We start from the raw sequence: 56297 nt of genomic DNA on the forward strand, positions 1-56297 counted from the left end.
GCCATTTTTGTCATAAACGTAGTCAGTAACTCGGATTGACCCACTGCCCCCAGAAATGCAAAAATCCCACGCAGAAATTACTTTCCGCGTGGGAGAATCAAGGCTTACCCCATGAACACAACATGGGCCTTGAAAAGCCAAAAACTCCGCGCGACAGACTAGGCAAAAGCCCAGTTCAACCCGGAAACGGTTGACTTACAGAGGCTTCACGTCCAGAGCCTGCGGACCCTTCTGGCCCTCACCAATCTCGAACTCGACTGCCTGGTTCTCTTCCAGCGTCTTGAAACCAGTGCCCTGGATCTCGGAGTAGTGAACGAACACGTCGTTGCCACCGTCAGCTGGGGCGATAAACCCGAAGCCCTTCTCCGAGTTGAACCACTTCACAGTACCCTGTGCCATTACAAAACTTCCCAACTTCAGGATTCGATAAAACAAGTATTCGCCACGCACATCCGGCCACACACGATGGGGTAAACACGGCCAAAGCACCCTTTCGCCTCGTGCGAGTTTTTGCTGGGTGCCCGTTGGCGGGCGATACACTCAAAAAGTCTGCCACGTTTGGGGCGCGAGCGCCGATTAGGAACAGCTTCTTGCCACCCCCGTAAACCCGTGTTCGGAGTCCGGAGAAACTGGGGTGTCGAATAGCGAGAATGTGGCTGATAGGAAGCGTCGTCAAGCATATGAAGTGCGCGTTTACAGGAAAGGGTGGTGTCGGTGGAGTCGTTTGGGCGGGAGCTGCTGGGGCCGGTTATTCGTGCGCATCCGCGGGCGACGGTGACGCACATTGCGGATCTTCCTGCACGCGCTGGCGTGACTGCGCCTTGGCCTGAGTGGGTGCTAAGTTGGCTGAGAGAAGTGCTGGTAGATCGCGGAATTGAGAACCTGTGGACTCATCAGGCGACAACCGCGAACCTCGCCCGCGAGGGCGTGCACTGCGTCGTCGCGACGGGCACGGCGTCGGGTAAATCGCTCGGCTACCTGCTGCCCGTGCTCACAGAACTGTCCGCCACCCCCGCGGCCACCGCGCTGTACCTCTCCCCGACCAAGGCGCTGGGCGCCGATCAGCTGGACACTGCACGCGCGATGGCACCGGCGTCACTGAGTTCGCTGATTTCGCTTTACGACGGCGACACCCCACAAGACGCCCGGCGCGCCATCCGCGACCACGCCCGTTGGGTGTTTACCAACCCCGATATGCTGCATGTTTCGGTGCTCGGCAACCATGTTCGATGGACGCGGATGCTGCGCAACCTGCGCTATATCGTCGTCGACGAATGCCATGCCTATCGAGGCGTGTTCGGCGCCAACGTCTCCCAAATTCTGCGTCGCCTCCTGCGGCTATCCCGCGAGTACGGCGCCTCGCCGACCGTGATTTTTGCCTCTGCGACGACCAACGACCCCGCTGACCAGGCTCGTCGCCTCATCGGCGAGCCTGTCGAGGCCATCACCGAAGACGGCGCCCCGGTCGGCGAGCGAACTATCGCCCTGTGGGAACCCGGCCTGCTCCCCGACCTCCAAGGCGAGAACGGCGCACCCGTGCGCCGCCCCGCCCCGACCGAGGCCGCGGATATCATGGCCGACCTGCTTGTCGAGGGCGCCCGCACCCTGACCTTCACCCGTTCGCGAAGCAGTGCTGAGAAGGTAGCGCTCGGCGTGCGCGAGCGCCTGGAGAAGCGCCACCGCAGCGATATCGCCGAGCGCATCGAGTCTTACCGCGCCGGCTACCTGGCCGAAGAGCGCCGCGACATCGAGCGCATGCTCGATGACGGCACCCTGCTAGGTGTGGCCACCACCAATGCACTGGAACTGGGCATTGACGTCGGCGGCCTCGACGCGGTGGTACAGGCCGGTTTCCCGGGCACGGTCGCTTCATTCTGGCAGCAGGCCGGCCGCGCGGGTCGTCGTGGTCAGGGCGCACTGGTGGTGTTGGTGGCTCGCGATGACCCCATGGACACGTACTTGGTCCACAACCCGTCCGCACTGCTGGGCAGGCCGGTGGAAAAGACCGTCTTCGATCCCCGCAACCCGCATGTGGTGTGGTCACATCTCTACTGCGCGGCTGTGGAGAAACCCGTAACCACCAGTCAGCTTCAAGCGTGGGGAACCATGCCCGTAGCCGAAGACATGGTGGCCGCGGGATGGTTGCGCAAGCGCACCTGGGAAGGACAAGAGCCCGTCTACTACCCAACCGACCGCGATGAAGGGCCGCGTATCGCCACTGCTCACGATGCCGTGAACGTCCGTGGCGGCGATGGTCAGGAAGTGGCTATCGTCGACCAGACCGATGGCCGACTGCTTGGCACCATCGATCTTGGCCGTGCGATGCAGCAGGTTCACGACGGTGCCGTCTACTTGCACCGCGGCGAGTCCTACCTTGTCGACCAGCTGGACTTCGACAGCCTCGTCGCCCTGGTCCACCCCGAGCAGCCGCGCTATTCCACCAGCTCACGCATGGACACCACCATCCGCATCCTCGATGTTGACGATATGCGCCACTACCAGGGCCTACAGGTCGCTTCCTGCCAGGTCGAGGTCTTTCACCAGGTCACCTCCTATCTTCGTCGCCTGGATACCGGCGAGATTCTCGACAGTGTTGAACTTGACTACCCTCCGCAGCGTTTGGTCACGCGCGCCGTGGCCTACACAATGCCCGAGTCCACCCTGCGCTCCTGGGGCGTGGGCTCCGACATCGCGCCGGGGGCTCTTCACGCAGCCGAGCACGCGGCTATCGGCATGCTGCCACTGATTGCCACCTGCGACCGCTGGGACATCGGCGGTGTTTCCACGGTCATGCACGCCGATACCCAGCAGCCCACCGTTTTTGTGTACGACGGGCACCCTGGTGGTGCGGGGTTTGCCGACCGTGGCTACGAGGCCTTCGCTCAGTGGATTCGCGCAACCCGCGATGCCGTCGCCGCCTGCGAGTGCGAATCCGGCTGCCCATCGTGCATCCAGTCGCCCAAGTGCGGCAATGGCAACGATCCGCTGGACAAGGCCGGCGCAATCAAGGTGCTCAGTGGGGTGTCGCGCGCGCTTAACGACGGCCAGTAGCAGCATCCTCCACCGCTACCGGCCCTGCCCTGGACGTGGCTTTTCTCTCCTTTCGTTGGACGCTGACCTGCACGTCCTCCCCATCAATCTCGCAGGCCACAATGCGTGCATGATTAGCTTTTGCGATTGACCCCGCAGCTTTGCAGGCGTCGTCGCTCTCTTGCGCAGCCACGGCGCCGGCCACCGCGGCCAGATCCGCTGCTACCGCTGCCTGCCGCGCCTGCACCACCCTCACCCCGGCCGTAACTCCGACCAAAGTCAGAACGACGAAAGCGGCGATGAACAGTGCGGCTGCGACTGTGGTGGAACCTTCTTCTTCGCGGAGAAGGCGGGCTGTCACGTTTCTCATGACGATGCCGCTCTCTCCCGCAGTGCAACCGCGCGTGCTTCCAGCGAAAATGGCCCCGCTGAGCGCCGAATGGTCACGCGCACGGTACCGGAGGTTTCCGATATCGCGACCTGCCCATCTGCGTCGGCGCGGAGCTCGGCTACTGTCTCCGCATCGCCCCGTGCCTCAGCCCGTGCGATGGCTCCGGCTGCGTCGGTAAGCCCTAGGTACATTGCGATGGTGACCAGCCCGGACAGAGCCGTGGCCATGACCGTGACCAGTGCCGCGAGACCGAAAGCGGTTTCTACCGTGGTTTGGCCTTCGTCGCCGACGCACAGGCGATGAAGCGTAGAGCGGATGCGGCTAGACATCGGTGTTGAGCGCCCTTTCGATGATATCGGTGAGCGCCTGGGTGATATCGCCGCCGGTCACGACGGTGTAGAGCAGGGCTCCGAAAGCTGCGGCCGCAATAGTTCCGAGAGCATATTCCACGGTTGACATGCCGTTTTCCTCAGTTGCCAGAGCGTGCAGACGCTTGTGCAAATACGAGCGCAGCTGGGACTGCGCAGCGGTCAGCGGATTGGTTGAAGAGTTGGTTGGAAGGTTGGTCGGATGGTTGGAGTTTTGAGTGGTCATGAGTGTTTCCCCCTGTGTGGATGTCGAGTGACAGGTCAGTTGTGAGGTGTGATGTGCATTGACGCGCGTTGATGCGGGTTGATGCGTGTTGGAATGCGGCGCGGCAGGCGGACCACGCGCACAACCGAAGTCACAGCTGAGAGCGCAACCAGCACTGCATCCGGCGCGTGCCAGCGCGCGGGGCTTGGCGCAGAAGTGTCCACGCTTCATGACGGCATCAGTCCTGCAAACATTTCGTCGGCAAGCCCAGCGATGGTGGGCACCAAACCCAGCACCACAAACGCGGGTAGAAAGCACAACGCCAGCGGCCCGGCAATGAGGACACCAGCCTTTTCGGCGACGGCTTGCGCCGCATCGTGCGCTTGACTGCGGTACATGGCAGCGGTGTCCTCCAAGGCCTGCGCCAGAACGGTGCCGGATTCGCTTGCTCGGCGCCCAGCTGTCGCCAGGGGCACGAGCGCGGGTGTGGCAGCAAGGCTTTCCCAAGTGGAGTGCGCGCCCACGGACAACCTGGCGGAACACTGTCGAAGTGGCTCGGCCAGCTCAGGGTTTGCACCATCGGCAGCTGCTGCCATGGCCTGTGACAACGGCATACCGGAGCTCAAACAAGCGCCAATGATGTCGAGGGCCGCTGCGGCATCGAGCAGCACAGCCGAGCTGATGCGCTCACCTCCAATGAGAGTTCGCACACGTTCCCGCACCTGTGCGGCAATCTGCGACACCCGATTGGTCACCTGTCGACGTAGGCCTCCTCGCACACGAGCATCCGACTCGGCTACCAATTCGGGCAGTCGGCTGCGGACGGGATTGAACGTCGGCAAGCAGAGGTAGACGGCGATGAGAAGTGCGGCGGCAATCATTGTCCGGCCTCCGCACGATCGATGATGGCGACCGCCCATTCGATGCCCGCGCACACCAGCCCGACACCGATGACCAGCACAATTCCTCCGATACCGCGACTGAGGAACTCGAATGGGGACGCTCCGAAAGCTTGCCCCATGACCAAACCGAACACCGGCAGCGATGCCAAGATGGCGATCGTCATGCGCGGTCCCGCCAGCGCGGCAGACGTCTGTGAGCGATGCGCCTGACGAGCCTGCAGATCACCCCGCGCGCAGTCCAGCAACCCAGCCAAACTCAGACCGTGTTGCTGCGCCACCGTCCACATACGCCCAATCCGGCGCAGTTGCTCCGAAGATTCTTCGCCCTCCCACGGGTCGGCGAAGTTCGCGCGATGCGCCGCGTGCGCGAGATGATCAGCCAACACAGTCTCATCCCCTGACCTGCGCAATTCCGCTGCTGCCGCGTTGAGCGCTCGTGAAGCCGCCGCTCCTGCGCGCAGCCGCGCGGTCAAAGTTTCCAGCGCTACCGCAGCGCTGTCCGCTTCCCGACGTTCACAGCGCCTCTCCCCCACAGCGCGCACTACTGCCCCTGCGGTGCGACCCAGCAACAGCCCGGCTATGACACCTGGAATCCCGGCGAGCCACAGCAACACGAGTGCTGGGCCTGCAACGATGAGGATTGATAGTCCTGCAGTTCGATTCGCACTGCCAGTGCTTACTGCACTCGACCCCGTGGAACCAGCACCAAGTCCAACCATGCGCTGCAACCACTTCAGCCCGCCGGACACCTCGCGGCCACGGCCTGCCAGTGCTCGCGAGCGCACCGCCGCCGAGCTGTCCGGCCAGATAGCGACCGCCGCAGCCGCTCCCCCAATGAGCATCGCCACGCTAAACCCTTCCCCCATAGCTGTTAATCTCCCCGTCTAATCCCCTGACTTTTCCTCTAGTCATTCCATCGGGTATTCCACCGGTTATTCCCCGCCGACCAGCAACTTCTGCAACGCTTCCCAACCCGGCCCAGGCCCATCCCGAGCAGTCCAGACCTCCACCACCTCCGGTGGGTTACCGCGTAGCAGCCCGATCTGTGCCAGCCTGCGAACATCAGCGCGTTCGACCACCAACACCACCTGCACCGCCGAGACCAACTGCGCATGCAGCCCGGCGCGACCAAGGCCACCGATCAGCCCCAAGGTCTCAAAGCGCGCCACGACATCCCCAATGCGGTTGGCGTGAATTGTCCCCGCCCCACCGCGATGCCCCGTATTCAACGCTGCCAGCAGATCCACCACTTCGGCGCCTCGAATCTCCCCGACGACAATGCGGTCGGGACGCATGCGCAACGCCTGCTTCAGCAACTCCTGCTGCCCAATCGCACCGGCGCCCTCCAGGTTGGCGGCCCTGGTCACCAGCTTCACCACATGCGGATGCTGAGGCTGCAGCTCCGGAGTGTCCTCGATACACACAATGCGCTGGTCAGGATTAACTTCTGAGAGCATCGCCGCCAATAGCGTGGTCTTTCCCGCACCCGTGCCACCGGCGACAATAAACGACAGCTGTCTCGCCACGATTCCCCGCAACACCGGCAGAATTTTCGGTGGAAATAGCCCGACATCGCATAGCTCCGCAAGTCCGCGACGAGCCGGACGCAGCACCCGCAGGCTAATCTGAGTGCCGGTCGCCGACGGTGGGGAAAGCACCGCATGAACTCGCACACCACAGCCGCCGACACCACCAGGAATATGGCCGTCTGCCCAGGGTTGCGCGTCGTCAAGCCTTCGTCCACACCGCGACGCGAGCCGCACCGCATACGCGCGCACCTCGCCCTCGTCCGCGAAGGAAATCTCGGCGCGCTCCAGTCCGTTGCCGGCGTCGACCCAGACCTCGCCCGGCGCGGTGACCAGCACATCGCTGACACCCGGGCGTCGCAACAGCGCATCCAACACACCCGCGCCCACTGTTTCCTCGCGAATCGTGCGTAGAATCTCCAGCACCTTCACATCGGAGACAACCCCCGAGGTCTCTGCGCGAATGATGTCGGCGACCTCGCTATGCGATGCCACCCCAGGCCGCTCCGCAAGCGCCGTCCGCACCGCCGCCAACAGCCTGACGTCATCCATCGCCACCACCGCCGACAAGGGCAAACATCGCTTCCAATCCCCGCGTCAGCTTGCCGACGGTTCCAGCGAGCCCGCCCACATCTATCTCGTGAGCTACCTTCTTGCAGTACTCAATCTCACCAACAATAGGCAGGTCGAGAGCGTATTCCACCTCTTCGACACTGATATCGCGGTGCTGCTGGTACCTCACTGCAAGATTTGGGGTGAACCCCGCCTGTGCACAGATGCTCGCCAAGTGCCCAGCGGCTGCGATGGCTCGAACGGAGGTGGGCAGGACTATGACGGTGTCATCGGCAAGTGCGCCGAGAGTGGTGACGTACTCCACCTGCTTCGGGCAGTCCACGATGACCGTAATTCCGGCATGAATAAGGCAACTAATGGTGCTGGCAATGTGCCGGACATCGTCGGGCCTGTCGGTTCTGTCGGCGCTGTCGAATTTGTTGTTCGCCGAGGCGTGGTTGTAAGTCGTCTCGGGCGTGCGACTGCGAGTCCACGTCAACACTTTCAGAGCGGGTGATCGCGGGCAGGATGGCAGTGCTTCGTAGAGTGCCGCTCCGTCGAGACGACCATCAGCAGCCGAGAAGTCCTGCCACCTCAATCCCGGTTCCGTTTCCATCCCGAGCACCAGATCAATGCCTCCCGCGAGCACGTCCGCGTCCACCAAACAGATGGGCCTTTCACGGGAAAGAACCAATGCACTCGCCGCCGCGGCAATGGAAGCCCCGGCACCGCCGACCGCAGGAACCAACATCAGGCACGTTGCCGTGGAATCGGTTGTAGTTGCCGGCACGTTCGGTACGGGTTCTGTACCCGGTGCTGTAATCACGTCTGCGAAGGCAGGTGACGCTGGGTTCTGATGGTGGTTCAGGTGGTTCGAGCGGTTTTGGCAATCGGAGGGCTTCGGAGCATCCGGGCGTACGTCGCCACGGCCGAGCAGCTCGACAATATCGACGTTGTCCGCGGGCAAACTGGCGCTGTAAACAGGAGCTAAAACCTCCGCTACCTGCGCATCTTCCGCCTCAGTATCACTGCGGACCAGAAAGATCGCTCCCTCACTATGAGGCCGTCCGGCTAATCTTCGGGCTGCCGGTGCATCGACGAACACCGCTGGTGCCCGACGCCACAGGGCCGATGAAACTCCCGCTCCTGTCGATACTGACGATGGGGAAGGCTCTGGGGCTGATGATGATAGTGATGCTGGCGGCGAAGCAAATGTTTGTGCGGCCACTGACGCTGCAGCCACAGGTGGCACGGTCTCCTGCACACAGTCACGACCGGTAGCAGCGACTATGAGCGCAACCTCTTCACGCAGCGCCTCATCATCGACGGCGTTGACTACTGGATTTGCTGAAGCCTCGGTTCGCTGAGCCATGGACAGTTTCTTGATTGCCATGGCCATAGCGTGCACTACAGGGCGGATTCAATGATGCCCGCAAGGGGCCAAAACCTCGCTGTCTGTGGATAATTTTCAGACTGTGGATAACTGCAGAACGCCATGTCGCCTTTGCCTTATGGCTACTGCGCGGCCTGACCAATGCAAGTTAGTGACTACGTTTATGTCAGGTGGCGTTGGGTCGATGCGAGTTAGTGACTGTGTTTATGACAAAAATGGCACGAAAAATGACTTGAAAGTGTCATAAACTCATACAGTTTCACATTTGCAGCCCGCAATTTTTACTACGTACCCCTCAACATTGGGCCAAAAAGGGGCGACGCCCCGCGCCGGGGGGGGATTGGCGCGAGGCGTCTTTAACCGGCTCGGGGGGGGGGGATTGAGCCGGGGCGGCCTCGCAGTCTGTTTCTAAAAAGAACAAGAAGGGGCCAGCCACGTCCAAGTATTACATATCCCGAGGAATCTGCAAATACCTTACAAAGGATTTAATGCCCAATATGTTCGATGTCACGTTTCCTCGATTAATCGCGCCCAGGAAATGCCGCGCCCCAATCGCCGCCAAGCCCCCACGACCGCCACCGCCCCAATCGCCCCAGTTCCCCACCCAGCAGTTAAACACTCATAATGCTCTCCCCGAGCCCGACATCCATGGGTAAGCTCGGAGTCTATGAACACCGGCGAGAACAAGGCTTCAACAACGCCGCAGCCGCGCGCTTCTACGGACACACGCATCGTGGAAGGTGCCTCCGCCACCGCTGACTCTCGCGTCGCTGCGTTCTTTGACCTGGATAAAACCATTATTGCCAAGAGCTCGGCATATGCGTTCAACAAGCAATTCCTCGAGCGCGGCATCATTTCGCCGACAGACATGCTGCAAATGGCGCTCAGCCATGCCCTATACATGTCGCAGGGGCACGATGAGGCGCAAATGGAGGCCACCCGCGAGCAGTTTTCCGCCCTTATCGCTGGTCACAGCGCCAGGGAGCTGCGCCAGGTCGCCATCGAAACCCTAGAGCAGAACATCACGCCGTACATCTACGCCGAGGCATTGGAGCTCATTCGTGAACACCGCGCACAGGGGCATCAGGTGTTCATTATCTCGGCATCGGCTCGGCAGATTGTTGAGCCCATTGCGCAGGCACTCGGTGTCTACAACGTGGTGGCCACCGAGCTGGAGATCCGCGATGGGCTCTTCACGGGTGAAACGGAATTCTTCTGCCGAGGCGAAAACAAGGCTGTGCAGATGCGTCGGATAGCGGAAAAGCACCAGTTCGACCTGGCCGAATGCTTCGCATACTCGGATTCCATCACTGATGAGCCCATGCTGTCTGCAGTCGGCCATCCCGTTGTGGTCAATCCCGATCGCGCTCTGCGCAAGATTGCGACGGAACGTGAGTGGCCTGTGCGCCAATTCCGGAATCCCGTCCCGCTGTTTCGCGCGCCGTCGAAACGCAATGCTGCAATTCTTGCCGGCGTCACACTGGCGCTTGGCGCGGGTGCGACGTTGTTGGCACTGCGCAAAAATGACGACGAGTCAAAGGCCGACTAACCCACCATCCAGCAGCCGGCCTGCCTACACCGCTTCGGCGATACCGCGTGCTTCCACGGCACCGGCCTTCAGCCCCTCCAGGTGCAGGAGAATCCACGCACGCAGGCCATCGGCGCTTCCCGACGCAAACCCCTCTGCGGCCTCGACATACTCCTGGCGGTGGCGAGTCCAGTAGACCTCGGGCACGGCCAAGCCACGCGGATCCAGGCCGGTTGCGACAGTTGTCAGTCGCGAGGCGGCGCGGGCGATGATGCCGTTGTGATACTCGAAGGGGCGCAGAGTCAGCAGCTCACCGTGCACAATCGCCGAGAGCACACCAGCATGAATCTGGCTGCGGCCAGTGATGAAGTCACCGAGCACGTGCAGACGCTGCTCCTTCATCGCAGACGAGAGCTTGTCGTCACCGACCGGACGGCCGGCCTTCATCCGCGCCTCGGAACCGTCTTCAGTTTCACCTGCGGGCGATGCGTTCAACGCAAACTTGGCCAGCACCTGCTGCGGAGCGCGCTGCCACACGCGGGTGGTCTCACCAATTGACTCCGGGGAAATGGTGTCGGCAACCCGCAGGGCTGCTGCGAGTACGGGGTCGGTGATGTTGCCGTCGTCGGGAAGCGATGGCTCGCCGCCTTCTAGCCACGCCGATGCCCGAGCGCCACGCAGGACCGACTCGGAGCCGGTGACGTTGTGCTTGCGCAGGTTAGCCTTGTGCCTATGGACGGCCTGGATGGCCTTGGCCGCGACATCAGCCGCGTGTGCAACGCCGTCGAGCTGCCACAGGGGCGCGAGGGGGTCCTTGGGGTCAAGCTGCGGAATAGCAGCGGCGGGAGCACTGTCAGCGCCACCGGCACCCGATTCAGATGCCTTCGCCTGCGCTGCCTCACGCTCTGCGCGCTTCTTCGCCGACACGGAGGACACACCCAGGCTCATGCCAGCTAGGCCACCCTTTCCGACACCGACACCAGCTCCATCGGCTCCACGCACGTTCTCAGGCTGATTGTTCATATCCCACACCCTAATTCTTCACCGCTAAGTAAGTGACAAACTTATATAGAAATGGTCAAAGATGAGAAAAACTTCAACGAGTTCTTGGCTTTTTCGCCCTTATGGCGCGCCCTACCCACAATCAGAGGTAGTATGGCAGTTTGTAACTGCAGTTTTAAAGTTCCAAACCATCTTTTCCAACCATCTGCGTAGGAGGAAGTACACGTGAGCAACGACGATACGAAGGGTCTCTTTACCGACGGCACCGAACCGCGTGTTACCGCTATCCCGCTGAGTGATGTGGATAGCAACGCATCGGGTGATGCTAGCGTCGGCCAGCTCGTGTCTAATGCTTCTTCGCAGATTTCCGCTCTGGTTCGCTCTGAGATTGAGCTGGCCAAGGCCGAAATTGCTGGCGAGGCTAAGAAGGGCGCAGTTGGCGGTGGCTTCTTCGCGGTTGCCGGCGTCGTCGCGCTGTACTCCTCGTTCTTCTTTTTCTTCTTCCTCGGCTGGCTGCTGGATGTTTGGCTGCCAACCTGGGCTGCGTTCCTCATCGTTTTCGTTCTGATGCTGGTCATCGCCGGTGTTGCAGCACTGCTGGGTCTGAAGAAGGTCAAGTCGATCCGCAAGCCGGAGAAGACCATCGAGTCGATGCAGGAGCTGAAGGGGGTCGTGCCGTCGGGGTCGGCGAAGAAGTCTTCGCAGTCGAACGGTATGTACACCTAAAGGCTTGAAAGAAATTGGGCGGGACTTTGTTGGTCTCGCCCTTTTGTCTTATTCAGTCCCGGTTTAAGCCCTTCGGATAAGGTATTTTCCCCTCATGACCTCCCTCCGCGATTCTCTCACTGGCCCCTGGCGTCATCGTCTCATTCACGTCCGCGGCCAGCGCCTACACATCGCCGAGTGCGGCCGCCCCTCCGATCCGCTCGTGTTGTTTATTCACGGCTCGACTGGCGGTTGGTTTGAATGGCGCGAGGTTTTGCCGCTGCTTAACGACGACTCGGGCGATCCCCTCCCCGTGCACGCTGTGGCTATTTCTATGCGTGGCTACGGTCAGTCCGACCGAACACCGCAAGGCTACGATCCGTTTGAGGCGGCCCAGGACATCGCCTCATCGATTCGCTCGTTGGGGCATTCGACCGCGCTGCTGGTCTGTCAGGGGTTCGGCACCTGGGTGGCGTGGACGTTGGCTTCGCGGCAGCCCAATCTTGTCTCCGGAATTATTGGTTGTGGTGCTGCACATCCGAAAGTGTGGCTGAACCAGTTGAAGAGCCCGTGGTCGGAGGACTTCCGCAGTAGCCTGGCTCCTCTGCTGCGCCGTTCGTGGTGGGACTCGCGGCCACGGGTACCGCAGTTGCGTCGCAATAAGTTCAGCACGCAGGCGGCTGAGGCTCGCCAGCAGCGGCTCATTGAGCGCATCGTGCGCGAGTCCATGTCCACCGCCGGGGAGGGGTTCGCCGAGACCCCCGCGGGGAAACAGACCGCGGAACTCATGACCGATAGCCTGGCCAGTGGTGCACTCCGTCCTGCACTGGCTCACATGAATTGGTGGACGCGGCCGGCTCCGGCCGCTTTCCGCAAGTGGTTGAGTGCGATGGAGGGCCCGTCGAAAAGCGATGAGCACACGGTGCTGCTCGTCGGCGAGCAGGACACTCGTACCCCACGTGCGCTAGTGGAGCTCAGCTCGAGTCACGTGCGCGTTGTGCCGGATTGTGGGCACTTCCTGCCGGCAGAGAAACCTCAGGCTGTGGTGCAGGCAATCAGGGATCACTTGGACTGGTTGCCGGAGGGGTCTTAGGCTTCGGCTCGGCTGAAGCTAGCCGGAACTCTCCTGCGGTTGCGGCTGGGGCTGACCTGTCCACAGACACACAACTTTCCGCTTACCCCGCCACGCACTGCTGCGTGCCGATGGCCCCGTAGTTATTCATCGCCTCATCGATGTGTGGCTGGACCTCGGCGTGCGTCAGCGCGTAACCAGTCTGGTCATTGTTCACACCGGCACCGAAGACCAAGCCCAGGATCTGGCCCTGCGGCGTAATCAGTGGGCCGCCCGAGTTGCCGTGGCGCACATCCGCCTTCAGAACATAGGACTGGCGCTCGTGTCGAGTCGACGAATAAATATCCGGGCCTCGAATAATGATGTTCTCCGTCACGCGCGCAGGTGTGGCCTTAAAGGGGCCGGACTCGGGAAAGCCCAGCACTACCGCGTCATCGCCCGGACGAGCTTCCTGATCCGCCCACTGCATGGGCTCCAGGGGCAGGTCGGTGGTTCTGAGCAGGGCGACGTCGTCAAGCGGATCGTAGTGCACGACGTTCGCGTCAGCCATGCCGACCACGGTTTCCAGCCGAACAGTGGTGGCGCCGGCGACCACATGCGCATTGGTCAGAATCAGATCCGGCGCAATGACAAAGCCAGTACCCTGCAGCAAACGTTCGCACTGCGGGGCCTCGCCCAAGACGCGGACGATGGACGGTCGAATACTGTCGACGACACCTTGTGAAATCACATTGGGGTCGGCGGGTTCATCGGGGACGTTCTGCTTGTAGCCGAATGGCGGAGCGATGGCGGGCATTCCATCATCGCGAAGCTGACGGAGGATGCCACTGAAGCCGTCGCTCCATTCGTCGGGCGCGACCTGGTCAATGAGGTTCATGCCCTTGGACTCACGTACCCAGTCGGCGAACTGCCCGGGCACGGCGGTGGCCAGGGGTACGGCGATCATCCATGTCACTACCAGCGCAGTCACGGACTGCACGATGGCACCGAGGCTCGAATCCAGGCCGACGGCCAACGGCGAGCGAATGGTATTCCGCAGCGACTGCCCTGCCACTGTTCCCACCGCATGACCAATCAACGCCAACAGAATCACCGTGCCGAGGCCCAAGAGAACCTTTCCCGACTGGTTCTCGACCTGCGCCATAGCTAGCGGCGCCAAGGGCACACCAATAACCAAGCCCAGAACAACGCCCAAAATGGCCATAATCGACGAGACGGCGCCCTGCTGCCAGCCAACGACGAGCGCGAAAATGAAAACCGCCAGCAGCGCAACGTCAAACACAGCGATTGCAGGCATCATCGTCGGCCTCCCTTCAGTACGGACAGATTTTCACCATTAGCGGAACGCGCGAGCACCGGCAAAAGTTTCTGCACGTTGGTGTCGTCCCACGGTTCCGACCAGCCGGCCACGTCTAGCAAGTAGGACAGCACGCCGCCGGTAAAGCCCCAAACGACGAAGTCACCAACCTTAAATGCCGGTCCTGTCCAGCCGTGATAGCCCAGCATCATGCGGTTGTCCGGATTCGTCAGGTGGCTAATTGGCACATTGAGCACCGATTCCGTCTCTGCAGGGTCGACCACACGCAGCGGATGCGGTGCATGCCAATACGCCAACACCGGATTCACCGCGAAGCCAGTCCGCGAAATGTCAATCGAGTCCAGCACCCGCACCGGTGTCACCGTCTCTCGGTTCAGGCCGGTTTCTTCCTCGGCTTCACGCAGCGCGGTATCGATTTCATCCACGTCCTCGGGATCGACACGACCGCCCGGAAAAGCCATCTGGCCTGCATGCTTACGCAGGGTTGTCGCCCTGTGTGTAAGCACCACGCTGGCATCCTCCGGCCGTTGGTGCGCCTCCGCATCACCGCTGATCAGCACCAACACCGCCGACCGCGCCGGATTCCGCAACGGTTTCTCCTGCGTCGAGGAGTCTCGCCGCAACTTCGCAAACGCACGCTTCACGCTTGACGACGAAGCGGAGCGACGGGCCACCTTCTGCTCCGAGTGGTCTGTTGCGTCGTGGCTGGCGCTGCTGGCGTGGCCTGCCGCACCGTAATCAGCGCTGACTAGATGCGGCGGCAAACTATTGGTCAACCACTTCGGCAGATACAGCCCCGAGCTTGCGTCGCGATTCCACGACTGTCCCTTAGTCACTTCAACGCACCTCGCACGAGATCAGTAATCTGCTGCGCATCGGTGAATTCACCGGGATGAATGGTCGCCACTGTGCCATCTGCCTTAAACACCACGGTAATGGGCACAACTCGCGGTAGATTCAACGCTGGTCCGACCACGTCGACCGTGTCCGAGTAGGTCGGTAGCTTCACTCCGATTTCCTGCAGGAAGGCCTGGCCACGCCCCGCCTCACGAGCCGCATGCACCGTCGCCACCTGCACGTCCGGATTGTCCTTGGCCCATTGCTCAATAAGCGGTAGCTCTTGGCGACACGGCGCACAGTTCCACGCCCAGACATTAAGCACTGTCGGCTTGCCCTCGACGACCTGCCCCATGTCCACCAGTTCCACTTGCCCAGCCTCGTTGTCCTGGCCTGCCGAGTCTCCCGACTCCGCCAACAGCGGCAAGCGCACACCGGTCAGTGAGCCACTACCCGCTACCGCCGCGATCTCATCCTTCGACATCGCTGGCGCTGCCGACGCACCATCCACTTCACCATCACTGCCAGCGCCATCACCATTGCCAGCGCCATCCGCACCGACACTCACACCAGATCCGGTCCCACCACCATCGGCCTCGTCATTGCCACCAGTGGTATTCACAATCGCGAAAATCACCAGACCCACAATGCTAACTCCCGCGATGAGCAGCGTAATCAGCGATGCCGAACGGTTAACGTCCGCCTGCCGATCCTCATAGTGGCCACCATTGTGACTATGACCGCCCTGCTCATTCACGAAAAGTGCTCCTCGACTAGTCCTGTGTCGCTGTGGTGTTGCGCGCGCTATCCCCGTCGTCAAGCGCGGAAAGTTTCTCCCCACTGTAGCCGTCATTAAGACCGGCCAGGTAGAGAAGCCATTCCCTGTCGTCTGACTTAATCAACTTCTCCGCCGTCTCCGGCTCCGCCGGACCCGCGACACCATACGACGGGCAATCCGCCGCCAAGAAGCACGCCCCGCACGCCGCCCGGCGCGAATGGCACACCCGGCGACCGTGGAAAATCAGGCGATGCGAAAACCACGTCCACTCCGCGCGCTGTAGCACCTCCATCATCTCGTGTTCCACGCGCACCGGATCTTCCTGCTCCGTGAGGCCCATGCGCCGCACCAGACGCCCAAAATGCGTATCGACCGTCAAACCCGGCACCCCAAAAGCATTCCCCAGCACCACATTTGCCGTCTTTCGCCCCACGCCCGGCAGCTTCACCAGCTCCTCCAACGTGCCCGGCACCTCGCCGCCGTGCTGCTCCATCACCCCCTGCGCAAAACCGATGATGTTCGCAGCCTTATTCCTGTAGAAACCCGTCGGCCGAACGAGCTCCTCGACCTCCTCCTGATTCGCAACCGCCAAATCGGCAGGGCTGGGGTACCTAGCGAACAGCGCCGGCGTGGTCATATTCACCCGCACGTCCGTACACTGCGCCGACAGAATCGTCGCCACCGCGAGCTCATACGGATTACGAAAGTCCAGCTCACAGTGCGCATTCGGGTACGCCACCGCCAGCGTGCGGTTAATCCGCCGCGCACGCCGCACCATGCCCAGGCGCGTCTCCTTCCCCCGCGCCGCCGGATGCGCCCCCACCGCCCGACGCTTCTTCGACGTCAGGGATCCCTGCGGGTGCGTGGGTTGGGGTTTGCTCGTCGCCTGGTGCTTGCTTATCTGGTGCTTGCTTATCGACGATGCCTTGCCGGTCGTATCCATGGTCGTAGTGTATCGGCTACCCCGGATTGCAATTCGCGTGCGCACCTTTCGCGGGCCGAATCCTTCGATTCGTCCGGGATGCGGATGGAACCGGTAGCAGCTCGGGCATATTCGGTCAAAAACCAAAGAAGTCATGCCCCACCACATCTTGGAACACCGTTAGCGAATTATTAGTTATAAATACACAGTTCAGCGGCTTTTCACCAGAATTCCCCACAGGCGCAGTGGCTCTTTTGCTACAGTGGTGCTTATCACATCTTGGTGACGGCGTAGTTTTGGGATGCATCTGTAGAGGCGATTTGTCGTGAAATTCGCCCAGGGATGAACCTGCCTTGAAAGCTGGCAGCGGCGTTACCGGGAAAGACCGAAAGTAGTGGGACTAGTGGGACGGGGTAGTTTCTCTTCCTGTTTGGCCACTGCAATCTGTAGTCGAGTGCTAATTTGGCGGCTGCTGGCCTGTATTTACGGTGGTTAGTGGCCAAAGACAGGAGAATTTTACCGTGGATGACGTCAAGGAGATTCTCTCCCGGGCCGGTGTATTTCAGGGAGTCGACCAGGAGGCTGTGCAGGCCTTGCTCGGCGAGCTCGAGACGGTTCGCTTCCCGCGTGGAACCACCATCTTCAATGAGGGTGAGCCGGGCGATCGGCTCTACATCATTATTGATGGCAAGGTGAAGCTGGCTCGTCGCTCAGCCGACGGTCGTGAAAACCTGTTGACCATCATGGGCCCGTCCGACATGTTCGGCGAGCTCTCCATCTTCGACCCGGGCCCGCGCACCTCTTCGGCGGTCTGCGTCACCGAAGTTTCCGCCGCGTCCATGAGTGCCGATCAGCTGCAGGAATGGGTTGGTTCGCACCCTGATGTTCCAGCTCAGCTGCTGCGCATGCTGGCCCGCCGTCTGCGCCGCACCAACAATTCACTGGCTGACCTCATTTTCACCGACGTCCCTGGTCGCGTTGCTAAGTCCCTGCTTCAGCTGGCCAATCGCTTCGGTGTTCAGGAAGGTTCTGCTCTCCGCGTGAACCACGACCTGACTCAGGAGGAAATCGCACAGCTCGTCGGCGCCTCCCGGGAAACCGTGAACAAGGCTCTGGCAGAGTTCGCCCACCGCGGCTGGATTCGCCTTGAGGGCAAGTCCGTGCTCATCTCCGATACGGAGCGTTTGGCCCGCCGCGCACGTTAGCTTGTTGCGCACGTTAGCTTGTGGCGCACGTTAGCTTGTGGCGCTTGCGGCGCTGCCCAAACGACTCACATCCCGCAGCCTCTGCTTTTGGATCCTCGGTTCCCGTAGGAGCACATGAAACGCATGAGGCTCGCGGGATTTTTGTTGTCTTCCCCCGCTGGCCTGGCATGCTGACCTGGTATGCCGGCCTGCCATGCTGACCTGGCATGCCGGCCAAGTTTGGCGCACTTATCGATGCTTTTCTGCCACTTATCGATGCTTTCCCGGCACCTATCGATGCACCATTCACCGATTTCTCCTTGCATCAATCACTTATCGATGCGCTGTTCACTTGTGCGCGCGCTATAGCTCATCGACAAGTGGATACCTCATCGATAAGTGATTGAGCTGGCCCCGACGAGGCCAACCCACCCAACCGGCACTAGCCCACCCCAACCAGCACTACCCCAAACAAAAAGCGCGCAACCCGCAAAATTGCAGGTCACACGCTCTTTTCATGCGGTGAGTCAAGCTCAGCTTCACTCAAGCTCGGCTTCAGCCTAGCCTCAATTAAGCCCAGCCCAGACCAGCCCAGCAACTGGCCCAAGCCGAAGCCCAAGCCGAAGCCGAAGCCAAAGCCCAGCAATTACTCCCCGTGATCGCGCAAGTAGCGCAGGGTCACACGAGTCGACTGCTCAGCAGCATGGCGCAGCACCGGATCGACATCGGTGTAAATCTCATCCACAATCTGGTCGACCGTAGCTTCGTCGCCCAGCTTGGCAACGGCATCCTTCACCTGCTGAAGGCGCAGCTTACGACGCTCAATGTACTTCTGCGTCATCACAGTGATGTCCGGCAGGTCAGCACCATGCCCAGGCAGCAGACGAACACCCTTGCCGCGCGAATCCAGCATTTTCAGGGTTTCCATGTACTTACCCAGGTCGCCGTCGGTCTCCGAGATCATAGTGGTGTGGCGGCCAGCGATCGTGTCACCGGTAACGATGCCTTCAACATCGTCCTCGCCATCACCAGTGTGGATGAAGAAGCAGACGGAATCAGCGGTGTGACCAGGGGTTGCCACGACCTCAATCTGCGGAGTCACTCCGTCGAGGACGATACGTTCGCCGTCGATAAGCGGATCCTGACCTCCCGCGCAGTACTGAGATTCCAGCTCACGAATCGGCGCGCCGGTGAGCTGGCGGAAACGTGCGGCGCCATCAGCATGGTCGCCATGACGGTGCGTCAGCAGAATCAACGCAACGTCGCCGGCATAACGCTGCAGGACGTTCAGGTGTCCCTCGTCCTCCGGACCCGGATCGATGACAATGCTGCGGCTATCCCCCTCAGCCTTAATAACGTAGGAGTTCGTACCCTCCAGCGAAGAGTAGCTGGGGTTCGGGCACAGAACGACGCCCACAGACTGAGAAATCTGACGCAGTTGGCTATACGCAGGATGCTCCATGTCCTCTATCCTACGTGGTTGCGCAATCCGGGGAGCGCGCCACGTCGTCCAATTCGGCTCATTTGGGTGTAAGCACGCTTTACGACGCCCCGGAGAACGCAACATTCCCGCTGTTCACGGCAGCAAACACAGCAGCTACTGGGCTACTTCAACGATGATCTCGACTTCCACGGGAGCGTCCAGCGGAAGCTGATTCACACCCACTGCCGAGCGAGCGTGCTGGCCGCGTTCGCCAAAGACGTCGCCGAAGAGTTCCGAGGCTCCATTGATAACGCCCGGTTGACCAGTGAATCCGGCGGCGGAGTTGACGAAGCCGACGACCTTCACGATGCGGGTGACGTTGTCCAGGCCAACCTCAGCATCGACTGCGGCCAAAGCGTTGAGGGCGCAGGTGCGGGCTGCCTCCTTGGCCTCCTCAGCAGTGACTTCTGAGCCGACGTGGCCGACGTGGGTGAGCTCGCCGTTAACGAATGGGAGCTGACCGGAGGTGAAAACGAGGTTGCCCGTGCGCGTTGCGGGTACGTAGGCCGCAACTGGCGCGGCAACTGCAGGCAGGGTAAGCCCCAGGTCCTCGAGGGCCTGGGAAGGAGTGCGAGATTCAGAGTTGCTCATTTGAGTTAAGCCTTTCCACGGCGACTGGGGCCCGGCGAATAAAGCCGGCCAAAGAAAGATGGCAGCCAACTGTTAGTCAGCTGCCAATCGAAAGCACAACCGCCGTTGTTAGTTAGGTGCTAGACACCGAGGTAATTAGTCAGCCTTCGGGCGCTTGAAGTAACCGACGTGGTTTTCGCCGGTCGGGCCCGGGAGAACAGTGACGAGTTCCCAGCCGTCCTCACCAAAGTTGTCCAGGATGGCCTTGGTGTTGTGAATGAGCAGCGGTGCGGTGAAGTATTCCCATTTAGTAGTCATGGAAGCTACTTTATCTGTCCCCCAGCCTCGCGCGCTGGGGGTTTAGTTTTACTTCGATTTAAGTTCGGTTTTTACTTAGCCAGCTTTGCCTTGCGCTGAGCTGCGTACTGCTCAGCGTAGAAGTCGGCCCACGAAGTAATTTCCGGGTGCTCGCGCAGCATTGCGCGGCGCTGACGCTCGGTCAGGCCACCCCAGACGCCGAACTCGACGCGGTTATCCAGAGCGTCGGCACGGCACTGCAGAACCACTGGGCAATGGCGGCAGATAACTGCGGCTTCGCGCTGTGCGGCGCCGCGAACGAACAACTTATCCGGGTCAATATCGCGGCACTTAGCGCGCGGGACCCACTCCTGACGATCGCGGAAGCTCTCTACACCGAGCTCGTAGTCTGGAGTAGTAGCAGTGCGGTTGCGATCGGGAATCGTGGCGGTCATTGTAGCCTCCTCGTGCCTGCGATTTTCGTTATTTCGAAATAGTTTCAACTAAATAGTGCTGAAATTTTGTTGTAAGTCTATTCACACCACCCAAATAATGTCGATTGGGTCACACTGGGAGGGTGGACGTGGCGCAGCTCTAAATACAACAATGCAGGTGGGGCAACTTTTTCCAACAAAAGCACGGGGGTGATTTGTGTCACTATGAAAATCTTTTTCCAGAAACCACCCCACGATGACTTGCCCGGTATTGTAAGAGCGCTCGTAGCGATCCTCCTCCGCTCGCCAGGCGTTTTTCTGGGCTCGCCGGGCATGCCTCTAGGCGGATTTTCGAAAACTCACTTCGGCTCAATCCGCCCTACCTTGTAGTGTGATTGCTGTGAATAAAGGTTCGACGCTGTTCAAGCTCTCCGTTGCCACTGTGTTGGCTGCGTTGATTGTGGCCAGCGCCCTCTTTCCTCTTGTGGGCGGCTCGGCCTACCTCGTCGCGCGCACGGCTGATGAATTCGCGTCGGCGTCGCGGTCGGTGATTTCTAAGGACGCACCGGGGGTCACCACTATTACGGATCGTAATGATCAGCCAATTGCGTGGCTCTATGATCAGCGGCGGTTTAATGTGCCGTCGGAACGCATCTCGCCAGCTATGAAGGATGCGCTGGTCAGCGTGGAGGATAGGCGCTTTTATGAGCACTCTGGTGTGGACTGGAAGGGCACTGCTCGTGCGGCGGTAAAGAACTTCATGTCTCAGTCGGTGCAGGAAGGTGCCTCCACAATCGAGCAGCAGTTGATTAAGAACCACACGCTGCTGGTGGACGCAGAGTCGGAGTCGGAGCGCCGCGCTGCTACTGCCACGGATTATGGTCGCAAGATCCGCGAGATTCGCATCGCGTTGGACCTGGAAGATGAGCTGACGAAAGACGAGATTCTGACTAAGTACCTGAACTTGGTCCCCTTCGGCAATGGCGCTTTCGGTGTGGAAGCTGCAGCTCAGACATACTTCGGCATTCCCGCGTCGGATCTGAATGTCCCGCAGGCCGCTCTGCTCGCGGGCATGGTTCAGCAGTCCTCCGGGCTCGATCCGTATACGAATCCGGAAGGTGCGCATGCACGGCGTAACGACGTGCTTGCGGCTATGGAATCCACGGGGGCAATCGGCCCGCAGGAGGCTCAGGACGCCAAGGCAGCTGATCTCGGCATCCTCCCGGAGCCTCAGCGCCTGCCGCAGGGCTGTATCGCGGCGGGCGATCGCGGTTTCTTCTGTGACTATGTGGTCTCCTACTTGGAGAACCACGGTATTGAGACCGAGAAGCTCAAGCGCGGTGGCTTCCATGTGAAGACCACACTGGACCCGCGTGTGCAGGACAGCGTGCAGGAGTCTCTGCGTCAGCAGGCCTCACCGACTGCGGATGGCGCAGCCGAGGTTATGAGTTTGCTTGAGCCTGGGGATGACTCCAGGAAGTTGCTCGCGATGGCGTCGTCACGCGTATACGGCCTCGATGCGGAACAAATGCAGACCGTGCAGCCGCAGCCATTTACGCCGGTGGGCAATGGCGCGGGCTCGATTTTTAAGATTTTCGCGGCGACGTCGGCGGTGGAAAAGGGGCTGGGTATTGACACCAACTTCCCGGTGCCGCGTCGTTATGAGGCCTCCGGGCTGGGCACCGGTGGCGCAGAGGGCTGCCCGCCGGGCCTGTACTGCGTGGAGAACGTAGGTAGTTTCCCACCGTCGATGTCACTGCGTGAGACGCTCGCGCGATCGCCGAATACTCCTTTTATTCAGATTTCGGAGCTGGTCGGCGTCGATGGCGTGATGGACATGGCGGTACGCCTGGGCATGCGCTCATACACGGAGCCGGGCAGTTTTGATGGCGAGTCCTCGGTGGCGGACTATGTCTCGGAGCATAAGCTCGGCTCGTTCGTGCTGGGTCCGACGGCGGTGAATAACCTTGAGCTGTCCAATGTCGCTGCCACCCTGGCCAGCAATGGCCGCTGGTGCGAGCCCTCTCCAATTGAGTCGATCACGGACTCCAAGGGCAATGCGGTCAAGCTGAATGTGCCACCGTGCGAACAGGCAGTGGAGCCGGGTGTCGCGCACGCGATTGCTAATGCGCTCAGCAATGACGCCACCGATGGCACCGCGAAGGATGCCGCGAAAGAGCTGAATTGGGAAGGTCCAGTCGCGGCTAAGACCGGTACCACCGAGTCGAACCAGTCCGCGGCATTCCTGGGCTTCACCGGCGGCCTGGCCGGATCGGTGTACGCCTACAACGACACCCCGACTGTCACGGAGCTGTGCACGTCGCCGCTGCGCCAGTGCCCGAACGGCAACCTCTTTGGTGGTCGCGAGCCCGCGCGGACATGGTTCGGCGCAGTCGGCCCGGTCATCGAGGACTATGGCGGAAAGAACCTCCCACCACTGGATTCGGACTACGGACTGGGTACCTCTATCACCCAAATGCCGAATGTGGTGGGCATGCAGAAGGCCGAGGCCCGGGAGACCCTTAAGAAGGCCGGCTACAAGGTAGAGGAACGCACAGTCTCCCTCACCGGCGAATCGCGAGGAATCGTGGTCGGGCTGGATCAGCCGCCGCTGCTACTCAAGGGTGGCACCGTCACGATCCGCGTGGCCGATGGCACCCGCCGTCCGACCCCGCCGCCAGCACCGTCGCCGCGGCCGGACTCGACGACGAACCGGCCGGATCCGCTACCGCAGTTCCCTCGTCCGAATACTCCGCCAGCGCCGAGCTTGCGGGATCTGATTCCGCTGCTGCCGTTCTAGTTCGCCCTAGAAGGCAGCTCCAACGCTTATCGCCGAAAAGGGAAAACGGCGAAAGGTCGCGCTAGCCCTGCAGGGCAGCCTTAACGGCCTCGGAAAGCCGCTTGCCATCGACCTGGCCAGCGGCCTTTTCCTTAGCCACCTTCATAACCTGGCCCATGATCTTCATGCTCGGCGCGTCATCGCCAGCAACCTCGGCCACGGATTCCGCGACGAGGTTCTTCACGGCGTCGTCGTCAAGCTGTTCCGGCTGGTAGCGGGCGAAAACCTCTGCTTCGGCGAGTTCGGCGTCGGCAAGTTCCTGACGGCCGTTCTGGGCGTACATCTCAGCGGACTCGCGACGCTTCTTGACCTCCCGCTCAATCACACGCAGCACCTCGTCATCGGTGAGCTCGTGCTTGGAGCCGGAAACCTCCTCGGTCTGGATGGCGGCCTTCAGCATGCGCAGCGCCGCAACGGTTTCCTTGTCGCGGGCCTTCATCGCGGCGGTCATATCGGAGACAATTGTGTTCTTCAGTTCACTCATACGCCCTAGATTACCGCTGTAGTTGATAGTGTCTCTGTCATGACATCGCGCGCTTTTTCCAACCAAATTCTGCGGTCTGCCGCAGCTCTCGCCACGCTTGGCTTGACGACGTTCCTCTACGCGAACCAAATCGAATTGCGTGCATTTAAACTCCACCGTGTGCAAGTTCCCGTGCTGGCACCCGGCACGCTCGCCCGGGTGGGAAAGCGCGAGGGTGAGCCTTTCCGGATTCTGCATGTCTCCGACTTCCACATGCTCCCCGACCAGAAGTTGAAGCAGAAGTGGGTTGCCAGCCTCGATGCTCTGAACCCTGACCTGGTGATTAATACCGGCGACAACCTGGGCAGCGACAAGGCCGTCCCCAGTGTCCTCGCAGCGCTCGGCCCCCTACTGAACCGTCCGGGTGCCTTCGTGTTCGGTACGAATGACTACTTCGCGCCACGGCCTGTCAATCCGCTGAAGTACCTGACAGGCAAGAAGCGCAAGCCCTCACGCGTCGAACTGCCGTGGCGCGGCATGCGCGCTGCGTTTATCGAGCACGGCTGGCAGGATGCCACCCATGCCCGGCTGGAGTTTGTGGCGGGTGGCGTGAAGGTGGCGCTGTCCGGTGTGGATGACCCTCATCACGAGTTGGAGGACTATTCGCAGATTGCCGGTGCCCCGAATGCGGATGCCGACATCGCTATCGGCCTGTCGCACTCGCCGGAGCCCCACGTGTTGGATGCTTTTGCGGAAGACTGCTACGACCTGGTGCTTTCCGGCCATACCCACGGTGGTCAGGTCTGCCTGCCCGGAGGGAAGGCCATTGTGACCAACTGCGGTATCGACCGCTCGCGGGCCTCGGGGCTGTCGCGCTGGACCGAGAAGACGTGGCTGCACGTTTCTAATGGCCTCGGCACTTCCCCTTACGCCCCGGTGCGCCTGTTCTGCCGCCCATCCGCGACCTTGATTGAGGTTGTGGAGCGGGATTCGTAGTTCGTAGGGTGCGACAGGGCCTGTGCCCCCCCCACACACAGCCCGTTAAGCAGGCGTTTTGCATTCTTGCTCGGCGTCGGGCTAAAGTAAGTCCTCGCAAGCACAGCGCTGGAGCTATGCTCTAGCTTGTGTCTGTGGCCTCGGGGTATGGCGCAGCTTGGTAGCGCGCTTCGTTCGGGACGAAGAGGCCGTGGGTTCAAATCCCGCTACCCCGACCATTTAGAACAGGTTGGTGATTTGCACTTTTCAGAAGTGTGGATTGCCAGCCTGTTTTTCTATGCGCATCCTGTCACCCGTTTGTCACCTATTCATCCGTTCATATGCTGCCAGGTCGATTCCCATCCCCGAATAAGTGGCGTGAATCGCCGTAGTTTCAAGATTTGCATGTCCAGGCCAATATCGTACGGTATTTACCGGCACTTCCCTTCCGAGCCAGTTACAAGCCGCACTATGCCGCAGATCGTGCACAACGAACCGGCCGTCACGACTCCCAGGTTTTGAGCTCCTTTGTCGTCCGCATCAAGCTTCGACGTCTTCGAGAAATTCGAGGTCTGCCCCAAGATTGAGCCATTGCACGGCTCGGACCTCTCGACTCGCTGTCAGCATCCTCGAAAAAATCGAGAACGACGATAGAGCAATCACCATTGAGGAACTCGTTCAGCTGTCCGTTGCCTACCAAGTACCAATTCAGGCAATCGTCACACCGTGGGAATCCTTGGGAATGGAAAAGCGCCCACTACCGTCCGGAGCCGATCGGAACAGTTCCGAAGGGAACATCCAGAAGTGGTTGTTCCATGGCAATTACCCCACATATCCAGACGTCATCACACGAGACGGATCCTCGCTTGAAGGTGCTACCAGCACCTTGATGTCCAGTGCCCCACCGCACTCAACGAACTAGCGAAATCCCCCACCCCAAAGACTTATTAAAAACTCACGAATGAAGCACTTAAAGGGGTTCTAATTCCGATTCAGGTGGCAATCACTTCATTCATTGATGAGGTTTCACAATGGATCGGATTCGATCCATTTACATACTTCGATGATTTCGAGAACAACTCCCAGTCACTTTGGCCTCCGGATTTGAAAGAACAGCTCTTTGCCACTGAGCTACCTGATGCTGCTAAAAAGCTAGAGTTACTCAAGCAAGCGCATAATACCGTAAAGCACCTACTACACGAAGCCAAAGATGGTCTATTAACAGACCGTCGCTGCACCACGCCGGAATTCCCAGCCTGCGTCGAAGAATGGGTGCAGCCTCAAGCGATAAAACTCATAAATTGGACTCGAATTGAATTGGCGATCGAACATGCAATTAAAAAGCAGTAGGCCTCATCAATCAACGGGTTTTCGCAGCTGATACCGTTAGGTTAGATTTAGCCTCACCTAGCGAAGGCAAAGGACGAATGGAGAACATTTCGCCGTCTGGAAATGGGACGCTCGAATCCATCGCACGGAGAATCGGTGATTTTATACAGGATCGAAATTAACCAGCATCTGGGCCGGGCTAGTTTTTAGGACCGGGTGGTTTGAGTGCCTTCCTGGGTTTGGGCCTCTGGTTCGCCTCCGCGCAGCTGACAGGCACGGTGCTGCGGGATATTCCCGTCGATGACTCCGGGCAAGCCTCCGCAACGCAAAGCACCGTGCTCCTGGGGCAGCGGTGCGGGCCTTAAGCGAAGGCATGGCCAACGCCGCGCAGTGGTCGCTCGTCGCCGCCACCGCATTCCTCGCTCTGGGCTTTGTTGGTGCACTTAGGGTTCGCCGTGCTGCGGGGGAGAAGGGTGCCCCCCGCAAACAACGCCGATCTCGGTTCCCGCGTTAATCGCGTCCCGAACTGATTTTCCACCCGCGTGCTGCTTTGCGTTGCTGCCAGAAGTGACGGTAGATACCGGGGACAACGGAAAGCTCAGAATGCGTGCCCAGCTGGCTGACTTGCCCGTGTTCATCCAAGACTACGATTTGATCAGCAGATTTGATTGTATCCAGCTTATGGGCGATGACAATAAAAGTAGATTGCTCCCGTAGCTCGTCCATCGCAGCAAGGATGTTTGCCTCATTTTCTGCATCGAGCGCGGAAGTAGCCTCATCAAAGAGTACAATCGGCGCTTGCTTGAGAAGCGCGCGAGCTACAGATACGCGCTGGCGTTCACCACCGGATAGAAGCCGCCCGCCTTCACCAACAGGAGTATGCCACCCTAGGCGGTTGGCAATAGAAGTCACGCCTGAAAGATCAGCTGCGCGGAAGACTTCCTCATCGGAGGCGTCGGGACGACCAACGCGGATATTAGCGATTAACGAGTCGTCGAAGAGGTAGACATCCTGAAAGACCATGGACAGTCTGGACATTAACTGTTCGGTTCCAAGCTCGCGGATATCTACGCCGTCAACCATCACCGCCCCGGAATCTACATCCCAGAATCGCGAAATAAGGCGCGCAATTGTGGTCTTTCCGGAGCCAGAAGGACCGACAATGGCGGTAACGGTGCCTGGTCGAGCACGGAAAGCGATATCTACCAATACTGGTTTATCGCCGTATCCAAACGTGACATTACGCAGCTCTACACTTCCCGAACCATCGCCTGGGCGCGGAGTAGTGGGTTCTGGCAGGGAAGGGGCATCGGTGATGAGCTCAGTTTCTGTGAGCGCGATACGACCTGCGTCTAAACCGACGAAAGAAGAACCCAGCTGCTCAAGCGTGCGGGTAAACCTCAAGCTGATTCCGATGATCGCAATTGTTTCTAGTGGCGATAGGGCGCCTTCAACGGCAAGATCCGCGGAGACCATAATGAGAGCCACGATGAAGATCTGCACTACTATGCCGTTGAGTAGCAAAGCTAATGTGGATACCCATAGCTCGCGTATTCGTGCTTTATGGTCGATTTCTAGCGCTTGCTCTAGTGGCGCAAAAACTTGTGATTGTCCTGCCGCGCGCAGGGCTGGTTGACGGTTAGCAAATTCTACGATGCGCTGGGAGAGCTCTTTACTCGGCCCGAGTGCGCGGTTCGATGCTTTCTTACGAATCCATGCAGCCAACTGCATCACCACGAGCGCCAATGGTGCGATGATAAGAAGGACCAAGCCCAGCTTCGGGTTCCAGAAACACGCTCCTACTAACAAGGTGACAAGTGCCGCGCTATCGCGGTATATCGTTCCTTGAGTATGCGCAATGGTCTCGGCCGCCACCATAAAGCGATCTGAGACGAGGCGAGATAGGCCGCCGGTATTAGCCGGTACGAACCAGCCGAGCGGTAGCGTTGCTAATTTATCACCCACAGTCGTGTGCGCGGTTCGGATGAAATCCAAGGCCGTGTGGTAAGAGGCCATGGTTGCGAAAAATCGTAGCGCAAAAGCTACGAGCGCAATTGCCAAAAGAATCCACATCCATGGTGCGATCGTCGTATCCCCATCGAGTGCCTTTGTAAGTGGCACGAGCGTGAGAACAGCGAGGCCGTCAAGCACGCCAACGATAAGCGATAGACAAGCATGCCTTTTATTGAGCTTATGGCCTACAGGACTTTGCAGCTTTTTGACACTGCGAGTGAGTAGCGGATCAAGAAGACGCGAACTAGCAGGCGTAGTGGCATTAGACATGAGAATTATCCTTCATAGGCTCGAGGCAGATTATTTGGTCTACGCCTTGGATGGACTCCGGCTTGTGGGCGATGACCAAGACGGTCTTGCCTCTGACGAGTGTGGCTAGAGCTGCTTGAATTTCTGCTTCGCAGTCAGGATCAGTTGCCGCAGTAGCTTCATCTAGGATCAAGATTGGGGCATTGGTAATAATTGCCCGTGCAATAGAAATACGTTGCTGTTGTCCACCGGATAAAGAGATGTCCTCACCAACAACGGTGTCGAGCCCAGCCGGTAAAGCGCGAATATCAGCAGCTATGTGCGCGGCCTCTGCTGCTTGCCAGATCTCTTCATCGCGAGCTTCTGGGCGTGCAAGGCGAATGTTTTCCCGAATACTCATGCGCAGTAAGTGAGGATCTTGTAAGACGAAAGCCACAGTGCGGTACAAACTGTCGAAAGTGAGATCACGGATATCCACGTTGTTGATAGTGATTGTGCCCGAATCTGGATCCTGGAAACGCGCCAGCATCGTTGCTGCTGTGGATTTGCCAGACCCGGAGGGGCCAATCAATGCCGTGACAGTGCCTGCGTTTAGTTGCGCAGAAAAGCCTTGGAGGACTGGTGCGTCTGGGGCGTAGCTAAAGCTGACCTCATGGAACTCCACCTCCATGTCTTGACTACTGGCATCGAGGCTCATTGAGCCTTCTTTCACGTGGGAAATTGTCATGACTTCATCAAGGCGCAACGCCGCATTGCCAGCGAGCTGGTAAGACCACAACATTCGGCCGACGGTTTGAATCGTGCCCGGGATCACCAGCGCAATCAACGTTGTTGCGATGACTTCAGCGACCGTGACATAGCCACCAGCTATCAGCAGGGAACCGACTCCTACATTGATAAGAATGAGGACAGGAACCGCCACCACAGACTCTGAGATTGCGGAAACACGCAGAAGCGGACGTACCCACTCGTAATAGAATTCCGCGAATTTTTGGGCAGCTTCGCGATATCGAGCGTGGGCTTTGCCAACGGTGCCGAAAGCCTTGACGACGGAAATACCTTCGGAGAACTCCACCGCAGTCGCAGAGACCTCACCCAGATAATTATCCATTTCCGCAGTTTTTGTGCCCATATCCTTCATTGAATACGCTTGGATTGCTAGGAAAATGGGCACAGTGGCAATAGAAAGTAGACCAAGGCGCCAATCCAAGATAAAGGCATAAACCAGAAGCGCGAGGGGCGTAAAAATCGCGGCAACCTGCTCTACAGGAGCATGGGCTGTCAGGGTGTGCAGAGTTAACGTATCGTCCTCGACGGCTTTGCGAACTTTGCCGGAATTAGTCTGGCTAAACCACGAGAGTGGTGCTTTCGCAATAGCGGTAATAATTCGGCGCCGGTTAATCCCCACCAGCTTCGCATCAGCGAAGTGGGTGATCGCAAGAGCAAGGAAATAGAAGAATAGCTGGCCCAAAAATGCAGCAAGTAGCCATTTCACAATGGACGCGACGTCATCAGTATTGCCGTCGATTAGAGCATTTCCCAGTGCCACCAACGCGACGTAGGGTGCTACGGCGAGTACCGAGGATACAAGCGCGAGAAACTGTGCGAAGTAGATGGTTGTTTGCACTGGGGCCAGTAGCTTTTTTAGAGCGACCTGGCCGGCTTTTAGTTTTGCGCGAGCCTCTTCTTCCGGTGACGCACCGTGTGATTCTGGTGCGTGGGTTCCGCTTGATTCTGTGGAACTTTGTTTTACCTCAGACATTTCTTTCTCAATTCTTGTTGATGTCAGTCATATCGATGATTCTGGTGACTGATTCTTGGATGAATTCGTGGTCATGGGTGATGACGATGACCACTGCTCCGCTTGCTGCAAGAGATCGAAGTAGCGCAGAGATGGATTGCAGTTGGCGCCAGCCCACGCCAGAGGTAGGTTCATCGAAGATGTAGATCGCTGCTTGCTCGGCTTGGGCTGAAGCTATGGCTAAGCGTTGCCGTTGCCCACCGGACAGAGACTGCGGATGCCGTTGAGCCATTCCTGCCAGATCGAGGCGATGGAGAATCTCATTGACATCGATGTGGTCCCGCTTCTTCTTTGCCAGTCCGAGCGTGACTTCTTCTTCGGTGGTGGCTGCGAATAATTGGCGGCCAACATCTTGCATCACCATGTACGCGGCACGTCTGCGGGCAGCCGCTCCTACTCGTTTGCTGTTCAAACGGAGACTACCGCCGCGTTTGGGAGAAGCAAGACCACAAATGATCCTAGCGAGAGTGGTTTTTCCAGCGCCGTTGGGCCCGATTAAGGCGGTGACTTCGCCGCTGGGGAAAAATGCGTGGTCAATGTTTAACACCTCATGTGTGCCATAAGAAAAACAGATGTTGCTTAGCTCGAGTCCGCTCCGCTGGGGATCGGCGTTTTCGAGCGTGGGTGGTACCGGCACGCTCGCGGGCAGGGGAACGTGGTGTAAGCTGCGTAGCCCCAATTGTTTGCGTTCGGGTTCGTCTAAGGCATAAAACTCCTGAGCGTGGAAACTCCGCGTTATTTTTCCCTGAGTCAAGTAAATAACTTGGTCAGCGATATCTTTTAAGAAAAAGAGGCGGTGATCAGCGATAATGATCGTTGTGCCTAATTCCTTCAAGCGGTGTAGCACGCGTGCAAGAATATCGATGCTTTCCATGGAGAGATTGGACGTGGGTTCATCGAGAAGCACGAGACTGCCCGGGGACACAAGCGCGCATGCGCATGCCACGGTTTGTAACTGTCCACCGGATAATTCTTTGAATCGCCGGCCCCGAAGATCGTTAATGCCTAGTAGCTCGACCGCTGATTGAATCCTCGACTCAATTTCTTTGGGATCTACACCAAGGTTTTCTAGCCCGAAGGCCAATTCTGCATTGACGCTTTCAGTGAAAAATTGTGTCCTTGGATTCTGGAATACTGAGGCGCTGAACTCGATGGCTCGGGACAGCGGTTCTTCCGCAGGGGTAAAAGCCTGGTCATCCTTTATAATAGTGATGGTGCCTAGTAGCTCTCCTGGATTGAAATGGGGGATGAGTCCGTTGATCAACTTGAGTACCGTGGACTTTCCCGATCCGGAATCACCGGTAATCAGTAGACACTGTCCTGGAGAGACAGAAAAAGACACATCAGATACGCCTTGAATGCCTGGTCGAGCTCCCAATGGATATGTAAAAGAAACGTTGTGGGCGTCTACACTGGTTGCGATACTGCGTTCGTTCATAAGTGGACCTCCGTGGGAAGCCAGACAGAGGCAACAACGAGGCCCAACCCAGCTAGTGCAGTTGCATCGACAAGCTTGAAGGAAAGATCGGCGGTGGTGGTTGGGCGTGCGGGTCCTCCCAATCCCCGGACAAGAGCAGAGGCAGCGAGCTCATCACCAGCGCGGACGACGGCACCTAATAAGGGGATGACCAGCATCGCGGACGATTGTGTGGGCTGTGTGATCCAGCTTTTTACTCCAGGCTGGAGACCCCGAAGGACCATGGCATCGCGGATGGCTTTGGCTTCTGCCACGATGATCGGCAAAACGCGCAGGAATACCGCCGGTGGAATGGTGACCCAGCCTGGTAAACGCAGGTCCCGCAGTGCTGAGGTCAACGTGGATGGTGTGAGAGTGAGCAAGCCGAATGCGCCGATGGACATGCTGATGACAAAACGGCTTAGCCACGAAAAAATTGCCGCTGAAAAAGCGAAAAATGTGGAGCCAGGAAGCTGTAATAGGCCCCAATACCCTAGATAGGATAATGCAAAAGCGCACAGGCAAATAAGACCATAGTGTGGCTTTACTGTAGCTAGTGCGATGGAGCTGAAGGCGATAGAAATCAGCAGTGTCGGTAGGTGGCCGTGGCTGAGAGCTACCGCATTGATTACTAGAACAGAAAGCAGCACGGTCCGTGGATCGATCGAAGATCGACGAAGCACGCCCTGTTTTTGCAGGCTCACAGGAGACCAGCGCTTTCAAAGTGTTTGCGGCTGACGCGAACTCCGACCTTTCCGCCGATAAAGCCGACGATGAGCGCACAAATGGCCAGTACTCCAATGGTCCATGGCTGGAAGATATCCGACATAGCATCGGCATATTCTTGCCCCATTTGGTCTGCGATATCGACGTAGTAGGAGTCCGTATCCAGAATTAGCGGGATAAAAGGCAAAGAAATCCAGACACAGAAGACGCCGTAGGCAATAGGGAAGGACTTGGCAATACTGAGGTGGCTTTTTGTAATAATCAAATCCGCGATAAACCCTAGAATTATGCTTCCCAGCAGGGTCCAGAAGTAGTGTCCGGTGAGCATGAATGCTAGTCCGTTAATACCACCGACGAGGGTGAAAGCACCCATTTTGGGCGTGCGGGCGGCATAAAGCGCTAGCACGATTCCGTTTGCGATTGCCGCGATGAACCATCCAATAAACATGAATTGTGGTCCTGCGAATCCAATCATTCCGCTTACAAAGGTGATCACAAAGTAAAGTGCAGCAAAGATGCCAGCGTTGATGAGATCTCTGGTGTTTAAACGTGCCGTCAACCCACTGGATGAGCTTGTACTCCGTGTGGACGTAGAGGACTGTTGGGTCATAGTAAACCTCGATTCCTGAATAGTAAGCAAGGTAAGGCTCACCTAAGATGTATAATACTTTTTATATACTGTTTCTAGTTTTGATCTGAAGATTCACCGTTAATGGGGGTGAATGCAGATAAGCGGTTTTAGGGATCATAGAATAACTATGGGTCGGGCTGGTTTTTAGGATCGGCCCAGGTCAAGACATCAATGTTGATCAGTTTGCGCATCAGATTGAGATAGGTTTGGTCAGTCGGTGAGAAGACCGCCAACATGTCAACGAGCTGATCTAGCCGGTAGTAGGCCACCGAGTAGTCTGCTTGGCAGGCCGCAACACCAAGAGCACAGGCAATATATGTTTTGCCGGCCCCAGTCGGGGCGAGGATATGAATGTTGGTTGGGTTTTACCGCCAGTTCGTTGCCGCGATTCTCTTCAACTGCCGCAGGTTGATACCTCGTTCTTCTGCCCTGGTAATTTCAGCCAGGCTGGCGTTTGGAGTAGCGGAACTTGGCTAGGCTGATTGCTTTGGCGATATTGCGTTGTTGGCGTTGCGCATAGGCTTCGTCGACTGCTGCGAGGAAAATGTCTTCTGGCAGGGGTCGGCATAGGCTTCGTCGCTGACGATCTCGTAGAAGATATCCGCAAATGTAGATACGCGGAGTTTGCGCATTTTCGCCCGCATCACTTCATCATCAATTGTGTGCAACATGCACTAAAGCAGCTTGGTCGGCCACACCCTTTTGAATACTGCTTAAAGTCAACGCGCAGGAGCGGGCAGAACAGGTCCGCTCCTGCGCGAATTGACGTCAATTACTTAGTTCGCCGGTGGTCGGCTCATCATGTAAAGCACCATTTTTGCTTTGGTTAGTGCTTTAACCGCATGTGGTAGGCGCGTAGGAAAATGCACCATTCCACCGGGACGCAACGTCACCGTTTTACCGTCCCCGCTGATTTCGATTTCACCTTCAAGGGCTTGAACAATCACTGGCATCGCGGCGGTGTGCTCGGATAGTTCCTCTCCCTCGTCGAACGAGAACAACACCACGTTCACCCCTTCAGCGCGCATTAGCGTTGTAGAAGTGGTTGAGTTCGGACAATACTCAACGCGCTGCGCAAGGTTTTCAATAAACCCCAGTGCGCCGGCTGATGATGGTTTGAGTTCAGTCATAATCAGCTCTCCTTTGCTTCCAGGTTAGCGGCGGGTTTGCGCGCGACGATAGCGATGCCGGTTAAACTGTCGCGGTATTCGTTGAACGTTGCGCGCATATCCAATATACGGCGACGCAACTCCTTATCACGCGCAACGTTACGCATAATTCGCGCAACTCCGACTATGCCTTCATCGGCTAGATTACGACGTGGGGATAGCAAAGCCATCGGCTCATACCCCACCCACTCGATACAAAAACCCGCCTGCTCTAACAATCCGCACCATTCACTGCAAGTAAGAGGGCGAGCATTAACCCTAATCGTGCGGGCTAGGCGCTGTCGCAACTGGTCCGCAAGCGCCGCGTCTATGCTGTCAGGGGTGAGTCCAAGTTCGTGGATCGCATAGCAACCGCCTGGTTTAAGCAGTCGGAACGCTTCGGCGATGATCCCTCGCTTGCCTTTATCGCCTTGCATGGTCAGCATCGCTTCACCAACCACAACCTGAACTGATTCGGACTCAAGGCCGGTGTCTTGCGCATTGGCATTTACAACTGTGCCCCTCGGCCCAACAACGGCCTGCACTCGTGCGACGGCATCTGGATCTTGATCCACGCCCGTGTAGGAGGCGATTCCTTGCTCAAGCATGAGCATGGCCGTACGTCCCAATCCCGGAGCGAATTCCAACACTTTCTTGCCAGATAGATCGGCCGCAACCAACAATCGATTCGTTAGTTTCAATCCGCCCGGGCGTAAAACTCGCTTGCCAGCCCGTGCAAGCACCCAATGGCCTGCCGCAACATGAGTTGACCGGTCATTTTGCGGAAGGCAGGGTTCATTTTTATTTGTGCCCATAATACCAACATTACCAGAGCCACTTAGGCAAGTCTAACCTAAGGGTCGTGTTGTGTTGTTAGAGAGGATTGCGCAGACTCACTCAGCGCCCTCACCATTGGAAAGACGTATTACAAACATAACGAGGGAGCGAGTCGCCATATGCGAGCGATCTCCAACGCCGCCCACAAAAATCTTCACCTCGGTTTTTCTGGGGCCCCAAAATCTGGGCATATTTGCAAAAATGGAAGTTTTGTAAATAGGGCTTAGTTGAATGTGTGCTATTTGCTAAAGATCTTGTTCTTTTGCAACTTCGAAACATGGTCGATAAAACGTTAGGAATAAGATGATGGGAACCTACAAGCCGCTGCGTGTCTTGTTTCATAAGACCAACTTGGACGCTGCCAGTGCTGTCAATGCAGAACGTAAAAACCGTCTGAATAATCCTGCGACCGTAAAGTACCCGTACCACGTTGGAAATAACCCCCTATTCGCTGTTCTCACTCGCAACATCTATGAGTTGTCGGAAACCATATAGAAAACAGAACAGGAAATTCGCGAAGCGTGGAATGTGTTACCTGGCGTGACACAAAATCACTATTTCTACACACTTCTAGTCGGAGCTCTACGCAGACATCAGCCGTCGTGCCGTTTATAGCGACGACCCAGAACCAGCGCAGATGTGGAGGTTGATTTACGTTGACAAATTCCCAGCAGCATGAACGCGACGTGCTCTACTCACAAATTGAGAATGGATATGGGAGCGTAGTCTACTCTCACGCTGCACAAGAAGAGCAACGCACACGACTCACCCGGACCGAACACCGTATCAAAGTGGCCCAGATTGTGCTGTCCGCGCTTTCAGCCGCTGGACTGGTAGGAGTGTTCTTTACCCTGCAGATTTGGATAGCCTCCATCACTGCGGTTATCACCTTCTTCCTGCTGGTTCTCAACTCGTACAGCTTCCGGCTCGAGATCGGAGCCAAGGCAGCACGACACCGCAAAGCCGGTGATCAACTGTGGCTCCTTATACGAAAGTACTTGTCCCTTCTGGTAGATTTCCCAGAGCTCGACATCGCCGAAGCCCGGAAGCGTCGTGACGTGCTGATAGCAGAGACCGCTGAGGCCTACTGCAATGTGGAACGTACCGATGATAAGAGTTTCAGTACCGCCCAAAAACCCTTAAAAGAGGACGGACTGAAGTAATTCACCAGAGAAGAACTCAACAAGCTTTTGCCGGAGGCACTTCAGAAATAGCCCCTCAACCCGAACTTGACAACGCAAGCTACAATCAGCACCCGGTAGGGCTATTTTTGCCATAACCGCAGTCACTAACTTGAAGCAGCCCACCGCCGCCGCCCATCACCCGTTCATTTATTTATTCACTACTGGATCCAGGAAAACTGCATCCGCACAGCCTTTCCCCGCTCCCCCAAATGCCCCTTTCACCCCGCGTGGAGCATTTTCGTGGCTGTTAGTCTGTAGAAGTACGAACCTTTTTAACAGCAATGTGAAAGTAGCCCCCAAGTGACGCACCTGGCAACAGCTCTGGCATCAGCCAGCTCCTTTACAGCCAGTCCGCCGTCGGCGACCGCACCACCAGACCAGACATTGGCTTCTGAGTTTGCGTCCGGCGGCGTATCGGCAACATTGAATTCTTTAGATTCCGTTCTTTCTGCCCCGGCAACGATTACCCCCCAAGCAAGCAGCTCCGCAGAGCACGCAACAACGCTCGCAGCTCAAGCAGCTCAAGCAGTTCAAGCCACCCAAGCAGCCCAAACTTCCGCCAACAGCCTGACCCTCCTTTCGGTTTCGCTGTTGGTCGCGGTTGCCCTGGCGCTGACCCCGCTGTTTGTGAAGCTTCTTGGTCGTCACGCAGGCTGGCCCATCGTCGCGTTTTTTCTCGCGTCGGTGGTCCAGCTTTCGCGTGTAACGGGCGATATTCTCGACGGCACCACCTTCACCTGGTCCCGCGTCTGGTCCCCGGAACTGAACGCGGCGTTTGCGCTGAAGCTCGATCCCCTCTCCATGGTGTTCAGCTTCTTGGCGCTGTTGGTGGGCTCGATAGTCTTCATCTACTCCACCGCGTATTTGCCGCCGAAGAAATCCGCGATGAGCTTCTACGTCCTGATGACGGCGTTCATGCTGGCGGTTTTGCTCCTCGTGCTTGCCGACGACATCATGCTCCTCTTCATCGGGTGGGAACTGGTCTCGATGGCGTCGTTCCTGCTCATTGCGAGGTCGGGCTCGTCGGGCGAGCTGGGCTCGTTGCGCACACTCCTGCTGACCTTCACCGGTGGCCTGCTGCTTCTGGCCGCCCTCGGCGGTGCGGTGTGGCTAACCGGTTCCACGAATCTCACCGAGGTTTTGGCTTCGCCTGAGTGGGAGGCCAACCCGGCAGCGCGCAGCCTCATTGCCGCGCTGGTGGCCCTGGGCGCTTTCACGAAGGCAGCTCAGTTCCCCTTCCACGCCTGGCTTCCAGAGGCCATGGCGGCGGCAACTCCCGTCTCGGCTTTCTTGCACGCTGCGGCCGTCGTCAAGGCAGGCGTTTACCTGCTGATGCGTTTTTCCACGGTCTTCGCGGACGTGCGCGTGTGGCAGTTGCTGCTGATCGTCATGGGTATGTGGACGGCTGTTGCCACGGCCTACTTTGCGCTGCAGCAGACTGACCTGAAGAAGCTGATTGCGTACTCGACGGTCTCGCAGTTGGGTTGGATTGTCGCCACGATTGGTGTGGGCACGAAGTTCGCGATTATGGCTGCGGTTGTGCACACCATTGCGCACGCGATGTTTAAGTCTTCGCTGTTCATGATGGCTGGTGTGGTTGATCACCAGGCAGGCACGCGCGATATTCGTCGCCTCGGTCCGCTGTGGAAGCAGATGCCGTGGAGCTTTGGCTCGATGATTTTCGGTGCGGCATCGATGGCGGCAATTCCGCCGTTCTTCGGCTTCATGTCGAAGGAAGGCATGCTGACCGCATTCGAAGGTGCGCCGCTCAGCAACACCGGTGTCGTCATTCTGCTGACGGTGGCGGCGATTGGTGCGATTGGTACTTTCGCGTACTCGGCACGTTTGGTGTTCGGTGCATTTGTGGATGGTCCGCGCAACGTGGACCACATCACTGAGGCTCCAATTTCGCTGTGGCTCCCGGCTGCCATCCCTGGCGTGCTTAGCCTTCCAGCCGCCTTCGCTGCCGGCGCTATTTTGAACCGCCCGCTGGACCGCGTGGCCGATACGGTCGGTCAGCTTCCGGCTGGCACGACTCAGGAATCGCACTTGAGCCTGTGGCACGGCGTGAATGTGCCGCTGATCATCTCTGTGGTTGTGCTGGCTGTCGGCGTGGGCTTCATCTTCACTCGTGCCCGCGTAGGCGCCGTCATGGCAGACCGCAAGCTCTTCCCGTTCACTGGTGTGGAGGCAATCAACGCGTCGCTGAGCGTCTCGCAGCGTGTGGGGCGCGCGATGGGCAAGGTGGCGCGTTCGCATCAGCCATCGCGTCACCTGTTGCCGCTGCTTGGTTTGCTCGCGGTGTACGCCCTGGTTATTGCAATCGCTCCGGGTGTCGGGGGCGCTCCGGTGCTGCCGAAGATCGACGGCATCGATCACCTGACCGATCTGATTCCGCTGGTTGTTGTCGTGATTGGCGTGTGGGCCACGCTTCGGGCGAAGAACCGTTTGCAGGCGGCTGTGCTGCTCGGCGTCACCGGTGTTGGTGTCACGCTGCAGATTCTCCTGCTGGGCGCACCGGATGTGGCATTGACGCAGTTCATGGTGGAAATCCTGACTGTCGTGCTGATGATGCTGGTGCTGCGCTTCCAGCCGCGTGCGTTCTCTGAGACCTCGAAGAACCGCCGTGCCTCGGCGGCGGTTGTGGCAGTTGCCGTGGGCTTGGCTACGTTCGGCGCGGTGTGGTTCCTCACTGGCCGTCGTCAGATGCCTGAGGTCGCGCAGTGGTACATCGATAACACTGAGAAGGTCACGGGCGAGACCAACATTGTCAACGTGATCCTGGTTGAGTTCCGTGCTTTCGATACCATGGGTGAGCTGGCGGTTCTCGGTATGGCGGGTGTCGCGATGGCGGCGGTTGTCACGTCTATGCCTCGCTTCCCGCACCTGCTCGATCAGCCTTCCCCGCTTGCGGAGCCCGCTCTGAACTCCATCATGATGCGTTGGCTGGTCCGCTGGTTGGCTCCGCTTCTGTTCGCCCTGTCCGCTGTGGTTCTCTACCGCGGCGGTACCGCTCCGGGCGGCGGCTTCAACGCGGCGCTGATTGGCGCCGCTGCCGTCATGCTGATTTACCTGTCCAAGGACCGCGACGAGCTGGTCTTTGGCGAGAAGATCCCGGCAGTGCTCAGCGCTGCGGGTGTCATCACGGCTATCGGCACGGGCTTCATCGGTTTCGCCAAGGGGTCGTTCTTGGCACCGCTGTACGGCGAGTTCCTGGGTCAGCACCTCACCACGGCATTGCTTTTCGACGTCGGCGTGTACCTGGCCGTCATCGGCATTGTGGCAACCGCGCTGAATCTCCTGGGCGGCCCGAACCGTCCTGGTGTGACCGGGTCGGACGATGTGATGCAGGATCTCTACTCAGACCGCTCAAGCTTGCGGGTGCCGCCGGAGATGGGCGTGTTCGCCTCAGAAGCGGAGAGCGCTCCAGCCCCCGCCCCAGCTCATGCCACCGTTGAGGAGGCCAAGAAGTGATTATCGCCATCATGGCTGCCGTCCTCGCAGGCGGTGGCACGTACCTGGTGCTACAGCGCGGCATGCTGCGCACCATCATCGGTATGACTCTGATTTCCCATGCCGCCAACCTGATTATTTTGTCCACGGGTGTCGGCGCCTGGCGCGGCGAACCGCTGCTGGGCAACGAGACCACTGCGGGCGCTGGCGCTGCCGAGCAGATGGCTGACCCGCTGCCGCAGGCATTCGTGCTGACGGCCATCGTGATTACCATGGCCGTCACCGCGTTCATGCTGGCTCTGTCTGGTTTGGGCCGCGATGACGACACTCGTATCCATGAGGACCGCGAGGCTATGCGACAGCTGTCGACGGCTGGTCGTCGTGCGGGTAAGCACATTCCGTCGGACTCGGATTCCACGGTCACCGGCACCCCAGGGGTCTCTTCGGCTCCGAATAAGTTCCCGCGCGAGACCACATTCGGCGGTGACGAGAAATGGTAGAAGCCTCTGCAATGACCTCTGCAATGTCCCCTTCAACTCTGTCTTCGCTACTGCCGCTGTTTGCGGCACTGCCGCTGATTCTGTCGGCGGTCGCAGCCATTCTGCCGAAGCTGTGGATGCGCGCGACGATGGGCATCGCCGTTCCGGCACTGTCGTCGCTGGCTGCGTTTTGGGTGATGTTCTACGTCGCTGACAACGGCCCGGTCGGCCACGGTGTGGGCGCGTTCCCCGGTGGTATCTCGATTCCTTTCTTGGCGGACACGTTCTCCATGCTGATGCTGGGTGTGGCCGCGGCTGTGGTTGCCATCGGTAACTGGTTCGCCCACGTCGCGGGCGAAAACACTTCGCGGTTCTTCCCCTCCCTGACGCTGATGATGTTGTCCGGTATGTCGGGTGCTTTCCTGACTGCCGATTTGTTCAACTTCTTCGTGTTCATGGAGGTCATGCTGCTGCCGTCCTATGGCCTGATCGCGGTAACCGGTACCTGGCACCGCCTGGCTGCTGGCCGTAACTTCGTGCTGGTCAACCTCTTGACCTCCACGGTGCTGCTGATTGGTGTCGCGCTGATTTACGGCTCGGCGGGCAATGTGAACATCGCAATGCTGGCCGACATGGCCAGCGAGGGCGGCCCCGGCGGCACGGGTGTGGTCGCGCTGGGCATTGTCATCATTGCGCTGTGTGTGAAGGCTGGTTTGGTTCCGGCGCACACATGGCTGCCGAGGACGTACCCGTCGACAAGCCCTGCGGTGATGGCACTGTTCTCTGCGGTGCACACGAAGGTTGCGGTGTACATGCTCTTCCGCATTTACGTCGTGATTGTGGGCATGAATCCCTCCTGGCACTGGCCGATCATTATCATCATGGCGATCTCGATGCTGGTCGGCGCGTTTGCTGGGCTTGCGGAGAACACCATGCGTGAGGTGCTGGCCTACCAGATGGTCACGGGTATGCCGTTCATTCTGATTGTGCTGGCGTTCACGGATGCTAACGACGGGGGCGGCGCCAAGGCTGCCCTGGCTGCGGGTATTTTCTACGCAATCCACCACATGGTGACTGTCGGCGCCCTCATTCTGGGCTCCGGCGCGGTGGAAGAGACCTACGGTACGGGTACGCTCTCTAGGCTTTCGGGGCTTGCTCGCCGCGACCAGGCGGTTGCCTGGGTGATGGCGGCAATGAGCTTCTCCATTGTGGGCTTCCCACCGTTTTCCGGCGTGTGGGGCAAGGTGGGCATTGTCTTTGCCTCTGCCGCCACTGGCGATGCTCGCTCGATTGTTGCGATCACCGCAATCATCGTTGCCTCACTGGGCTCGCTGCTGGCCATGATTCGCCTGTGGCGCGCGGTCTTCTGGGGCCGACCCATGCAGGGCGTGGATGATTCGGTTCGTGTTCCGGGAACGCTGGTTGCGCCGTCCGCCATGCTGGCAATTGTTTCCGTGGCCATGTTCGTCGCGGTCGGCGCCGTCACTTGGGCGACCACCGGCGCGGCCGATGCGCTGCTGAATATTGATGGCTACCGCGAGGCCACACTCGGCGGAGTTGAAAACGCCATCGGAGGTATTTACTGATGAAGTTTCTACACGTTATCCGCTATTCCCTCTGGCTGGTCTGGCAGGTTGTTGTAGCTGCGACGGACGTGGTGCTCGATACTCTGCGCCCGAACCAGAAGCAGCAGCCGGTGCTCATTGGACTGCCGCTGCGTGTGAAGTCTGACCTTGAGGTCACTCTCTTTGCCGAGTCCATCACCATGACCCCGGGCACGCTGGTCTGCGGCGTCCGTGAAACCGATGCGGGACGGTTGTTTATCATCCACGCGATCTTCGGTGCCGACCTGGACGCGCTGTACGACTCCCTCTACGACATGGAGGAGCACCTCGTCCCCCACCTCCGCGATGTCCCCCGCCCGAAGGCATTTGTCTTCGAGGAATACAACGCAGACCAGTTCATTGACCCGGATGCCGTCGTCGGTGTTGCCGCTGAGGTCGACCATGGTCTGCCACTGCCGGATGGCATTGCCTCCAATGGCGAAGACAAAGGAGCACGCTCATGAATGACACATTGATCGATCCCACCGCAGTACAGGTAATTAGCGGCATTGGCATTGCTCTGTGTTCAGTGGCGCTGCTTGTGGGCGTGGTGCTGATCTTCCGGGTCAAGGGCAATGTCTCACGCGCAGTGCTTTCCGACGCCGCCTTCTACCCCATGGTGGGAGTGTTCCTCACAACTGCCATGCTGCGGACTACAGCCATTACTTTCGATATTGCAATGCTGGCGGGCTTGCTTGGCATTTTGTCGACCGTGGGCCTGGCCCGAGTTATTTCCCGTGGCCGCCGCTAAGACCGATTAAGGACGAATCGCACTATGAGTATCGCTTCAATCCTTGTAACTATCTTGTTTGCCGTGCTGGTCATTGGCGGATCTCTGTACCTGCTCCTGGCGGGCGTGGCCATGTGGCGCTCTAAAGATGCCCTGAGCCGGTTGAACCAACTTTCCGCCGGAATCATGGTGGGCATCCCCGCGCTGGTGATTGCCAACTTGGTCTTAGAGGCCGACCAGGGCGATCTGACGTGGGGCAAAACCCTCACCGCCATTCTGGCCATTGTTGCTGTCCTGGTCGTCGCTACCGTCGCCTCCGAAGTACTTGGACGCGCGGTGCTGGGTGCCCGTGACGGCTCCGCTGAGGACTACGTCCCGGAGCGGTAGCTAGCGGCGCGGGAAACGTCCTGAACACACCGTTAGCGGCCAGTTTCACAGCGACCCCTCAGCGCGCTCCGACACCCCCTTTAGGCCACCCGGCCTACCCAAAAGGGGGTATATTTCCCCACACTTTTGGCCTCCCACAATGTGATGTACCTCTCATGGGCTATGGCCCGCTCGTTAACCCCGCTTATGCCCCTAAATTGAGTGGCAGTTTTTGCCATTTACTAAACTTTGGTTTCCCTTACTTAGGGAACCCTTAGTTATCATTTGTGATGAATTTGCCGTTTGCCTGCACCTTTGTGACACCAAGAACAAAACAATCAATGCAATCCCGGTAAATTTTAAGAAAACAACGCTTTTGTCATCCGATATTCAGGCAGAGGCCGGAGTCGTCACAGACACCACAAAACCGCCCTCTTTCCAATGTTTTTAGGCGAATTTGAGCGAGCTTTGAGGGACGCAACCGACCGAAAGCGGATCGAGGCACTTATTTTTTCATTGCAGCCCCTTGCCCCATCGGTTAACTTAATTTCTGTGAGTCAGCCAAGAGCGACTCAAAATCTTTACCCCCGAGAACCTAAGGATTTTCTCATGTCCTGCTCCGCAGAAGATATCGCAACCATCCTCGAAGCCCTTCCGGCCGTCACCGTCGAGAGCCCGCTGCCGGCTTTCGAGCAGCTGGCTGGCAACGACGTCAACTTCGCTAACGTCGGTGGCGACCTGAACCTGCCGTTCGGTAACGACTTCCTGGACATCTCCGTCACCGACGACCACTCCACCCACGACTCCCACGACGTCGAGGTTTCCGACTTCCTGAACCCGGAGACCACCGTCGACAAGTCCGACCAGCGTAAGTTCGACTTCCTGAACCCGAGCATCTCTGGCATCGGCGCCAAGTAAGCTCCTGGGCTTCATGGCAGGACAATAGCTCCGCCAATCCTTGACACAATAAACCGCCAGTCTCTAATAAAGACTGCGGTTTATTGTTCAGTTAAAACCGATATTCTTCATTTCGTTACTGTCTAAAAGGAACACCAAAAATGGACGTCACTCCTATCGTTGAGGTTCTGGAAGCAATGCCTTCCGGCCCGACCGTCAACGTCACCTTCGAGATTAACCCGACCATCGATGGTGACCTGACCCTCCTGGAAACCGGTGACTGGAACGCTCCGTTCGGCCGCGACTTCATGGACATCAACATCACGAACGATCAGTCCACCCACAACGACAACTCCACCCACGTCTCCGGCGTTGAGGCTGATAGTGTCTCCGACGCTGCCGAACAGGGTCGAGAGGTGTCCGAGTCCGCCGAAGAAGCCGACGAGGCTGCAGCTGCTCCGAAGTCGCTTTTCAACGGCTCCCCGAGCCTGCCGGGCATCGGTGCCTAAAACAGCTCACACTTAGGGTTGTTCCTTAGCCGCCCAAACCGGGCCGGCGTGCAGGCAACCACAAAGCCGTGGCTGTCATGCACAGACAGAAGTTTTAAATAAAGCGTTAGCCCTGCAGATGGTTCAACCATTTGCAGGGCTAACGCTTTTCTATTTACTTTGATCTACCGCGTGACTGTGCAGCTCTACTCTGCGGTTTTACTGCACAGCCCTACGCGGTTGCTTTACTTCGTTGCCTTGAAGCGCTTTTCCACCTCGGCACCGAGCCAAGAATCAACGTTGGTCCAGTACTGGTAGACACGCTGCTCCACCTCTGGGGAAACACCCTGCATGGCACCGACGATGTTGTCCGCCAAGCGATCACGCTCGGCATCGTCCATCACGTTGCGAACAAGGTCGCCCGGCTGCGAGAAGTCATCATCCTCAGGGTGCTGCACGTAGGCGCCAGCGTAGAACTCTTCGCCCACACTCTCCCACTGGCCAAAGGCACCAGCATCGACCTGGCCGGCGTGACCGGAGCGCACTGGGCAACCAGCAGCTTTAGCTGCAGCCGCAGTATCGGCCTCCGGACCGCGAGCAGTGGCGTTGGAGCCGTGAACCGGCAACTTCGGATCCGAGTAGTAGTACGTGGCCGCACCATCCTGCGAGAAGGAATTAACTGGGCAGCGAGACTGGTTCACCGGCAGCTGATCGCTGTTGACGCCAAGGCGGTAGCGGTGCGCATCAGCGTAGGAGAACACACGCGCCAGCAGCATCTTGTCCGGCGAGAAGCCGACACCCGGGACCGTATTCGACGGTGCGAAAGCGGCCTGCTCAACCTCAGCAAAGAAGTTGCCCGGGTTGCGGTTCAGGGTGAAGTGGCCGACCGGAATCAGCGGGTAGTCCTTCTGGGACCAGGTCTTGGTCAGGTCGAACGGGTTCACCTTGTAGCTGGCGGCCTCGTCGTAAGGCATGATCTGCACCTTGACGTCCCAGGTTGGGTAGTCGCCGCGCTCAATTGCCTCGAAGAGATCCTGGCGAGCGTGGTCGGTGTTTTCGCCAACCAGCTCGGCGGCTTCATCATCCGTCAGGAACTCCCAGCCCTGGCGAGTCTTAAAGTGGTACTTAACCCAAAAACGCTCCCCTTCAGCGTTAATCCACTGATAGGTGTGGGAACCGAAGCCGTCCATATGACGGAAGTCCTTCGGAATACCGCGGTCACCCATCAAGTAAGTGACCTGGTGAGCGGACTCCGGAGAGGCAGTCCAGAAATCCCACTGCATATTGGCATCACGCAGGCCCGTGTCCGGCAGGCGCTTCTGAGAGTGGATGAAGTCCGGGAACTTAATGCCATCGCGGATGAAGAACACTGGCGTGTTGTTGCCCACGATGTCGAGGTTGCCCTCTTCGGTGTAGAACTTCAGTGCAAAGCCGCGCACGTCACGCCAGCCATCCGGGGAGCCCTGCTCACCTGCGACAGTAGAGAATCGCGCCAGCATCGGCGTGACCGTGTTCGGCTGGAAGACAGCAGCCTTGGTGTACTTGGAAACATCCTCGGTGATCGTCAGTTCACCGAAAGCACCTGCGCCCTTAGCGTGAACAACGCGCTCCGGAATGCGCTCGCGGTTGAAGTGAGCGAGCTTTTCCAGCAGGTGGATGTCGTGGAGGTTAATACCTCCCTGTGGGCCATTGGTTAGCGAGTGCTGCTCTGTAGGAACCGGCGCACCGTTGAGGCGAGTGGTCGGACCATTGGAACCTTCATAGAGATTGGACATGGGGATTTCCTCCTAAAGACAGGGGCTAGATGGCAGTCACAACATGCCCTGACGTTTTCCACCCTACACGAAGTTTCATATTTTGCCTATTAGTCGCCTGAGATTGATATGTGGACTTAATTATTAGTCCGATTAGGTTCGCTGTATCAGCGACAAACAACCGACCCCAAAAGGGCAGAATTTCCTCCACGAAAACCGCACACAATGACCGTCGAAAAGCACTTACCGCGCTTTCATGCAATACCTATCAGCACTGAATAAAAGGTATAGCCAGCACTACCACTGCCCGCAGGCGTTGAGGGTAGGATTTCACGCGTACCACGCTGTCAATTTGGATTCTGATCGGATACTTCTGCAGACATGAAAAAACAAGGGAGGGGCGCAAAAGCGCTCACAATCTTCAAGTACACGCTGGCGTTGCTGGCGACCGTTGCGCTTCTCAAGATCGCATTCTTCCCCGCTAACGACGAGGACTATGCGCAAGCAACCGGTGATTTCTCCCAGCCCACCACGGAGCTATCCCCTCAGCGGATCAATAACACGCAGAAGCTGTCTGCCACCATCGTCCCGGACGAGCCCACCGTGATCCGCGCCAACGCTTCCGGTGAAATCACTGACGCCTATGTCAACAGCGGCGGCAACGCCGTAGAGGGGCAAAACCTGCTCCAGGTGAAGAAGACCTCGGTATCTGAGACTGCCAGCACCTCCGGCGGCGCGGATTCCGATGAAGAAGGCGCCGCAGCAGCCGCACCCGAAACTACCGTGACCTGGGGAAACATCACCGCTAAGGCTTCTGGCACTGTGCAGTGGGATATCGTCATCGGCCAGACGGTTGAGATCGGCCAGGAGATTGGCACGATTTCTCCGAACAGCTTCCACGCCGTAGCGCCTATTAAGCCGAGCCAGCTGTACACGCTGGGAGACTCGATTAACAATGGCCGCCTCGCTATCACCGATGGCCCGGCACCATTTTTGTGTGATTCGGTGAAGACGGTCACGGGAAGTGGCGCGGGCTCGCAGAACACTGGCGCCGGAGAGGGTGCTGGCATGGGGGCCGCCGCTGCTGGGAATTCCTCGGGCGGTCCACAGCTGCGCTGCGATATTCCCGCAGATCAGACCGTCTACGAAGGTGTTCCTGCCACGCTGATTCTTGGCAGTGGCACCACCTCGGAGGTCCCGGCACTACCGGTGACCGCAGTGGAGGGACGCTTCCGCGAAGGTGTCGTCTACGCTCCAGCTAAGGATGGCGGCAAGCCCACAAAGATCAAGGTTGAGCTGGGCGCCAACGATGGCACTTTCATCGAGATTAAGCGCGGTCTGAAGGAAGGCCAACAGGTTTTGGAGTACGTGCCTTCCTACAAGGATGAGTCCGCCGGCGACGGCACTGACACCGGCACTGGCGCTGGTGATGGCAGCGACACCGGCTTCGATGAGTCCGGCGATGACGCTGGCTCTGAAAAGTAGGCCCGCGCCATGCTTAGTTTGACCGCAGTCACTCGAACAGTGACGCTCCCCAACGGCGAGGAGCTGCCTATTTTGAAAGGCATCGACCTCGAAGTGCCACGCGGTGAGCACCTCAGCATTGTCGGCCAGTCCGGTTCGGGTAAGTCAACGCTGCTGAACATCATTGGCATGCTCGATTTGCCAGATTCCGGCACGTACACGTTTGACGGCACTGATATTTCCACCTTGTCGGACAGGAAACGCGCTGCTCTCCGGGGCGATAATTTGGGATTCGTCTTCCAGCAGTTCAACCTCTTCCCCTCCCGCACCACGCTGGAAAACGTTGAGGTTCCGCTGATGTACGACCGAGGCGAGAAGTTTTGGAATCGCACCGAGCTCGCCGCCGCGATGCTGGAGCGCGTCGGTCTGGGAGACCGCCTAGAGGCCACGCCCTCGCAGCTTTCCGGTGGTGAACAGCAGCGTGTGGCAATTGCCCGTGCGCTCGTGCGCCAACCGCAGCTCATTCTTGCCGATGAGCCCACTGGTGCGCTCGATGTCGACACCGGCAAGATCGTCATGGATCTGCTCGAAGAAGTCGCCACGGAAAACAATGCTGCGCTGATTGTGATTACGCACGATTTAGAGGTCGCCGAGCGCGGCGATCGGGCACTTGAGCTTCGCGACGGTCAGTTGCACGCCGACTCCGTCCTGCTATCTGCTGCCAACGCTATGCACGGCTCCGAGGAGGCTGCTGATGACGACGAATAAAGAAACAGAATCGAAGTCACGGCCTTCCTTCCTCTATGCAGCAACGCCTTATCTCGGCGCTCTGCTGGAAGCGTGGCATGAGCTGCGCATTAACCGTGGCCGCATCATGCTGTCACTGGTCAGTGTGGCCGCCGCAGTGTGGGCGATGACCACGGTTATTGCACTTGGCAATATTCTCACCAGCTCTCAGGATGCGGTCACCGCACAGAGCACGGGTGTCGCCGGAACGGTCACGTTGACTGCCGGAGCGAGTAGTTCCGGTTCTGAGGATGGTGGCGACTTCGGCGACGGAGGCTTCGGTGACGGCAGCGCCGGCACGATGGCCGATAGCTTTGGAAGCTTCGGCGGCGAGGGCACCGGCGGAAACGGTCCGGACGATTTGAGCGTCATCAACCCGGACGGGTCTATCAATGACGCCTTTTCCACTGCCACGCATCGCCTGGTGGAGACCACCCATGCCAACTTGTGGTCACGAGTTCGCATGCAGCCAGCGACTCCCGAGCAGAATATGGATGACTGCGCACCGGATGATTACGAGTGTTTTTCGCCAGGCACTCCGGAGCTGATTGCCGCTGACCCCGGTTGGTTTGATATCTATGCCCGCACCATCGTGCAGGGACGCCGCTTGGAAGATGCCGATGGCCAGCGCTTGATGAACCCCGTGGTGGTCAACGACCAGTTCTACGAGAGCCTGGGAAACCCAGCGCTAGCCGACCACCCAACCTTCACGTTGCAGGAAACGGGCAACACCACTTTCACCGTGGTGGGAGTATATAAGTCTCTGGGTTCGTGGGATGCCCCGAGCATTGTCACGCACTACGATTCCTTCCTCAATGCCGGCTACGAGGGGCCGGTGGGTGAGCCGCAACTTCTCGTCGCAACGCCTGAAGAGTCCGCGAAGGAGAACCAGAAGGCGCTGCACAATATTCTCCAGGCGGAGCTCGGCCCCAGCTGGAAGGTGAATACCTCCCTGTCGGAGAAGGACACGGAGATTTCCCAGGAGATGAATAACACCATCACTACGGCGCTGGGCATTATCGGCGGCATCGTGATCGCGCTTGGTGCGTTGGGGCTGCTCACGGTCTCGATTGTCACCATTGGCCACCGCGTCCGTGAGATTGGCATTCGTCGCGCAATGGGCGCGTCAGCAGGCAGGATTTTTATCTCTGTGTTCTTGGAGTCGATTGTCGCCACGACGGTGGCGGGTGTGGTTGGCGTGATTGCCTCGATCATCACGGTCAAGCAGTTGCCGCTGGATAAGATGCTGTCGTTGCCGCTGGAGACCGGCGCCGTGGCCTACCCCGTCACGGCCGCTGTAATCGGCGTGTTAGTCGCAACGTTCGTGGGCGCGCTGGCGGGCATCATCCCGGCCACCATTGCAGTTCGCGTCAAGCCCATCGACGCCATCCGCTTCTAACACTTCAGCCCCCTAGTTCGCCTGGCTGCGTTGCCGCCTGCTTTTTGCAGGTGAGGCCACGTGCAGCCAGGCGAATTATCTTTAGGTTTTAAGTTGCTAAGCTATTGCCATGACTCCCGCACGCCTCGTCTCTAATGACGAATACATCACGCAGCTGGCGCTGAAAGCCGGTCGCGGTGATCAGGCTGCGTTGACGGAGTTCGTGCGACTGACCCAGAAGGACGTGTGGCGTCTGGTCGCACATCTGGGCGGCGTTGATGCCGCGGATGATTTAACGCAGGAGACGTACCTGCGTGTCATGGGGGCACTTCCCCGTTTTGCGGCGCGTTCTTCTGCCCGAACCTGGCTGTTGTCGCTGGCCCGGCGCGTGTGGGTGGATTCGGTCCGCCATGATTCGGCGCGCCCCAAGAAGTCTGCGGTGGAAGTGGAAAATGCTGCCGAGCAGTTTACGACTGGCGAGTCGTGGTCAGAGCTCGCTGACGCCCGCGTGCTGCTGGAGCAGCTGCCGGAGGAACGCCGCGAGGCACTCATTCTGACGCAGGTGCTGGGTTACTCCTACGCGGAGGCCGCGGAAATCGCAGGTTGTCGCGTGGGCACTATTCGCTCCCGTGTCGCCCGTGCGCGCCGCGATTTGGTTGCCGCGCTTGACGACGGCGACAGTGCCAACGGCGACTCCGCAGCTGTTTAGGCCCGCTCCGACCAGAGGACGTAGCTAGCCGTTGTAGGTTGTCTCTCCCGCGAGGCTAACTAACGGTCCAGTTCGATTTTGTAGGTCGAGGCGATATCCGCATGCCCAAGGGCATCACGCATTTCACGCTCCGCGTTTTTCAGGGCAGCTACAACAGCGGGGAGGCTCGCCTGCGGTGGCATTGCCACAGTCACTTCCAAGGTGGGTATTCCATTATCCCGGTAGACCCGTGAATCCGCCTGGTTGATGTGGGCGTTGCGCTCTAGATCGGTGCACACCGCATCGGCAACATCGGCGACCGGCAGCGAAATCTCTCCTAGCTTTTCCTGTGATTCCGATGCGGAAACCGTGCTGAACCGGTGCGATCGCAGATTAGCGACCACCAGGCTGCAGCCGACCACCGCTAGAATCGCTGTGATTACACCGAGGACGGGAACATACCAGCTTTGCTCAGGTATTTTGCCCCAGGATTCCATCCGCCCGGTGTCATGAAGCCACTGTGCAGGAGCGACATCGAAGTAGCTAGCAATCGCCCATGTTGCTACTAGTAGTAACAGCGCTGAGAAGAGGAACAACACGATTCGGTCGAATACGCTTACTGATGTTTTCACTTGTCATCACCTTCGTATCCGCCGTGAGTTCCGGAAGCAAGTGCCGTGCCATTCTGGATTTCTTGGTAGTCAGACTCATGCATCCAAACTGGCAGGTTGCCATCGTCATCGACGCGTACATACCGGCGCGGTGCGGGAAGAAACACCGCGATGAGCTGTCCCAGCCCATAGATTGCAGCGAGGATTCCGACGAGGAGCAACACCCATGACGCGGCTGAGCCCTGTGGGTTGCTGAACCAGTCGAATACCGGCTGTAACCATGAGGTGCCACCTGAGCTATTGGCGCTAATGATTGCTTCTCTACCTGCGACTACGGCCGCTGCAATCATCAACAGACCGGCGAAAACTCCCAGCCCGCGGACCTTTGGTGATTGACGCGGGTCACGTCCCTGGCGAGTTTCGACTGACTCGTCCGAGACCACCGCGGCCGATAACCTCTCAGTCGGCGTCATAGGGTGTCACCTCAATCTTTTTCAGTGGGCGCGGCTCTGGCGTGCTTACCACCACGGTACGTGGCTGTGGCACGGATACCGGGCGCAGCTGCTCCTGTCGCGGTGCGCGAACTTGTTTCAGCCGAGTTGGACGCGGCACTTTAACCGGCCGCAGTAGCGCTGGTCGTGGCGTCTTAACGCTAATTGTGCGTGGCGACGGCACTCGTACCGGACGCAGCTTTGATTGCCGGGGGACACTCACCTGCACCAAGGACGTCGGCTTTGGTGCTGTGACCTTACGCAGCTGTATTGGCCGTGGAGTTGGTGTGCGACGCACCTGTACCGGCTTCGGCGCCGAGGTGCGGGTCACCGGTAACGGCCGTGGCGCAACAACGCGACGGGCCGGTTGCGGCTTCGGTGCCTTAATAGCCACAGCTGGTAGCGGCTTCGGCGGCGTGATGAAGCGCACCGGTTGTGGAGCAGGTGCTGGGACACTGCGTACTCGTTCTGGACGCGGCGGAGTAATGCTGCGTACCGGCTGCGGTGTCACCGGCTGAATGCTACGCACTGACTGCGGCTGCGGTACTGAAATACTGCGCACAGGCTGCGGCGTCGGCACGGCGATGGACCGCACTTCTGGGACCCGCCGCACCTGCGGAGCGGTCACTACCTGCTGGTTCACCCGGACAGGTGTCAACTGCGGGTGATCTGAAAAGTACGCTAAGTCCTGTCGAGTGACACGCACGTGCCCGGGTTCGACACTGTCGATGTCAACATCGACGGTGACATTTTCAAGACCGGCCATATCAGCGAGCCGGGCGGCGACGCTTGAACGAATGCGCACCGCAATTTCCGCTGTCGGCGCCGGCCATGATGCAACGGCGCGAACTGCGACTCGAACTGCACTAACGGCATTGGTCGTGGCAGAACTAGGGGCAATCTCACTATCGATAGAGACAATTGGATAGTCGCGCCCTAGCACACGGGATTGGTCGAGGGTGCCGGGAACCGCGCGCACGGCCATCTCTACGATGCGGCGGATTGCCTTTTCGCTTACGACGGTGGTGCCACGCGTTGCTGGAACGTGGATAGTCACCGTCGGCGGCCTCCTCGGTTGAACTTACGGTTGAGTTCGGGCGCATCGATTTTGCCATCGAGTACCGCACCGGCTGCACCGGCCAGACCTCCGAAGGCAATAACCGCAAGAAAGCCCGTGAAACCACCAATCATTGCGGCGAAGCACAGGACAACGGCAATCGTCGCGAAGGTCTTTGTGTAATTATCGAACATGAAATTCCCCTTTATGCGGGCTTAACTGCCCATTCTGCCCGGCCTCGACGCGCAATAGTTGTTAACTACTGAACGCGTGGCTGCTCCTTGGGCTCGTTAGCAGCCGCGATGGCCTTGCGCTGCTCTTCGCGCTGCTTAGCGGCCTCTTCTTCGCGCTCCTGCGGGGTCTGGTAGTCGGTGTGAACATCGGAAACATCAACATTGACTTCAGTGACCTCGAGGCCGGTCATACGCTCAACGGAGCTAATGACGTTCTGGCGGATAGCCTCTGCCAGCTCGTGGATGGCAACACCGTACTCGGCAATGATGGTGACGTCGACTGCAGCCTGGCGCTCGCCGACCTCAACGGCAATTCCCTGGGACACGTTGGCGCTGCCGCCGGAGACAAACTCACGGACGGAGCCAGCGAAGCGATCCATGCCACCACCAAGGTCATAGACACCGGAGACCTCGCGGGTAGCGATGCCCGCAATCTTGGAGACGACGCTGTCGTCGATAGAAGTGTGGCCGTGGCCGGTTCCCTTATTCGCGGAGTCCGAGCCAGCCTGAGTTGCCGGGGTGTTCTTAGCAGTGTTCTTTGCGTTGTCAGCCATGATGTGCCGTTCCTGTTCTCAGTGTTGTAGACGAAATGTCTGGACAATGCCGATGCTATAGCCGCAACAGGCAACCTGCAGGGCGGCTAGGAGTACATGACTGCGTGAGTGCCCCTCCAGCAGGGATTTCGTTATGAAAGTCTCTTAGAGAACTGGATTACAGACTTGATGTGCTTTTCTTCCCCGGCATCACGGAGAGCTCTGAAATTTCTAGATTATCCCTGCTTGGCGGCAGGATATGACCTCTCATTTCCCGTTCTGACATCACGAACGAACCCCCACGTGCCAGCCGTTTGCTAACAAATTCGACAACTTTGTATAACGAGTGGCAGCTTACAGCGAGATTCCACGTTTCAGCGGAATGTTAATGCCGACCACGGTCAGAACCCGTGCGCGCCGCGATTTGCTTGCCGCGCTTGACGACGGCGACAGTGCCAGCGGCGACTCGGCTGCTGTTCAGGCCCGCTCCCCCGATGGTCGTTGACCTTTCTTCTACCCCATTTTGTCACGCTATCGAGCATGATTTCCAAGTTGAGCGTAGGTTCTGCCTTAACTGATAGTTTTATACATTTCCTTATATTCGCGATACGAAACGGGTATATGAACTGCCCGGTCGCATACGTTCCATCTTTTCCGACGAGATTAGCTTTGTTTTGGGCCACCACCGACCAACTCACTGAGGAGCAGATTTCCCCATGAATAGACCTTCATGGATTTTCACTGTCACTGCCGTTATCACCGCTACAACCGGACTACCGGCCTACGCCGCCACCATTAATCAAGGCGATCCGGTTGTCATCATTCACGCTAATGGACCACAAGCTAGTGTCTGTACGGCTGGCTATGTCGACAAGACCAATTCGCAAATCTACACAGCAGGTCATTGTGGACAAGAGGGAGACACAGTGACGGATGGGACCTTTCAGAAAATTGGAGTTTTCCAACCGTCTCCCACATATGACCATTCACTAGATACGGGGAACGATATTGGAGTTGTCTCGCTTGACGACCCCGCTACTGCAGGTGAGAATTCGTATTCGGGCGACTCAATGCTATCCCCCACAGATGTTCAAACAGGCGAGACTGTCTGCATCTACGGAAACACCACGGGGAAAGTTTCCTGCGGTTTAGCTGCTGATCGAGATGCATACAAAACCGACGACAATGCTCTACAGGTTCAAAACGTACACGCTCAACGCGGCGATTCCGGAGGGCCAGTGTGGGTACCGGATAAAGGCGCTGTCGGTGTTGTATCGACTACCTGGAACATCATCGATGGGAACGGACAGCAGCTTGGTTCCTATATCACCGCTAATTCCCCCTGGTAAGAGGGCTTTATCTACCAGGGCTTCCTGATGGGAGGGAAACGAGCCTACGTCTTTTTACAGCCCAATGGGTTCTGTGCAGTCGCCTGCACAGAACCCATTCCTTGTTATTAGGACTGCTGTCGCCGAGCCCAGAACCAACCGCAGGCTGCGATTACCGAACCAAACAGTGTCCAGAGAAGAACTCCGTTTCCACCGGTCTTTGGCAGCTTACCTGTCCTGGTGTCGGTCACCTGCATGATCATGAGTTCACCGGAGCCTTCGGCCTTGATAAGCGGGCTACTGCCACCTACCACCGAGACGGTGTACTCCTTAGTCTCTTGGTCAATTGAAATTTCAAAAGCTACCGGCTCTGGCAGCAGGCTGAGGCCTGCCGGTGCCATCGTTTCTACAAGGTAGAAAGTGCCAGTTTCAGTGATTTCAATCGACTTCTGATCAGGCGTGATGGTGTAGACCGGTCCTCCACTGAAATCCGGCTGACCACCAGCCGAAGGATAGATATCGAAGGTCGCACCGCCGAGTCCCGGTAGAACCTTGACTCCCTCGCCATCGACATACTCCGCCTTTTCCAAGGTCAGCTTGCCCGGCTTGGTGTCCGGCGCTTCGTAGTTATCGACGACACAGGAGACGGAAGACAGGACCTTATTGGATTCCGACATCTTTACGCGGAAACCGAACTCGCCCACATTTTCCACCTTGAGAGGTGAGGTTTTCCCGTCGCGGGTTTGAGTACACACAGCGTTGAAGTCACCGGTGGAATCCAAAGTGTCCCCGCGACGGAACAGGGTGTAACCCTGCTTCTGCGTTTCGGTCAGAACCAGCGACTGCTCACGCTCGCTTTCAATGTTCCACGATGCCGTACCCTTATCGGATTCGGATCCGGAGGTCACCTTCATCGATTGGTGAACCAACGGGCCATTACCAGAACCGATGACATTGTTATTTGCGGACAGGGTGAACTCCCAACCTGGGGCGCCGTCTTCGAGAACCTTGCCGTTTTCATCGACAATCCTCTTCTTGACCTTCACTACGCCATTACAGCGAGAAGCAAGTTCTTCACCAATTTGCTTCATCTGCGCGGCTAGCTGTGAGTACTGCTCAACTCGGATGGTGTCTCCGGTACCGGAGATATCCTCACCCATAGTCTTTACAGAACGGGTTCCGTAGGTCCACTTGGCCATATCGCTCTTGACATAGTCAGCAGAATATTTCTCCGGCTTTTTCTCCAGAATATCTACTTGACCTCCTTCAACGGCCCATTTGAAGTTGGCAGTGTCATCTTTAGAGCCGATGTACCTCGCCTTATCGGGTGATTTCCAAATTCGGTAATACAAGCCGGGTTCCTGCGGATCATCGCGTCTTTGCCATTCACGAACATCCTTAAGGACATAATCCTCTGTGACTGTGAATCGAGCTCTTTTCTCACCACCAAGTGTCAAATCCACCATGATAGGGACAACTCGGGTTCCAGCTGCCTTGAGCTCATTCGACGCCTTGATTGCATCGTTGAGGGCAGATGCCTGAACAAAACCACCAGCGTTCTTCGGCCGATCAAAGGAAGAAGAAAGAGTCGGCATGCCGTCAGTGATGAAGTACACCACGTCATAATTTCCGGCCGCGACCTGCTTCAGACCGGCTTCCCAGTTAGTAGCGCCACTACCGTTCCAGTTGGAGACAATGTTCTTCGCACGGGAAACGCCTTGATCGGACTGCAGCGAGATATACGGAGGATTCTGACCATACGTTGATCCAGCTCCCGCCTGTGGAGCTCGAGTAGCAAAGTTGTAGATA

The 56297-nt window shown here is 58.3% G+C and carries 56 protein-coding genes, 1 tRNA gene and 1 pseudogene (1 of these 58 cut by a window edge); 24 read left to right on the top strand and 34 right to left on the bottom strand.

Annotation, left to right across the window (positions count from 1 at the left end):
* Window positions 1-195: 195 nt before the first annotated feature.
* Entirely contained in the window at window positions 196-399 is a 204-nt protein-coding gene (locus tag HMPREF2920_RS04305) for a cold-shock protein (protein WP_005511370.1), read from the bottom strand.
* A 315-nt stretch (window positions 400-714) separates the two neighbouring features.
* On the opposite strand from HMPREF2920_RS04305, the gene HMPREF2920_RS04310 reads away from it, so the two are divergent.
* Window positions 715-3051, top strand: coding sequence for a DEAD/DEAH box helicase (locus HMPREF2920_RS04310; RefSeq protein WP_070549775.1), 2337 nt, complete (start codon window positions 715-717; stop codon window positions 3049-3051).
* On the opposite strand, the gene HMPREF2920_RS04315 is transcribed toward HMPREF2920_RS04310, so the two are convergent.
* The 8 genes from HMPREF2920_RS04315 to HMPREF2920_RS04345 form a co-directional block, all read right to left on the bottom strand.
* Complete coding sequence (locus HMPREF2920_RS04315) at window positions 3035-3400, bottom strand: Rv3654c family TadE-like protein (protein WP_016421937.1); 366 nt, start codon at window positions 3398-3400, stop codon at window positions 3035-3037. The two genes, HMPREF2920_RS04310 and HMPREF2920_RS04315, sit on opposite strands and share 17 nt — an antisense overlap.
* A complete protein-coding gene (locus tag HMPREF2920_RS04320) occupies window positions 3397-3750 on the bottom strand; it encodes a TadE family type IV pilus minor pilin (RefSeq protein WP_016421936.1) in 354 nt (117 codons plus the stop codon). The genes HMPREF2920_RS04315 and HMPREF2920_RS04320 overlap by 4 nt, the downstream gene beginning before the upstream one ends.
* Window positions 3743-4015 carry a DUF4244 domain-containing protein gene (locus HMPREF2920_RS04325; protein WP_016421935.1) on the bottom strand — a complete coding sequence of 91 codons (273 nt, stop codon included), beginning with the start codon at window positions 4013-4015 and terminating at the stop codon, window positions 3743-3745. The genes HMPREF2920_RS04320 and HMPREF2920_RS04325 overlap by 8 nt, the downstream gene beginning before the upstream one ends.
* Before the next feature lie 35 nt (window positions 4016-4050).
* Window positions 4051-4218, bottom strand: coding sequence for a hypothetical protein (locus HMPREF2920_RS10785; protein WP_155877871.1), 168 nt, complete (start codon window positions 4216-4218; stop codon window positions 4051-4053).
* Between the two features lie 3 nt (window positions 4219-4221).
* Window positions 4222-4875, bottom strand: a complete 654-nt coding sequence (locus HMPREF2920_RS04330; protein ID WP_016421934.1) for a type II secretion system F family protein — start codon at window positions 4873-4875, stop codon at window positions 4222-4224.
* Entirely contained in the window at window positions 4872-5762 is an 891-nt protein-coding gene (locus tag HMPREF2920_RS04335; protein WP_070429254.1) for a type II secretion system F family protein, read from the bottom strand. Before HMPREF2920_RS04335 ends, HMPREF2920_RS04330 begins: the two co-directional genes overlap by 4 nt.
* A 66-nt stretch (window positions 5763-5828) precedes the next feature.
* The gene (locus HMPREF2920_RS04340) at window positions 5829-6974 is read right to left on the bottom strand and encodes a TadA family conjugal transfer-associated ATPase (protein WP_016421932.1); all 1146 of its coding nucleotides are present in this window, start codon (window positions 6972-6974) and stop codon (window positions 5829-5831) included.
* Window positions 6967-8367, bottom strand: coding sequence for a CpaE-like family protein (locus tag HMPREF2920_RS04345; RefSeq protein WP_246815966.1), 1401 nt, complete (start codon window positions 8365-8367; stop codon window positions 6967-6969). The genes HMPREF2920_RS04340 and HMPREF2920_RS04345 overlap by 8 nt, the downstream gene beginning before the upstream one ends.
* A gap of 667 nt (window positions 8368-9034) precedes the next feature.
* On the opposite strand from HMPREF2920_RS04345, the gene HMPREF2920_RS04350 reads away from it, so the two are divergent.
* A complete protein-coding gene (locus HMPREF2920_RS04350; protein WP_070546340.1) occupies window positions 9035-9916 on the top strand; it encodes an HAD family hydrolase in 882 nt (293 codons plus the stop codon).
* A gap of 24 nt (window positions 9917-9940) precedes the next feature.
* On the opposite strand, the gene HMPREF2920_RS04355 is transcribed toward HMPREF2920_RS04350, so the two are convergent.
* Window positions 9941-10918, bottom strand: coding sequence for a Fic family protein (locus HMPREF2920_RS04355; protein ID WP_083304795.1), 978 nt, complete (start codon window positions 10916-10918; stop codon window positions 9941-9943).
* 204 nt (window positions 10919-11122) lie between these two features.
* Here HMPREF2920_RS04355 and HMPREF2920_RS04360 point away from each other — a divergent pair, with 204 nt between their 5' ends.
* Together HMPREF2920_RS04360 and HMPREF2920_RS04365 are read left to right on the top strand one after the other, a co-directional pair.
* The gene (locus tag HMPREF2920_RS04360) at window positions 11123-11623 is read left to right on the top strand and encodes a phage holin family protein (RefSeq protein WP_016421928.1); all 501 of its coding nucleotides are present in this window, start codon (window positions 11123-11125) and stop codon (window positions 11621-11623) included.
* 94 nt (window positions 11624-11717) lie between these two features.
* A complete protein-coding gene (locus HMPREF2920_RS04365) occupies window positions 11718-12695 on the top strand; it encodes an alpha/beta fold hydrolase (RefSeq protein ID WP_070549773.1) in 978 nt (325 codons plus the stop codon).
* 82 nt (window positions 12696-12777) lie between these two features.
* On the opposite strand, the gene HMPREF2920_RS04370 is transcribed toward HMPREF2920_RS04365, so the two are convergent.
* Genes HMPREF2920_RS04370 through nth form a run of 4 tightly spaced genes read right to left on the bottom strand, consistent with a single transcriptional unit; the run spans window position 12778 to window position 16430 of the window.
* A complete protein-coding gene (locus HMPREF2920_RS04370) occupies window positions 12778-13974 on the bottom strand; it encodes a MarP family serine protease (RefSeq protein ID WP_070854035.1) in 1197 nt (398 codons plus the stop codon).
* Window positions 13971-14828 carry an NUDIX hydrolase gene (locus HMPREF2920_RS04375; protein ID WP_049171082.1) on the bottom strand — a complete coding sequence of 286 codons (858 nt, stop codon included), beginning with the start codon at window positions 14826-14828 and terminating at the stop codon, window positions 13971-13973. Before HMPREF2920_RS04375 ends, HMPREF2920_RS04370 begins: the two co-directional genes overlap by 4 nt.
* Window positions 14825-15586, bottom strand: a complete 762-nt coding sequence (locus HMPREF2920_RS04380; RefSeq protein WP_070854036.1) for a TlpA family protein disulfide reductase — start codon at window positions 15584-15586, stop codon at window positions 14825-14827. The genes HMPREF2920_RS04375 and HMPREF2920_RS04380 overlap by 4 nt, the downstream gene beginning before the upstream one ends.
* A 16-nt stretch (window positions 15587-15602) precedes the next feature.
* Window positions 15603-16430 (bottom strand): endonuclease III, encoded by an 828-nt coding sequence (nth, locus tag HMPREF2920_RS04385; protein ID WP_371326367.1) that lies wholly within the window; start codon window positions 16428-16430, stop codon window positions 15603-15605.
* Between the two features lie 620 nt (window positions 16431-17050).
* On the opposite strand from nth, the gene glxR reads away from it, so the two are divergent.
* Window positions 17051-17734, top strand: coding sequence for a CRP-like cAMP-activated global transcriptional regulator GlxR (gene glxR / locus HMPREF2920_RS04390; protein ID WP_005511668.1), 684 nt, complete (start codon window positions 17051-17053; stop codon window positions 17732-17734).
* Window positions 17735-18359: 625 nt separating this feature from the next.
* Here glxR and HMPREF2920_RS04395 read toward each other — a convergent pair.
* The 4 genes from HMPREF2920_RS04395 to HMPREF2920_RS04405 all read right to left on the bottom strand — a co-directional run bounded on the left by HMPREF2920_RS04395 (window position 18360) and on the right by HMPREF2920_RS04405 (window position 20518).
* The gene (locus HMPREF2920_RS04395) at window positions 18360-19175 is read right to left on the bottom strand and encodes an MBL fold metallo-hydrolase (protein ID WP_070841442.1); all 816 of its coding nucleotides are present in this window, start codon (window positions 19173-19175) and stop codon (window positions 18360-18362) included.
* Between the two features lie 135 nt (window positions 19176-19310).
* Complete coding sequence (locus tag HMPREF2920_RS04400; RefSeq protein WP_070854037.1) at window positions 19311-19787, bottom strand: RidA family protein; 477 nt, start codon at window positions 19785-19787, stop codon at window positions 19311-19313.
* 135 nt (window positions 19788-19922) lie between these two features.
* A complete protein-coding gene (locus tag HMPREF2920_RS10710; protein WP_005511670.1) occupies window positions 19923-20084 on the bottom strand; it encodes a Sp36 family protein in 162 nt (53 codons plus the stop codon).
* A gap of 71 nt (window positions 20085-20155) precedes the next feature.
* Window positions 20156-20518 (bottom strand): WhiB family transcriptional regulator, encoded by a 363-nt coding sequence (locus tag HMPREF2920_RS04405; RefSeq protein ID WP_005511664.1) that lies wholly within the window; start codon window positions 20516-20518, stop codon window positions 20156-20158.
* 370 nt (window positions 20519-20888) lie between these two features.
* Between HMPREF2920_RS04405 and HMPREF2920_RS04410 the strand changes: the two genes are divergently transcribed.
* Window positions 20889-23297: a transglycosylase domain-containing protein gene (locus HMPREF2920_RS04410; RefSeq protein ID WP_070606860.1), complete on the top strand. Its 2409-nt coding sequence runs from the start codon at window positions 20889-20891 to the stop codon at window positions 23295-23297.
* A gap of 61 nt (window positions 23298-23358) precedes the next feature.
* On the opposite strand, the gene HMPREF2920_RS04415 is transcribed toward HMPREF2920_RS04410, so the two are convergent.
* The gene (locus HMPREF2920_RS04415) at window positions 23359-23820 is read right to left on the bottom strand and encodes a GatB/YqeY domain-containing protein (RefSeq protein ID WP_016421920.1); all 462 of its coding nucleotides are present in this window, start codon (window positions 23818-23820) and stop codon (window positions 23359-23361) included.
* A 39-nt stretch (window positions 23821-23859) separates the two neighbouring features.
* Here HMPREF2920_RS04415 and HMPREF2920_RS04420 point away from each other — a divergent pair, with 39 nt between their 5' ends.
* From HMPREF2920_RS04420 to HMPREF2920_RS04430, 3 genes are all read left to right on the top strand, one after another.
* Window positions 23860-24795 (top strand): metallophosphoesterase, encoded by a 936-nt coding sequence (locus HMPREF2920_RS04420; RefSeq protein WP_070546333.1) that lies wholly within the window; start codon window positions 23860-23862, stop codon window positions 24793-24795.
* A gap of 141 nt (window positions 24796-24936) precedes the next feature.
* Window positions 24937-25013, top strand: a tRNA-Pro gene (locus HMPREF2920_RS04425).
* Window positions 25014-25770: 757 nt separating this feature from the next.
* Window positions 25771-26124 (top strand): hypothetical protein, encoded by a 354-nt coding sequence (locus HMPREF2920_RS04430; protein WP_070546331.1) that lies wholly within the window; start codon window positions 25771-25773, stop codon window positions 26122-26124.
* A 489-nt stretch (window positions 26125-26613) separates the two neighbouring features.
* Here HMPREF2920_RS04430 and HMPREF2920_RS04435 read toward each other — a convergent pair whose 3' ends face one another.
* From HMPREF2920_RS04435 to HMPREF2920_RS04470, 8 genes and pseudogenes are all read right to left on the bottom strand, one after another.
* Window positions 26614-28386, bottom strand: a complete 1773-nt coding sequence (locus tag HMPREF2920_RS04435) for an ABC transporter ATP-binding protein (protein ID WP_070546329.1) — start codon at window positions 28384-28386, stop codon at window positions 26614-26616.
* Window positions 28379-30127 (bottom strand): ABC transporter ATP-binding protein, encoded by a 1749-nt coding sequence (locus tag HMPREF2920_RS04440; protein WP_070546327.1) that lies wholly within the window; start codon window positions 30125-30127, stop codon window positions 28379-28381. The genes HMPREF2920_RS04435 and HMPREF2920_RS04440 overlap by 8 nt, the downstream gene beginning before the upstream one ends.
* Before the next feature lie 7 nt (window positions 30128-30134).
* On the bottom strand, window positions 30135-31604 hold the full coding sequence (locus HMPREF2920_RS04445; protein ID WP_049181699.1) for an ABC transporter ATP-binding protein: 1470 nt from the start codon (window positions 31602-31604) through the stop codon (window positions 30135-30137).
* Window positions 31601-32326, bottom strand: a complete 726-nt coding sequence (locus HMPREF2920_RS10990) for an energy-coupling factor transporter transmembrane component T family protein (RefSeq protein WP_049181703.1) — start codon at window positions 32324-32326, stop codon at window positions 31601-31603. The genes HMPREF2920_RS04445 and HMPREF2920_RS10990 overlap by 4 nt, the downstream gene beginning before the upstream one ends.
* The gene (locus HMPREF2920_RS04455) at window positions 32323-32958 is read right to left on the bottom strand and encodes an MptD family putative ECF transporter S component (RefSeq protein WP_070546325.1); all 636 of its coding nucleotides are present in this window, start codon (window positions 32956-32958) and stop codon (window positions 32323-32325) included. Before HMPREF2920_RS04455 ends, HMPREF2920_RS10990 begins: the two co-directional genes overlap by 4 nt.
* A gap of 182 nt (window positions 32959-33140) precedes the next feature.
* Window positions 33141-33650 (bottom strand): annotated as a pseudogene (locus tag HMPREF2920_RS04460) (ATP-binding protein); the annotation flags it as partial.
* 105 nt (window positions 33651-33755) lie between these two features.
* The gene (locus HMPREF2920_RS04465) at window positions 33756-34109 is read right to left on the bottom strand and encodes a cupin domain-containing protein (RefSeq protein WP_049181708.1); all 354 of its coding nucleotides are present in this window, start codon (window positions 34107-34109) and stop codon (window positions 33756-33758) included.
* Window positions 34110-34111: 2 nt separating this feature from the next.
* The gene (locus tag HMPREF2920_RS04470; RefSeq protein ID WP_070546323.1) at window positions 34112-34942 is read right to left on the bottom strand and encodes a class I SAM-dependent methyltransferase; all 831 of its coding nucleotides are present in this window, start codon (window positions 34940-34942) and stop codon (window positions 34112-34114) included.
* A 678-nt stretch (window positions 34943-35620) separates the two neighbouring features.
* On the opposite strand from HMPREF2920_RS04470, the gene HMPREF2920_RS04480 reads away from it, so the two are divergent.
* The 9 genes from HMPREF2920_RS04480 to HMPREF2920_RS04520 all read left to right on the top strand — a co-directional run bounded on the left by HMPREF2920_RS04480 (window position 35621) and on the right by HMPREF2920_RS04520 (window position 44186).
* Window positions 35621-36127: an SLATT domain-containing protein gene (locus HMPREF2920_RS04480; protein ID WP_070546320.1), complete on the top strand. Its 507-nt coding sequence runs from the start codon at window positions 35621-35623 to the stop codon at window positions 36125-36127.
* Between the two features lie 588 nt (window positions 36128-36715).
* The gene (locus tag HMPREF2920_RS04485; protein ID WP_070546380.1) at window positions 36716-39622 is read left to right on the top strand and encodes a DUF4040 family protein; all 2907 of its coding nucleotides are present in this window, start codon (window positions 36716-36718) and stop codon (window positions 39620-39622) included.
* Window positions 39619-40101 carry a sodium:proton antiporter gene (locus HMPREF2920_RS04490; protein ID WP_070546318.1) on the top strand — a complete coding sequence of 161 codons (483 nt, stop codon included), beginning with the start codon at window positions 39619-39621 and terminating at the stop codon, window positions 40099-40101. Before HMPREF2920_RS04485 ends, HMPREF2920_RS04490 begins: the two co-directional genes overlap by 4 nt.
* A gap of 11 nt (window positions 40102-40112) precedes the next feature.
* Complete coding sequence (locus tag HMPREF2920_RS04495; RefSeq protein WP_168163114.1) at window positions 40113-41666, top strand: monovalent cation/H+ antiporter subunit D family protein; 1554 nt, start codon at window positions 40113-40115, stop codon at window positions 41664-41666.
* Window positions 41666-42148 carry a Na+/H+ antiporter subunit E gene (locus HMPREF2920_RS04500; protein ID WP_070854038.1) on the top strand — a complete coding sequence of 161 codons (483 nt, stop codon included), beginning with the start codon at window positions 41666-41668 and terminating at the stop codon, window positions 42146-42148. The genes HMPREF2920_RS04495 and HMPREF2920_RS04500 overlap by 1 nt, the downstream gene beginning before the upstream one ends.
* Entirely contained in the window at window positions 42145-42435 is a 291-nt protein-coding gene (locus tag HMPREF2920_RS04505) for a monovalent cation/H+ antiporter complex subunit F (protein WP_005511667.1), read from the top strand. The genes HMPREF2920_RS04500 and HMPREF2920_RS04505 overlap by 4 nt, the downstream gene beginning before the upstream one ends.
* Window positions 42436-42459: 24 nt before the next feature.
* The gene (locus HMPREF2920_RS04510) at window positions 42460-42801 is read left to right on the top strand and encodes a monovalent cation/H(+) antiporter subunit G (protein WP_016421914.1); all 342 of its coding nucleotides are present in this window, start codon (window positions 42460-42462) and stop codon (window positions 42799-42801) included.
* A gap of 588 nt (window positions 42802-43389) precedes the next feature.
* Window positions 43390-43698 carry a hypothetical protein gene (locus HMPREF2920_RS04515; protein ID WP_016421913.1) on the top strand — a complete coding sequence of 103 codons (309 nt, stop codon included), beginning with the start codon at window positions 43390-43392 and terminating at the stop codon, window positions 43696-43698.
* Window positions 43699-43838: 140 nt separating this feature from the next.
* A complete protein-coding gene (locus HMPREF2920_RS04520) occupies window positions 43839-44186 on the top strand; it encodes a hypothetical protein (protein WP_016421912.1) in 348 nt (115 codons plus the stop codon).
* 224 nt (window positions 44187-44410) lie between these two features.
* Here the strand turns inward: HMPREF2920_RS04520 and HMPREF2920_RS04525 are convergent, their stop codons facing one another.
* On the bottom strand, window positions 44411-45940 hold the full coding sequence (locus HMPREF2920_RS04525; RefSeq protein WP_070603603.1) for a catalase: 1530 nt from the start codon (window positions 45938-45940) through the stop codon (window positions 44411-44413).
* Between the two features lie 360 nt (window positions 45941-46300).
* On the opposite strand from HMPREF2920_RS04525, the gene HMPREF2920_RS04530 reads away from it, so the two are divergent.
* The 4 genes from HMPREF2920_RS04530 to HMPREF2920_RS04545 all read left to right on the top strand — a co-directional run bounded on the left by HMPREF2920_RS04530 (window position 46301) and on the right by HMPREF2920_RS04545 (window position 50256).
* Window positions 46301-47404 carry an efflux RND transporter periplasmic adaptor subunit gene (locus HMPREF2920_RS04530; protein WP_070652816.1) on the top strand — a complete coding sequence of 368 codons (1104 nt, stop codon included), beginning with the start codon at window positions 46301-46303 and terminating at the stop codon, window positions 47402-47404.
* A 9-nt stretch (window positions 47405-47413) separates the two neighbouring features.
* On the top strand, window positions 47414-48151 hold the full coding sequence (locus HMPREF2920_RS04535; protein ID WP_070854039.1) for an ABC transporter ATP-binding protein: 738 nt from the start codon (window positions 47414-47416) through the stop codon (window positions 48149-48151).
* Complete coding sequence (locus HMPREF2920_RS04540) at window positions 48138-49568, top strand: ABC transporter permease (protein ID WP_070854040.1); 1431 nt, start codon at window positions 48138-48140, stop codon at window positions 49566-49568. The genes HMPREF2920_RS04535 and HMPREF2920_RS04540 overlap by 14 nt, the downstream gene beginning before the upstream one ends.
* 109 nt (window positions 49569-49677) lie before the next feature.
* The gene (locus tag HMPREF2920_RS04545) at window positions 49678-50256 is read left to right on the top strand and encodes an RNA polymerase sigma factor (RefSeq protein WP_048731435.1); all 579 of its coding nucleotides are present in this window, start codon (window positions 49678-49680) and stop codon (window positions 50254-50256) included.
* A gap of 59 nt (window positions 50257-50315) precedes the next feature.
* On the opposite strand, the gene HMPREF2920_RS04550 is transcribed toward HMPREF2920_RS04545, so the two are convergent.
* The 5 genes from HMPREF2920_RS04550 to HMPREF2920_RS04570 all read right to left on the bottom strand — a co-directional run bounded on the left by HMPREF2920_RS04550 (window position 50316) and on the right by HMPREF2920_RS04570 (window position 53181).
* Window positions 50316-50867, bottom strand: a complete 552-nt coding sequence (locus HMPREF2920_RS04550; RefSeq protein ID WP_038627393.1) for a hypothetical protein — start codon at window positions 50865-50867, stop codon at window positions 50316-50318.
* Window positions 50864-51319 carry a hypothetical protein gene (locus HMPREF2920_RS04555; protein WP_070854041.1) on the bottom strand — a complete coding sequence of 152 codons (456 nt, stop codon included), beginning with the start codon at window positions 51317-51319 and terminating at the stop codon, window positions 50864-50866. Before HMPREF2920_RS04555 ends, HMPREF2920_RS04550 begins: the two co-directional genes overlap by 4 nt.
* A complete protein-coding gene (locus HMPREF2920_RS04560) occupies window positions 51306-52394 on the bottom strand; it encodes an Asp23/Gls24 family envelope stress response protein (RefSeq protein ID WP_070854042.1) in 1089 nt (362 codons plus the stop codon). Before HMPREF2920_RS04560 ends, HMPREF2920_RS04555 begins: the two co-directional genes overlap by 14 nt.
* Window positions 52391-52588: a hypothetical protein gene (locus HMPREF2920_RS04565; RefSeq protein WP_005511694.1), complete on the bottom strand. Its 198-nt coding sequence runs from the start codon at window positions 52586-52588 to the stop codon at window positions 52391-52393. The genes HMPREF2920_RS04560 and HMPREF2920_RS04565 overlap by 4 nt, the downstream gene beginning before the upstream one ends.
* Window positions 52589-52653: 65 nt before the next feature.
* Window positions 52654-53181 carry an Asp23/Gls24 family envelope stress response protein gene (locus HMPREF2920_RS04570; protein WP_016421902.1) on the bottom strand — a complete coding sequence of 176 codons (528 nt, stop codon included), beginning with the start codon at window positions 53179-53181 and terminating at the stop codon, window positions 52654-52656.
* 325 nt (window positions 53182-53506) lie between these two features.
* Here HMPREF2920_RS04570 and HMPREF2920_RS10790 point away from each other — a divergent pair, with 325 nt between their 5' ends.
* Entirely contained in the window at window positions 53507-53665 is a 159-nt protein-coding gene (locus tag HMPREF2920_RS10790) for a hypothetical protein (protein ID WP_168162076.1), read from the top strand.
* Between the two features lie 211 nt (window positions 53666-53876).
* Window positions 53877-54509: a trypsin-like serine protease gene (locus tag HMPREF2920_RS10615; RefSeq protein WP_083229193.1), complete on the top strand. Its 633-nt coding sequence runs from the start codon at window positions 53877-53879 to the stop codon at window positions 54507-54509.
* A gap of 107 nt (window positions 54510-54616) precedes the next feature.
* On the opposite strand, the gene HMPREF2920_RS04575 is transcribed toward HMPREF2920_RS10615, so the two are convergent.
* Window positions 54617-56297 carry the 3' portion of an LPXTG cell wall anchor domain-containing protein gene (locus HMPREF2920_RS04575; protein WP_141744779.1) on the bottom strand. The gene runs 1508 nt beyond the window's last position, so only the last 1681 of its 3189 coding nucleotides appear in the window; its start codon lies beyond the right edge, outside the window; the stop codon is at window positions 54617-54619.

It is taken from the genome of Corynebacterium sp. HMSC075F02, assembly GCF_001838335.1.
GTDB classification, from domain to species: domain Bacteria; phylum Actinomycetota; class Actinomycetes; order Mycobacteriales; family Mycobacteriaceae; genus Corynebacterium; species Corynebacterium jeikeium_D.

What these genes read in the sequence shown, in the direction of transcription:
- HMPREF2920_RS04305 (WP_005511370.1), bottom strand. Translation starts at nt 399, where the DNA reads ATGGCACAGGGTACTGTGAAGTGGTTCAACTCGGAGAAGGGCTTCGGG.
- HMPREF2920_RS04315 (WP_016421937.1), bottom strand. Translation starts at nt 3,400, where the DNA reads ATGAGAAACGTGACAGCCCGCCTTCTCCGCGAAGAAGAAGGTTCCACC.
- HMPREF2920_RS04320 (WP_016421936.1), bottom strand. Translation starts at nt 3,750, where the DNA reads ATGTCTAGCCGCATCCGCTCTACGCTTCATCGCCTGTGCGTCGGCGAC.
- HMPREF2920_RS04325 (WP_016421935.1), bottom strand. Translation starts at nt 4,015, where the DNA reads ATGACCACTCAAAACTCCAACCATCCGACCAACCTTCCAACCAACTCT.
- HMPREF2920_RS04330 (WP_016421934.1), bottom strand. Translation starts at nt 4,875, where the DNA reads ATGATTGCCGCCGCACTTCTCATCGCCGTCTACCTCTGCTTGCCGACG.
- HMPREF2920_RS04335 (WP_070429254.1), bottom strand. Translation starts at nt 5,762, where the DNA reads ATGGGGGAAGGGTTTAGCGTGGCGATGCTCATTGGGGGAGCGGCTGCG.
- HMPREF2920_RS04340 (WP_016421932.1), bottom strand. Translation starts at nt 6,974, where the DNA reads ATGGATGACGTCAGGCTGTTGGCGGCGGTGCGGACGGCGCTTGCGGAG.
- HMPREF2920_RS04345 (WP_246815966.1), bottom strand. Translation starts at nt 8,367, where the DNA reads ATGGCAATCAAGAAACTGTCCATGGCTCAGCGAACCGAGGCTTCAGCA.
- HMPREF2920_RS04350 (WP_070546340.1), top strand. Translation starts at nt 9,035, where the DNA reads ATGAACACCGGCGAGAACAAGGCTTCAACAACGCCGCAGCCGCGCGCT.
- HMPREF2920_RS04355 (WP_083304795.1), bottom strand. Translation starts at nt 10,918, where the DNA reads ATGAACAATCAGCCTGAGAACGTGCGTGGAGCCGATGGAGCTGGTGTC.
- HMPREF2920_RS04365 (WP_070549773.1), top strand. Translation starts at nt 11,718, where the DNA reads ATGACCTCCCTCCGCGATTCTCTCACTGGCCCCTGGCGTCATCGTCTC.
- HMPREF2920_RS04370 (WP_070854035.1), bottom strand. Translation starts at nt 13,974, where the DNA reads ATGATGCCTGCAATCGCTGTGTTTGACGTTGCGCTGCTGGCGGTTTTC.
- HMPREF2920_RS04395 (WP_070841442.1), bottom strand. Translation starts at nt 19,175, where the DNA reads ATGGAGCATCCTGCGTATAGCCAACTGCGTCAGATTTCTCAGTCTGTG.
- HMPREF2920_RS04400 (WP_070854037.1), bottom strand. Translation starts at nt 19,787, where the DNA reads ATGAGCAACTCTGAATCTCGCACTCCTTCCCAGGCCCTCGAGGACCTG.
- HMPREF2920_RS10710 (WP_005511670.1), bottom strand. Translation starts at nt 20,084, where the DNA reads ATGACTACTAAATGGGAATACTTCACCGCACCGCTGCTCATTCACAAC.
- HMPREF2920_RS04405 (WP_005511664.1), bottom strand. Translation starts at nt 20,518, where the DNA reads ATGACCGCCACGATTCCCGATCGCAACCGCACTGCTACTACTCCAGAC.
- HMPREF2920_RS04415 (WP_016421920.1), bottom strand. Translation starts at nt 23,820, where the DNA reads ATGAGTGAACTGAAGAACACAATTGTCTCCGATATGACCGCCGCGATG.
- HMPREF2920_RS04420 (WP_070546333.1), top strand. Translation starts at nt 23,860, where the DNA reads ATGACATCGCGCGCTTTTTCCAACCAAATTCTGCGGTCTGCCGCAGCT.
- HMPREF2920_RS04435 (WP_070546329.1), bottom strand. Translation starts at nt 28,386, where the DNA reads ATGTCTAATGCCACTACGCCTGCTAGTTCGCGTCTTCTTGATCCGCTA.
- HMPREF2920_RS04440 (WP_070546327.1), bottom strand. Translation starts at nt 30,127, where the DNA reads ATGTCTGAGGTAAAACAAAGTTCCACAGAATCAAGCGGAACCCACGCA.
- HMPREF2920_RS04445 (WP_049181699.1), bottom strand. Translation starts at nt 31,604, where the DNA reads ATGAACGAACGCAGTATCGCAACCAGTGTAGACGCCCACAACGTTTCT.
- HMPREF2920_RS04455 (WP_070546325.1), bottom strand. Translation starts at nt 32,958, where the DNA reads ATGACCCAACAGTCCTCTACGTCCACACGGAGTACAAGCTCATCCAGT.
- HMPREF2920_RS04465 (WP_049181708.1), bottom strand. Translation starts at nt 34,109, where the DNA reads ATGACTGAACTCAAACCATCATCAGCCGGCGCACTGGGGTTTATTGAA.
- HMPREF2920_RS04470 (WP_070546323.1), bottom strand. Translation starts at nt 34,942, where the DNA reads ATGGGCACAAATAAAAATGAACCCTGCCTTCCGCAAAATGACCGGTCA.
- HMPREF2920_RS04495 (WP_168163114.1), top strand. Translation starts at nt 40,113, where the DNA reads ATGACCTCTGCAATGTCCCCTTCAACTCTGTCTTCGCTACTGCCGCTG.
- HMPREF2920_RS04500 (WP_070854038.1), top strand. Translation starts at nt 41,666, where the DNA reads ATGAAGTTTCTACACGTTATCCGCTATTCCCTCTGGCTGGTCTGGCAG.
- HMPREF2920_RS04505 (WP_005511667.1), top strand. Translation starts at nt 42,145, where the DNA reads ATGAATGACACATTGATCGATCCCACCGCAGTACAGGTAATTAGCGGC.
- HMPREF2920_RS04510 (WP_016421914.1), top strand. Translation starts at nt 42,460, where the DNA reads ATGAGTATCGCTTCAATCCTTGTAACTATCTTGTTTGCCGTGCTGGTC.
- HMPREF2920_RS04515 (WP_016421913.1), top strand. Translation starts at nt 43,390, where the DNA reads ATGTCCTGCTCCGCAGAAGATATCGCAACCATCCTCGAAGCCCTTCCG.
- HMPREF2920_RS04520 (WP_016421912.1), top strand. Translation starts at nt 43,839, where the DNA reads ATGGACGTCACTCCTATCGTTGAGGTTCTGGAAGCAATGCCTTCCGGC.
- HMPREF2920_RS04525 (WP_070603603.1), bottom strand. Translation starts at nt 45,940, where the DNA reads ATGTCCAATCTCTATGAAGGTTCCAATGGTCCGACCACTCGCCTCAAC.
- HMPREF2920_RS04530 (WP_070652816.1), top strand. Translation starts at nt 46,301, where the DNA reads ATGAAAAAACAAGGGAGGGGCGCAAAAGCGCTCACAATCTTCAAGTAC.
- HMPREF2920_RS04535 (WP_070854039.1), top strand. Translation starts at nt 47,414, where the DNA reads ATGCTTAGTTTGACCGCAGTCACTCGAACAGTGACGCTCCCCAACGGC.
- HMPREF2920_RS04540 (WP_070854040.1), top strand. Translation starts at nt 48,138, where the DNA reads ATGACGACGAATAAAGAAACAGAATCGAAGTCACGGCCTTCCTTCCTC.
- HMPREF2920_RS04545 (WP_048731435.1), top strand. Translation starts at nt 49,678, where the DNA reads ATGACTCCCGCACGCCTCGTCTCTAATGACGAATACATCACGCAGCTG.
- HMPREF2920_RS04555 (WP_070854041.1), bottom strand. Translation starts at nt 51,319, where the DNA reads ATGACGCCGACTGAGAGGTTATCGGCCGCGGTGGTCTCGGACGAGTCA.
- HMPREF2920_RS04565 (WP_005511694.1), bottom strand. Translation starts at nt 52,588, where the DNA reads ATGTTCGATAATTACACAAAGACCTTCGCGACGATTGCCGTTGTCCTG.
- HMPREF2920_RS04570 (WP_016421902.1), bottom strand. Translation starts at nt 53,181, where the DNA reads ATGGCTGACAACGCAAAGAACACTGCTAAGAACACCCCGGCAACTCAG.
- HMPREF2920_RS10615 (WP_083229193.1), top strand. Translation starts at nt 53,877, where the DNA reads ATGAATAGACCTTCATGGATTTTCACTGTCACTGCCGTTATCACCGCT.